This window comes from Mesorhizobium sp. M1399, assembly GCF_040317735.1.
Classification (GTDB): Bacteria; Pseudomonadota; Alphaproteobacteria; order Rhizobiales; family Rhizobiaceae; genus Mesorhizobium.
In genome coordinates this window covers 1-57,671 of record NZ_JAMYKZ010000023.1, presented here as the reverse complement: position 1 = coordinate 57,671, position 57,671 = coordinate 1, and the positions used below count along the sequence as shown (strand labels likewise).

Below are 57,671 nucleotides of genomic sequence, written 5' to 3'. Positions count from 1 at the left end.
TCCCCTGGCTCCTTCAGTGTCATCATCTCTCCCCCATAATCTCATGCCACCCAGATGAGATCGCGCCTGCTTCTGTCGTCCCATTCCATTGTCAGGGTCAGAATAGGAAAGGTTTACTTGTTTCATATCTGAAATAATCGTTCATAGATAATTGCGAAAGTTTATATATTTGTAACAAACGATTAACATCACGTAGACTTGTTTCCCACTCAATCAGGAAATATAGTTCGCTGGTTATATCTTATTAAATATGGCCACCTAGTGAAACGCGTCTATTGGACGTTGTCCGTAGAGCTGCAACAGAGACGAGGAGAATTCCCATGGGCGCTATGAAGATGCAGCCCGATGAGATGGGCAGCCTGTCCGCCCGGATTTACAACAAGGTGCGGGAAGGCCTGATCATCGGCAATTTCGCGCCGGGCGATCGTCTCCTCATGCAGGATCTTGCGGAGCAGCTCGGAACCAGCATTACGCCGGTGCGCGAAGCTTGTCTGCGGCTCGTCAGCGAGCAGGCACTCGAATTGCGCTCCGGCAGGTTCGTCACGGTGCCAGACCTCAGCCGCGCCCGCTACATTCAGATCAAGCTGATCCGAGTGGCGCTTGAAGGGCTTGCGACAGAACACGCTGCCGACCATGTTACCCCCGCCGATCTCGAACAGCTTGAGACCTTCCGCGCCTCGTTCCTAAAGAGCGAAAGGACCGGCAATATCAAGGAAGCGCGATCCTCCAATCGCGCTTTCCACTTCGGCGTCTACCGCCTATCGCATATGCCGATGCTAATCGGACAAATCGAAAGCATGTGGGCCTCGATGGGTCCAATCCTTAACGTTTACTATCGGGAAATTCCGCGCGGTTATACCGGCGCGGAAGAACATGACCATCTCATCGAGGCCTTGAGGGCCAGCAACAGGAAGAAGGCCCGCGAGGCGATCGAGAACGACATCAAGCGAGGCTCGCCTAGTTTTCTGCGCTATTTCGACGAGCGCGGCCCCGACTGAGCTGATGCCCTCCCATCGACCTGCGCAACGCGCGGTGTGCGCAGGCCGGCCGTTTCCCCGCCGTCTACAGTCACCACCGTGCCGTTGACATAGGTCGATTGATCCGAAAGTAACCAAGCGACGACATCCGCGATCTCTTCAGGGGCACCGAAGCGGTTGGCAGGGATCCGCAGTTCGAGCTGCTTCTTGCGTAGTGCATCGCTTATGATCTTGCCCATCATGCGCGTTTCGATCTGGCCGGGGCAGACAGCATTGAAGCGGATCTCCTCGCCGAACTCCAGCGCGAGCGCCTGCGTCAGGCCGATGACCGCGGCCTTCGAGGCGCAGTAGGCGGCGAGCCCTTCTTCGCCCGTCTTTCCGGCGATGCTGGCCATGTTGACGACTGAACCCCTCCCGAGCCGCAAGCCTTCCAGCGCATGACGGATGAAGAAAAAGGCGCTGCGTGCATTAACCGCAAGGACCTCATCCCAATCGTCCTGGGTGGCGGTGGCGAAGGCAATGCGCTTTGACATGCCGGCATTGTTCACGAGCCCCGCGAGCCGGCCGTTGCCAAGTTCAAGCGCACGGTCGACGACACGGCGGCAATCGTCTTCACGGATGACGTCACCGGCAACGAACGTGACGCCGTGATTGGCGCGTTCGAGCGCCGCGCCCGCTTCTGCATCTCGGCCGGTCGCCACCACTCTGGAGCCGGCAGACGCAAGTTTCTCGACGCAGGCCCGTCCAATCCCGTGCGTCGCGCCTGTTATGATGATCATTCCAATTCACTCCATTACGTATGGCAACCGCACAGTTTGCTCGCGGCTCGCTTTTGGGCCAATGCCCCGCCCCCATCAAATGATGACGAACAACGTGGTCATCGCCTGGATCTGTGGATCAAATTGTAACGCAGGTTACATCCGGTGACTGGCTCAAGCGCCGCGCCGTCGACACAACGGCTAGATTGGCGATACTGCGCACGATGGCCATGTCATTCCTCGCGTGATGGGATGTTCCGTAGAAGCGGAGCGATATGCCGGTATGACTACCAATAAGGCGGACCGGCTGTTCCGATAGGACATCCATACTGTCGCATAGACCGACTCGTCATCCCCCGCAAAGCCAATAATGCCTGCAGTGCTGCACAATGCGCCAAGAACGCACCGACCAATCAGTGTTTCGAACTGTTCGCCGGACACGGGATCGCCTGTGAGTTGGAAAACCATGTCGCAATGGCTGGACATGCATCGCGAGCTGCGAGCCTGGTGACACGGGACTTGCGCCGGCACGATCTCAAGGGAACCGCCGCGAGGGCTTGCCGGAGGAAGCTGTGCTGCCCTGCCCCTGCTCAAGCAGTACCGCCGACTAAGCATCAGGAACCGGCGTTCCATTTGGAAGCCTCCGTCCCGTCCGGTCGGTCGTGAGGAAGCCCGGAGGACGTCGCCGCGGCCAGTTGCATGGCTACTGTCTCCGGCCTCGTCTTTCGTCAACTAGATCGTGATGCCGGTCGAGGCGATACCGCGATTGAAGACACCGGCCCGGCAGCATCGGCTAATGAAAAACGCTATTGACTTATAACTTATAAGTAGTACGGTGACGCTGTGAATGAACGACGGCGCGGATGGCCCTGAAGGCGCACTCGCCTAATCGGTGACTACGATCCACCAGCAAGTCTCTCTGCTCCCAAGGCAGACCGCGGAGCCGGCGAAATCGCCGGCTCCGGACCCGGGAACACACGAAAATGGGGAATCACATGACCAAGAATCACGCTTTCCAATCCATCCTCGCGGCGGCTTTCGTCACCAGCGTGGCCGTCCTGCCCAACGCCGCCCAAGCCAAGGATTGGTGGCCCTTCAAGATAAACGCGGCCAAGGGCGGCGATCTGAAAAAAGTCGAGGCACTCGATTATGTGCCGCTGGAAAAGGCCGAGAAGCCCTGGAACCTGTGCGTTTTGTTTCCGCACCTCAAGGACAGCTACTGGGTCTCGGTCGACTACGGTATCGTCGAAGAAGCAAAGCGCCTGGGTGTCAAGGTGACGGTGCTGCAGGCCGGCGGCTATGACGCGCTGCCAAAGCAGCTGTCGCAATATGACGATTGCGTCGCATCCGGCGCCCAGGGCGTCCTCGTCGCCGCCATCTCGGAAGCCGGTCTGGCGGCCAAGCTGAAGGAGGGCGACGCCAAGGGTCTTGTTCAGATCGCCGTCGCCAATCCGATCCTGGAAACCCCGATCACCGCGCGCATCACTCCCGATACCTACCAGAAGGGTTTTCAGGAGGGTGAGTACCTCAAGAAGTATCTCGGCGACAAAAAGACGACCGCGATCGGCCTGCCGGGTCCGCAGGGATCGGGGTGGGCGGAGAGCTATATGGCGGGCTTCCGCGACAGCACCAAGACCGGCAACATCAAGCTCGTGGCCGAGCTCTATGGCGAGCCCGGGGTTCCGCAAAGCCTGCGCATCGTCGAGGACGCCTTGCAGACCTATCCGGATCTCAATGTCATCTGGGGCGGGGCTGCGGCGGCGGAAGCGGCCGTCAGTGCCGTCGCCGACGCCGACCGCGACGATGTCGTGATCATGTCGTCCTACGAGAACCAGACGATGCTGAAGCTGGTCAAGGAAGGCAAGGTGCTTGGCTTCGCCGCCGAGTATCCGGTCATGATGGGCCGTATCAGTGTCGACCTCGCGGTGCGCGCCCTGGAAAAGAAGGACTATGAGAAGGTTCTGCTGGTCGCGCCGGGTATCGTGACCAAGGACAACGTCGACAAGATCGACCCGACGCAGATTTTCGCGCCCGATGGGTGGAAGCCTGAATTTTCGGTACAATAGTCGCATCTTCGATGGGCGGTAGACCTCGGCCCTGGCCTGCCGCCCTTCTTGCTTCGAGTTCGGTGGTGTCAGCGATGCTTGAACTTACGGGTATGACGAAGCGTTTCGGGGGTGTGGTGGCGCTTGACGGCGTTGATTTCACGCTGCTGAGCGGTGAGGTCCATGCCCTTCTCGGCGAAAACGGCGCCGGCAAGTCGACGCTCATCAATCTGATAGCGGGAACTTATGGCTGGACCGAAGGCTCGTGCCGTATCGATGGCCAAACCGTTTCCGCGCTGACCCCGCAGAAATCCCGCGATACCGGCGTCGCGGCGGTGTTCCAGGAATTCAGTCTCGTCCCCGACCTCACGGTCGAGGAGAACCTATTTCTCGGACGCGAGATCAAAGGAAAGCTTTTCCTGAATCGGCGCGCGATGCGCGCCCGCGCGGAGGAACGCTTCCGCGACATTGGCTTTCACGTGGAGCTGGACAGCAAGATCGAAACGCTGACCCGGGCGCAAAAGCAGATGGTCGAGATTGCCAAAGGCATGCTTTCGGATGCCAAAATCCTCATCCTGGACGAACCGACCGCGTCGCTTACCGACGGTGAGGCGGAAAAACTGTTCGCCGCCATCGCAGGCCTCAAAGCCCGCGGCGTCGGCATCATCTATGTGTCGCACCGCATGGCCGAGATCCGTCGGCTCGCTGACCGTGTCACGGTCTTGCGAGGAGGGCGCAAGATCGACACCGTGGCCATCGCCGCGGCATCCGACGCGACGCTGATCGAGATGATGGTGGGCCAGCCGGTCGAACGACTGTATCCGTCAATCAGCCAGCGCCCCGCCGAAATCGTGCTGGCGACCAGGGGGATCAATGTCTCCGGCACCGTATCCGATGCCTCCATCACGGTCAGGGCTGGAGAAATCGTCGGCCTGGCGGGCCTGGTTGGCTGCGGTCGTAGCGAACTTTGCCGAGCCGTGTTCGGCCTGGAGCGTGTGACGGCCGGTGAGATCGAACTCCACGGCGCGGTGGTTCGAGCGCCAGTGCCGCACAGCATGTTGCGTGCCGGGCTCTGTTACTATCCGGCGGATCGCGGCGCCGAGGGACTGGCGCTTGGCCGTCCGGGCCGCGAGAACGTGACCATGGCCGCGCTTGACGACCCGAGACTGTCCCACGCCGGACTGCTCAAGTCATGGCGCGAGCGCCGGGCGATAGCCGCGCCGCTGAAGACACTGGGTTTGCGACCGATGGCGCCGGAACGCGCGGCGTCGTCGTTTTCGGGAGGAAACCAGCAGAAACTCGTGCTGGCGCGCGGTCTGATGCGCCCGGTCTCGGTCCATATTTTCGATGAACCGACGGTCGGCATCGACGTCGGCGCCAAAAGCGAGGTCTACAGGCTTATGAAAAGCCTGGTGGAGAATGGCGCGGCTATTCTGCTGTCATCGTCCGAACTGCCAGAGCTCGTTCACCTGGCCAACCGCGTCTATGTCATGCGCGAAGGGCGCATAGTCGCCGAACTCAAGGCCGACGGCATCACCGAGGCGACTGTGCTGCGTCACTATTTCGACGCCGAAACCGGCGCCACGGAGGCGGCATGAGCCCTGACACGCTGCGGCGCCGTTTTCTGGAAACAGGCGGGATCGTCATCCTGCTTCTGGTCGCGGTCGCGGCGGCGGCCGCGATCATCGAACCGCGTTTTCTGAACCGCCTGAACATCCTCAACGTCCTGCGCAATTTCTCCTTCCTGGCGGTTCCGGCGATCGGTCAGATGATCGTCATGACCACGGGCGGTTTTGATCTGTCGGTCGGCGCCACCATGGCGTTGGCGTCCGTGGTCACTGCCGCGGCGATGGCCGCGATGCCCGATGCGCATGGGCTCCAGCTGCTGGTGCCGGTAGCGCTGGCCTTGGCCAGCGGCGCCTGTGTTGGCCTGGTAAACGGCACGCTGGTGGCGCGGCTTTCCCTATCACCTTTCATGGTGACATTGGCATCGTTGTCGATCGTCGCGGGACTTACGCTCTATTACACACAGGGTATCCCGATCTATGGCGTTTCCGACGCCTTCGTCGATGCCATTGGGCGAGGGCAGGTGCTTGGCCTGCCGCCGGTCTTGCTGCTGGCGATCGCGGTGATCGCCATCGCCATCATTCTGCAGCGTCGGACCGCGCTCGGGCGCCACTTCTACGCCGTCGGCGGCAACGTCGGCGCCGCTCGGCTGTCGGGAGTGCGCACGCACCGTGTGCTGATAACCGCCTATGTGCTCTCCGGTCTTCTGGCCGCGCTCACCGGTGTGCTGATCACCGCTCGCATCGGTTCTGGCCAGTCCACGATCGGCGGCACGCTGGGACTGGAGACGATCGCAGCGGCGGTGATCGGCGGCGTTTCATTGCGCGGCGGCTCAGGCCGCGCCGAGAACGTCGCCATGGCGGCGCTGTGCCTGGCGATCATCGCCAATGCGATGAACCTTACGCAGATCGACAGCAAATTCCAGACGCTGGTTCTGGGCTCGGTGCTCATCGGCGCACTGGCTTTCGACCGAATTGTTCAGGGGAGGCGGGTCAATGTCTGATCGTCCAGACATGGCGGCTCCGGTTGTTCTTGACCGCGCTCGCCCGGACATCCGGCAGTTCGCGGCGCAGGCCAAGCTGCCGGGGCTTGTATTCCTGGCCCTGCTGGTTCTCGGTCTGCTCGACCCGCGCATCGTTTCAAGCGGCAATCTCTGGAACATCGCGATCCAGACCAGCTATCTCGCACTCTTCGCCATGGCGCAGACCATGGTGCTGCTGACGCGCGGCTTCGACCTGTCGCTTGGCTTTACCGTCTCGCTCGTCAGCGTCATATCGGCGATGGTGATGACCGGAACCGGCGATATGCCCATCCTGTGGGGAATCGCCGCTGGCCTTGGCGTCGGGCTGCTGATCGGCGGGCTAAACGGCTTCCTCATCGCCGGTATCGGCATCAATCCACTCGTCACGACGCTTGGCATGGCCAACATTGTCATGGCACTGGCGTCAACCGTCAGCGGCGGCTTTCCCGTGCCGGGCGTTCCCGAAGCCTTTACGGACGCCTTGGCGGAGGGACGGCTGATCGGCATTCCGGTGCCCATCCTGTTCGCCGCGCTGTGTTTCGCACTGCTGTTCCTGGTCCTGCGCTTCACCGTGTTCGGGCGCGGCCTGTATCTCATCGGCGCCAATCCTCGCGCGGCGACGGCGGCGGGCGTTCGAACCGGACGCGTCGTTGCGATCGACTACGTGGTCTGTTCGCTGCTGGCCGCGATTGGCGCCATGCTGCTCACCGCGCGCACCGGCTCGGGCGAGCCCAATCTCGGCGGCAACCTGACCCTGGAATCGATAGCGGCGGCGGTGGTCGGTGGCGTGCGGCTGACCGGCGGAGAGGGAGGCGTCACGGCGGCTCTGCTCGGCGCCCTGTTCATCACGATCATTTCCAACGCCATGAATCTCATGCAGGTCGACGGCTATCTGCAGCAGGTTCTTTTAGGCCTCATCATTCTGGCCAGCCTGATACTGGGCCGCGATCACAAGAAACGCTAACAGCTTCGGACCTTAAATGGCATATCAAGTCTGCATCGATATCGGTGGAACCTTCACCGATTGCCTGGTTTCCGAGCCCGGTGGGAAAATCTCGATCTTCAAATCGCCCACCACGCCCGGCGAATTCGAGAAGGGATTCATCAACGTGCTGCACGTCGCGGCCGCTGGATACGGGCTCGATCCCGCGACGTTCATGACCAAGATCGACTTGATCGTACACGGCTCGACCGTCTCGACCAACGCGCTGGTCGAGCGCAAGACCGTCAAGGTCGGATTGATCCTCAACGAAGGACACCAGGACATCCTCGTCTTGCGCGAGGGGCCGCGCAAGGGCGCCTTCCAGTGGCGGCTCGACTATCCCGAGCCTTACGTCCCGCGCCACCTGACGAAGACGGCGCGGGGCCGCGTCGATGCGCGCGGGCGGGAGCTCACGCCTTTGTCGAGATCCGATGTCGAGGCGGCGATAGCGGACTTCCGGCGCTATGGGGTCGAAGCGATAGCGGTCGGTCTGCTTTGGTCGGTCGTCAATCCCATCCATGAAACGATGGCGCGCGATATCATCGCGCAGGCATGGCCGGAGATCCCGGTGACGCTTAGCCATGAAGTCAATCCGATGTCGCGCGAGTACAAGCGCATCATCGCGGCCGCCATAGACGCGTCGATCAATCCGATCGTGCGCACCTATATCGAGGACTTGCGGCGAGCACTTTCGCAGGCTGGTTTCCAGGGCGAGCTGCTGCTGGCCAACTGCGTCGGTGGAATGATGCCTCCCGCCGAGATGCTGCGGCGGCCAATCTACAGCGTCATGTCGGGGCCGACGCTGGCGCCGATGGCGGCGCTGGCGCTGAGCGACGAAGCCAATGTCATCGTCGGTGACATGGGCGGCACCACCTTCGACGTCTCGGCTTTGCGCGACCACCAGATCATCGTCACCCCGGACAGCATGATCCACGACGACTCGCTCGGCATCGCGAAGGTGGATGTGAGATCGGTTGGCGCCGGCGGCGGGTCCATTGCCTGGGTAGACGACGGCGGCCTGCTGCGGGTCGGTCCGCAAAGCGCTGGCGCGCGGCCGGGGCCGGCATGCTACGGAGCGGGCGGCACCGCGCCGACGGTCACCGATGCTAATGTCGTGCTCGGCATCATTGATCCGGACTATTTTCTCGGCGGGCGAATCAAGATCAGCCGCGAACTGGCCGAGAAAGCGGTTGCGAGCATCGCGACGCGGCTCGGCATCCCGCTGCTCGACGCGGCTTATGCCATCCAGACCACCAGCAACCACAACATGGTCGGGGCCATCGAGGAAATCACCATTCGCGAGGGCATAAACCCACGCGACAGTTTCTTTGTCTGCGGCGGCGGGGCGACCGCCATCCACATCGCCGAGATGGCCGACATATTGGGCTTGAAACGCTACATGATCCCGCGCTTCATGGCCGGGCTGAGCGCGTTCGGCGGGTTGATCTCGGATATCACGCGCGAGGAAAGCGCGGTTTTTCTGACCTCGACCCGGCGCTTCGACGCCGCGGGCGTCTCCGACATCCTGGCGCGGTTGAAGGTGTCGGGCGAGGCATTCCTCGAACAGGCCGGCGTTGAGCCAGATCTCCGGCGTTTCGAGTTCTCCTTTCTTGGTCGCTACGAGTACCAGTCCTGGGAAATCGAGGTCCATTTCGAGGCCGATGAGGCGCGTCTCGACGCGGCGCAACTGCCAGGTCTCGTCGAAGCGTTCCATCAGATGCACGAACGCATTTATTCAATCAGATCCGACCGCGACGTCGTCGAATTCACCAACTGGAAGCTGCGCGCGGTGGGCAAGCGGGCCAATCAGGATGCCTGGAAAGACTTCAGGCTGGCCGACCAGGCGACAGCGCCGGTCGCCAAGACCCATCGGCCAGCTTATTTGCACGAAACCCGGCGGACGAGTTCTCTGCCCGTCTACGACATGGACCAGTTGGGCGCGGGGGCGGCGCTTGACGGCCCCTGCCTGGTTGAGGCGACGACGTTCACCGCCTTCCTCAAGGACAAGCATCGCGGGCGCGTCGACCCGCAAGGCAACATCGTCGTGACCGTCGATTGACTCAACCCTTCCCGAACAAGGCACCGCAAAATGCATTCACCTGTCATTCGCCTGGAGACGCCAACGCGCCGCGTCGATCCGTTCCTGATGTCGGTTCTCAAAAGCCGGTTCGAGGCCGTCGTGCGGGAAATGACGCTGGTCGTGATGCGGGCCAGCCGCTCAGCGGTAATCAAGAACGCCCGCGACCTGAGCTGTGCGATCCTGACCTATGATCACCGCCTCGTTTCCACCGAGGACGCGCTGCCGATCCATGTCATGTCGATGGATCTGGCGACCCGTCCGATAACGGAGTTGTTCGACGATATCGCCGACGGCGACATCTTCCTGAACAACTGCCCCTACACGGGCGGCACCCATCATGCCGACCTGATCATGGCGATGCCGATCTTTTTCGATGGCACGCCGCTGTTTTGGGCCGTGGCGCTCTCCCACCACGCCGATACAGGCGCGCCGACGCCTTCGACCTATCTGCCATTTGCCAAGAACGTTTATGAGGAAGGGATCCACTTTCCCTGCGTGCGCGTGGTCGAACAGCACAGGGAGAAGCAGGATATTCTGCGCATCGGCATGATGCGCAACCGTGTTCCAGACATCTGGCTGGGCGACGTGCGCGCCCAGATCGGCGCCTGCAGGACCGGTCGACGCCGTCTATTGGAACTGCTTGAAAAATACGGCCGCGACACGCTGCTGGATTTCGTCGAGGACTGGTTCGACTACGGTGCGCGTCGCGCCATGGCCGAGATCGCCAAATTGCCGAAGGGCAAGTTCTCCTACGAAGTCCGCCATGACCCGGTCCCCGGCGTGGCGGAGGAGGGCATCCCGGTCAGGATCACCATCGATGTCGACCCCGAAGCCGGCGAAATCACGGTCGACGTGCGTGACAACATGGACAACGTCCCTGGCGGTCTCAACCTGTCCGAAAACACCTGCACAGGCTCGTGCCGCATTGGCGTGTTCAACAATCTAGACGACGGCATCCCGCACAACGAGGGTGCCAAGAGCCGGATCAAGGTGTTGATGCGGGAGGGAAGCGTGGTCGGCAAACCCCGCTACCCCGTAGGCACCTCGGTGGCGACCACCAATGTCAACGACCGGTTGATCATCGCCGGTAATTGCGTGTTCTCGACGATGGGAGAACCCTATGGCCAGGCCGAGAGCGGCTCGCACCTGCCGGCGGGGATCGGCGTGATTTCAGGCAAGGATCCGTTCAAGGATGGGCAGCCCTACGTCAACCAGGTCTTCATTGGCTACGCCGGCGGCGGCGCGCGTCACGGCTATGACGGCTGGTTGACATATTGCGGGCCGGCGAATGGCGGCCTGATTGCGCTGGATTCCGTCGAGGTGGACGAATCCATGTATCCCATCATCATTGAATCGCGCGGCGTGGTGGCGGACACGCAAGGCATTGGCGAGTTCGAGGGCGCTCCCGCGGTTGGCGGTGTCTTCTATCCCGTCGACCACGAGATGACACTGGTCTACTCGGCCGACGGCACAACCTTTCCGCCGCGCGGCGTGCTCGGCGGCGGTGACGCCAAGGCCAGTCGCAGCGCCAAGCGCGGCACGGACGGCGAGCTGGTGGAATTGCCTGCCTTCCATGAGGAGGCGTGTCGCGCCGGCGAGCGCATCGAGTTCGTTGCGTGTGGCGGCGGTGGGTACGGCGACCCGACCAAGCGCGATGTCCGCCGTGTCGCGGCCAGCGTTGACCGCGGTTGGCTGACGAGCGAAGCGGCTCGCCAATCCTACAAGGTGGCCCTGGTGCTGGACGCCGAGCAGGGCGTCTGGGTCGTCGACCAGGATGCCACCGCGCGCCTTCGGGCGGCCTGAGCCAGCGCGAAGAGAGGTCGCCGGCAAATGACCGGCGGCTTCGATCACGCCCGCTTGGCGGCCGCGTCCTGCTCGTCGAAATACCGCAACAGGTTCATGCCACCGCGCACGATGTCGCGTTCGATCGCCTTACGCGCCACCTTCTTGTTGCGGGTCCGGAACGCTTCGATCAGCGTCTCGTGCTCCTCCGCGCCGATGTAATCGTTCTCGGCCTGCAGATAATACACGTTGAGAATAGGGCCCATCGAGACCCACAGGCTTTCGATCTGGGCGATCAGCATATCCATCTTGGACAGGCGGTAGACGCCGAAGTGGAATTCACGATTGGCGCGACGGGCGCGGTCAGCATCGCCGGACGTTTCGCCGGCCACGAAATCGCGATGGATCTCGACAAGTTTTTCAATGTCGGCCTCCGAAACATGTTCGACGGCGAGTTCGGCCGCTAGTCCCTCGAGCGCGATGCGAATGAGCCGGACCTGCCAGTAACGCGACCGGGTCAGCTCTGGAACGGTGATGAACCGCCCTGACCGCAGTTCCAGCGCCTGCTCGCTAACGAGCCTGAAACAGGCCTCGCGCACAGGCGTGACGCTGGTGCCCAGCCGTTGCGCCAGATCCTGCATCAACAGTCTTTCGCCGGGCCGGAAATTGCCCGCGATCAGGGCTTCGCGCAGCGAGATATAAGTTCTCGCCGACAGACTGCCTTGCTCGATTGGCTGCATCGTGCTCATGGTCCACCGCTGCAATGTTGGCCGCACCGAATCGGCAACGGATAGGTACGAGACGCTCTTATATCCTATAAGTCAGGTTGCGAAACATGGCTAAGAGCTGGCGGATTTCCCAGCGGAGAGCTTGCGCAGGATTGTCTCGATGACGTCAAGTGAGTTCTCGACCGTCGCCCGGTCATGGCTCCCTGACAGATAGAGACGCTTGAGCGGAAGCGGCTGACCGATCAGCCGGTTCGCCACCATCTCCTTGCGGAATGCGAGATCGAAGACATCGTCGTTGCGCAGCAAGTCCTGGTAGTCGCGGTAAGGACCGCTGAGGAAATAGATCAGCCAGACCGAGCCAAACCCGGCGCTCTGCGCGGGCAGGCCGAGGCGATCGATAATGCCATCCAGCTCCGCCCGCATGAAAGCGCCGAGGGCAAACAGGCGGTCGTAGAAGCCTGGTTTCGACAGCTCCTCGATCGTCGCCTGCATGGCGGCGAGCGTCGACGGTGTGCCGTTGAAAGTACCGCCCATGAATACGGAGCCTTCCCCGGTCCGGCCGACGAGCTCCATGAGATCGCGACGACCGGCCACCAGGCCGACGGGATAGCCTGACGAGGCCGCCTTGCCGAAGGTCGCAAGATCAGGCGTGACGTCGGCGATCGACTGATAGCCGCCGAGCGCGTGACGAAAGCCGGTGATGACCTCGTCGAAGATCAGCACGACGCCATGATCGCTGGTCAGGCGACGTAGGTCGCGCAGGAAAACATCCGTCGCGATCACCGACCCCATATTGTGAGCGATTGGCTCGATGATGATCGCCGCCACCTCGCCTGGATTGGCGTTGAGATAATCCTCGACGGCTTGGGCATCGTTGTAAGGCAGCACGACAGTGTGACGGGCCGCGTCTTCGAGGATGCCGGCGCTGATGGGGTCGTACTTACCGATGGCTTGCGCGTGCGACTGTACGTTCATAGCGACATAGTCGTGCCAGCCATGATATCCGCCTTGGAACTTGATGATCCGCTTGCGACCGGTGGCGGCACGGGCAAGGCGCAGGGCGTGATAGGTCGCCTCCGATCCCGAATTGCAGAAGGCGACGAGATCCGCGCACGGGATGCAGTCGACCAGCGCCTCCGCCACCTCGATCTCCAGCCACATCGTTCCCGCTCCGACAAGATCGATGTCCTGGGAGACCGCCGCGATGCGTTCGCGCACCGCCGGATGACAGTGGCCAAGCACATTGGCGCCGAAGCCGCAATGGAAGTCGGTGTACTGGTGTCCATCGATGTCGTAGAGAAACGCACCCTGCGCCCGGGCAAAGACATGCGGCGCGCCGAGCCTGCGGCTCGGGCTGAGCAATCCGCCCGGCATCACCGCACCGGCGCGCTCTATGAGTGAGGTGGTGTTATTCTGATCGGTCATCGTAATGTCCGTGCATGGCTATGGTTGTCCGCCGCTCAGCCGAGGGCCTCGCGGACGGTGGCCTCGATCCCCGCCGCGTCCAGCCGGTAGTGCTTGTAGAGATGCGTTGGCGGCGCGATCAGGCTGTATTCGTCGCGGATGCCATGGCGTATCAACCGTGCCGGGCTGCCCGCTTCCGCCAAAATTTCCGCTACCGCGCCGCCCAGACCGCCGAGGATATTGTGTTCCTCGATGGTTAGGATGAAGCGGGAGTGGGCCGCGGCCGAGAGCACGGCCTTGCTATCCAGCGGCTTGATCGTGTGCATGTCGATCAGCCCGACGGATTTGCCGGCTGCGCGCAGCTTGCGGTGAGCCTCCCTTGAGGGATGGACCATCGAGCCGCAGGCGATGATGGTCAGGTCCGATCCTTCGCCGTGAACGATCGCCTTGCCGAATTGGAAGTCCACGCCGTCGTCATAAACCACTGGTTCCTGGCCGCGGCCAATGCGGAAATAGATCGGCTGGGCATGATTGACAGACGCCTTGACCGCCGCCGCCAGTTGCGGGCCGTCGGCCGGCGCGACGACCGTGAGGTCGGCAATGCTTCGCATGATGGCAAGGTCTTCCGTCGCATGGTGGGAGGTGCCGTAGAAGCCGAGTGAAATACCGGCATGATGACCGATCAGCCGCACCGGTAGGGCCGAATAGGCGACGTCGGTTCTGATCTGTTCGCAGCACAGCAGCGCGAGGAAAGAAGCGAATGTAGCGACGAACGGCATGGCGCCGGTGCTGGCCATGCCGGCAGCAGCCGAAACCATATTCTGTTCGGAAATGCCGAATTGCGTGAAGCGCTCCGGAAAGCGTTGCGCGAACCGAACCAGCCCGTTTGAATATTGCAGGTCGGCCGTGCCCACCAAGATGGGATGACCCTCTTCAACCAGATCAATGAGTGCGTTGGCCAGGTAGCTCAGGCCAGGTGCGCGTGCGTTGATCTGGCGGTATTGCCAGGAATTGGGATCGATCGGGCCGTTCATTGCGCTTTGCCTCCACGCTTGATCTCTTCGGCGGCCAAGGCCTCGTCCGACGGCGCGAGATAGCCCAGATGCCAGCCGGGTTCGGTTTCCATGTAGCCAACGCCCTTGCCTTTGGAGGTCTTGGCAATGATGCAGACGGGCCGAGTTCGATTTGTCTCGGCCTTCAGCTGTCTCAGAAGCGTCGCGAGCGCCACGACGTCATGCCCGTCGACCTCGCGCACCTGCCAGCCGAATGCCGTCCATTTGTCTGTCAGCGGCTCTATACCGATGATGTCGTCAACCTGACCGTCGAGCTGGTATCCGTTGCGGTCGACAATGGCGATTAGATTGCCGGCCTTGTGATGGGCGGCAGACAGCGCCGCTTCCCAAACCTGGCCCTCCTGCATCTCGCCGTCGCCGAGCAGGACATAAACATCGAAGCGCCGGTCTGCGGCACGGGCGCCGAGCACCATGCCGAGACCGCCGGACAAGGCATGGCCGATCGACCCGGAGCTAAAGTCGACGCCGGGCACCTTACGCATGTCAGGGTGATCGCCAAGCGGATTGCCCAGCCGGGTATAGCCATCGAGAACGTCCTTGGAGAAGAAACCCCAGTCGACCAGCAGTGGATAGAGGCCTACCGCCGCGTGTCCCTTGCCCATAAGGAAGCGGTCGCGGTCCGGCCATTGCGGCTCGCCGCGCTTGAGCCGCATCGCATCGTAGTAGAGCGTCGCGAATATCTCCGCGCAGGAGAACACCGACGAGTAGTGGCCAACCTTGGCTATTTGGATGAGGCGCAGCGTCTCGAGCCGCACGAATTCGGCCCTGTCCCGCAAAAGGGCGATCTGCTCGTCGTCGGGTCGTAAGGCGATATCTGATGGGGTTGGTGGGTTGGGCATAGAGCGTGACTCCCAGGATCATTTTTGCTCGACAACTTATAAGTTATAAGATATTTATCGCTTTCGCAATCGCCCATCTGGTCGCGAAGGAGAATTTTGATGAAGAACGAATTGCGCGTGCTGGACATGGCCAGGCACTTTCATTCCCAAACGGATCCCCGCCTGCATGAGGATCATGGTCCGTTGATGATCATGGCCGGCGAAGGCGCGACCGTCACGGATGACGTGGGCAACCGGTATATCGAGGGCATGGGCGGACTCTGGTGTGCCTCGCTTGGCTTCAGCGACAGCCGGCTGGCCGACGCGGCTGACCGCCAGATGCGCAAGCTGGCCGTCTACCACACTTTCAATCACCGCTCGAATGAGCCCACCGTCGAACTCGTCGAACAGCTTACCGCGTTGGCGCCGTTCGACAACGCGCGCGTCTTTCTGGTCGGCTCCGGTTCGGAAGCCAATGATACGATGGTCAAGCTCGCCTGGTATTATCACGCCGCACGGGGGCGTCCGGAGAAACGCAAGATCATCAGCAGGTTTGGCGCCTTCCACGGCAGTACGATCATGGGCGCGGCGCTGAGTGGCCTGCCGCATATGCACAAGTCCTTCAACCTGCCGCCGCTTCCCGTCATATTCGCGGCGCGACCGTTCCACTATCTCGACGGTCTGCCGGGCGAGGCGGAGCATGACTACGCCACGCGCCTGACCGAGGAACTCGAGGCCCTGATCCTGGCGGAAGGGCCCGAGACGATTGCCGCGATGATCGCCGAGCCGATCATGGGCGCCGGCGGCGTGCTGGTGCCACCGGAGGATTATTTTCCAAAGGTTCAGGCGGTGCTGCGCAAATACGACATCCTCATGCTGTCCGACGAGGTGGTCTGCGGCTTCGCACGCACCGGAAACTGGTTCGGCAGCCAGACATTTGGCATGGAACCGGACATGCTGTCGGTCGCCAAAGGGCTTTCATCCGGTCACCTGCCGATTGGCGGCGTCATTATCTCCGACAAGGTCTACCAATGCGTCGCCGACGAGGCCCACAAGGTCGGCGTGTTCGGTCACGGTTTCACCTATTCCGGCCATCCGGTGACAGCGGCTGTCGCCGCCGAGGCGATCAGGATCTACCGCGAGATCGATCTCGTGAGCCAGGCGCGCCGTCTCGGCGATTATCTGCATGCAGCGCTCGCCGCCGCGCTAGGCGACCATTCGCTGGTCGGCGAGGTTCGCGGCCGCGGCTTTATCGCGGGGATCCAGATCGTCGAGGATCGCGCCACCCGTCGCGCCTTCGCGCCGGAGCTCCGGATTGGCACGGATGTCGAGCGGCGGTGCCGCGATCATGGCGTCATGATCCGCAACATGGGCGACGTGCTGGCGATCTGCCCGCCGTATGTGATCACCCCCACCGAGATTGATGCCATGGTTGATGGCATTCGGGCAGCTCTTGATGAGACCGCGGCGGAGCATCCGTGGACTGGCTAGTTGGCATGAACCCGCGGGGCACGGCGGCGAGACATCGCGCAAGGGCGCGTGCCCGTCTGGACGTGTCGTTCTACCGCGCGACAAGGGCGCTTCGCTAAGGCGCGAGCCGCAGCATAGAGGATCCTGATTGCATATTGGAGGCTAAACCATGCTTCAGAAAACCAGCCATTTCATGCGGCAGGCCAATCTCATCAACGGCGAATGGGTGCAGGCTGACAGCGGCCAGACAGTCGACGTCAACAATCCGGCTACCGGCCTCAAGATCGGCACGGTGCCGAAGTCGGGCAAGGCCGAGACCCGCCGCGCCATCGAAGCCGCCGACGCTGCCTTCCAGACATGGCGCAAGACCACCGCGCTCGAACGCTCGAAGCTGTTGCGCAAGCTGCACGACGCGATGATGGACAATCAGGACGTGCTGGCCGAACTACTAACCATCGAGCAGGGCAAGTCGCTGTTCGAATCGAAGGGCGAGATCGGCTCGGCCGCGTCCTACATATTGTGGTTCGCCGAAGAAGGCCGCCGCACCTATGGCGACGTCGTGCCGTCGCCTTGGGCGGACCGCCGTATCCTGGTGACCAAGGAGCCGGTCGGCGTCATCGCCGCCATCACGCCATGGAATTTCCCGTCCTCGATGCTGGCCCGCAAGCTCGGCCCGGCGCTTGCCGCCGGCTGTACCGCCGTGGTCAAGCCCGCGTCACAGACGCCTTATTCCGGCCTTGCCTGGGGTGCGCTCGCCGAAGAGGTCGGCTTCCCCAAGAGCGTCATCAACATCCTGACCGGTTCTGCCAGCGAGATCGGCGACGAGATCTGCGCCAACCCGCTGGTGTCGAAGATCACCTTCACCGGCTCGACCGAGGTCGGCAAGATCCTGATCCAGAAGTCGTCGGTGACGGTCAAGAAAGTGTCGATGGAGCTCGGCGGCAATGCGCCGTTCATCGTCTTCGACGACGCCGACATCGAGCGGGCCGTCGTCGGCGCCATCACCGCCAAGTACCGCAATTCCGGCCAGACCTGCGTCTGCACCAACCGCTTCCTGGTGCAGGCCGGCATCTACGACCAGTTTGTCGAAAAGCTGGCTGCTGCGAGCAACGCGCTGAAGGTCGGTTCCGGCCTCGAGGAAGGTGTCCAGCAGGGACCGCTGATCGATGAGAAGGCGGTGGAGAAGGTCGAGGAGCTGATTGCCGACGCTACAGCCAAAGGCGGCAAGGTCGTCGCCGGCGGCAAGCGCCACGCGCTCGGCGGCTCGTTCTTCCAGCCGACGGTGATCGCCAATGCGACGCCGAAGATGCGCTTCATGAAGGAAGAAATCTTCGGCCCGGTAGCACCGGTATTCAAGTTCGAGACCGAGGAAGAGGCCGTAGCACTCGCCAACGACACCGAGTTCGGCCTAGCCTGCTATTTCTACACCGGCGATCTCGGCCGCGCCTTCCGGGTCATGGAAGGGCTGAAATACGGCATGGTCGGCGTCAATGAAGGGCTCATCACCACCCCTGAAGCGCCGTTCGGCGGCGTCAAGGAATCGGGCCTCGGCAAGGAAGGCGGCCATCAGGGCATCGAGGATTATCTCGACACCAAATATGTCTGCATCGGCGGACTTGGTCTCTAGTGGGCCGGCTTTTGCCAGCGCCTCTTAATAAGCCGAGCTGAAAGAGGGCGACTGCTTCTCAATCGTTGGCTGCGTTCAAAAAGGTTGGCTAAGAACGCCACGCTCCATTCTCGATGGCAGACCAGAAGTGTGAAGGCTGTTCGCTGTCTATGAAACCATCGCGGTATTCGTCGAGGCGGAAGGCGGGTCCCCGGCCACAATTCCACAGCCAATACGTGACCGGTTGTCCATTCCACAAGCAGGCCAGCGTCGCTGGCACAATTTGATTATGAGCAGTGGCTCGGAAGTAAATCGGGTGAAGAATGAGCTCGAGTCGTCATAGGAGGTGCGTTCTCCTGGATTGACGTTCCGACTGGTCACTCAGATCTCTCTTGGACCATCGCAGATCTGGCCGCCGTTGTCAGTCAGTCCATGAACTGCAGCAAACTTTGGGATTTTACGATAGATAGTCCGCTTGCGGAACAAAGCGGCCGTCAGACTCGGGAGGTTTCGGCTATCGCCCAACGACAAACGCCGAAAACTCGAAGGTATTCACATAATAGCGGAATGCGGCCTCCGCCTTTGCCGGCGTGGAGGTGACCTATTCGGTTTCGGGCGAAGAGGCTTCAATCGCCAGCACATCCAGCCCCTCAATCTCCTGCATCATCTTTCCGGCGATACCCTGCAAGTCACCATACATGCCGACGGTCGCCTCGATCACCACTTGGATCTGCGCCTCGCGCTTGACCCACAGGCGTGTTGTGGCCTTGCGTTCCTTGGCGAGATCCTCCTGCATATCGGAGAATTTCTCCACGATCGCCTCAACGCGGTGGCGGAACCGCGGACCGGTCAGATAGCCGTAGACCTGCTCCATTTTGGTGGCCTGGCCGTCCTGGGCGAGACGGGAGTTCGCCAGCTCAATCAGGGATTGCCGAAGCATGATAGCGATCGGGATCGCACATTTGGGATGGGCGACATAGACTCCGTCCACAAGATCGAAGGTTTCCACGCCGGGAGGCAACGCTTCCGAGACCATCAGCGCGATATCCGCTTTCGCGGCTCGTTGATCTCCTCTGAGCTTACCTAGCCAGCCTTGGCTCCAGTTCTTGGTGCGTTTCGATTCCCACAAAATGGCGCCGCATGGCTGGCCGGCCGGCCCGACCACGCGGTGCAGGACATCTCCGCCGAACTCACCCTTGGCAACCGGTTCGATGCTGTCCATCGGGAATCGGCTGGCTATGAGAGACTCCAGCTCAAGCTCGAGGACCTCGCCCTGCAGCTGCTGAGAGCCCTGTTCCGCACGGCGCTTCAGCTCCTCAATCTGACGCTGCATGCCGGCGATCTGCTCTTCTTTTTCCGCGACCTTCATTTTGAGGCCGTCTTCGGCTTCGGACCTCGCCTTTACGCGAACGGCGTCCAATCCTTCCTGGATCTTCCTTTCGATGATCAGCGCCATCTCCCGCTTTTCGTCGTCGAGCGCACGCTGCTTTTTCAGGAATTCCGCCTGTTGCTGCTGGGCCTCGGCGAGCTTTTCGTCGCGCGCCTTCAACGTCGCTTCCAGCTCGGCAAGCTTGTTATCCCTGTCCTCCAGGTCTACCGAAAGCAGTAATTTTGCCTTGCGCGCTTCCTCTACCGCGATTGCGGCACGCTCAAGCTTGATTCGCTCAGCCACCTGGTTGCCGATGTCCTCTTTGGCGGCGTCGATGGCGGCCCGCTCGCGTTTAAGCTCCTCCTCCCGATCTGCCATTGACGCGTTGCTCTGCGCCAAGCGCCGTTCATACTCCTCGCGGGTGGCGGCAATCAGCGGCGCCGCAAGCGACTCGTTGAGCTTGATGTCTGTTTTGCAGCTCGGGCAGCTGATCGTCGGTTCATTGAGAATCCTGGGCTGGACAGTCATTGGCGGGCTGACTCTCTGAGGGCTGATGTAGTCCCAGACTATATATTATCGACCGCTTTTGGAAAAGAACAGATAGTGAACTCTAGTGTTATCCCCAGCGTGCGGACGGAACGGCAATTTCGTCGTCGAATTGAGCAGTCTGCATCGGCTCGAGCCAAACATCCTACGATCGGGGCAAGTTCGATCGCCATGAAGCCAGGGATGGCCTCAGCAAAGGTTCAAAGCCGGATTCTCCCGGATCGCCTTCGAGCCGCGGTTCGACGCGACGGGCCAGACGGTTCACTTCGCCCGCAAACGGAACGGTGAATTAACCGTCTTCTACGAATGACTGTTTCTCTTTTGCGACCTGATCGGCATTCCGCGGGAACGTGACCCGAGAATGAAATCAAACACCGCTTGAGGCTGAGTCGCCTGCAAGGCTGCCGGAATCCTTGCTGCGGCTTCGGCCTGTTCGGCAAGTACTGTGAGTGAGATGCCGAGCGCACGCTCGATGGCGCGATCCGGCGCGTTCATCAACCGACGAAGGAGCGCCGCGGCGCGTCCAGCATGACGCACCGCCGCCGCATGCTTGCCCTCGCGGATCTTCACGCCGGCCGCCGATAACAGGATCAATCCCTTGAAGAGCATCCGAAGCGGAGCGCCTCGATCTGCAACCTGCCAAAGACCTTCCCAAGCCTCATGGGCTTCCCAGTAATAACCATGATTGAAGAGGTCGATACCCCAGAGGAACATGTCCGAGTCAAGTGACGCCTCTTCAGCAATCTGAATTGCTTCCCAGTGATAGCTGTGTCCTGCAGGGTCGCGCACAGGATGCGGCTGCCGGCCGGGAAGATACGCATAGGACGGAAAGCTCTTTTCCGGTAGCCAGCGCGGGCGCAACGTCGAACCAGTAGCCATCAAAGACGAATAGTGTCACTTGGCAATTAATTACGATAGAGGCGATTTGGCCGCGACGGGCGGACCCGCAGGCCGGTCGCCCCTCGTCCGGTACTGCGGACCCCACTTGCGGGTTGTCTCCAGGCAGTCTCATGCGCCTGCGCGTCTGCCGTCCAGCGCAGCTTGAAAAGATGCTCCCAACCGAGCGGCGTCAGACGGCCGGCCTTGTGACTACAGCGCCGACGCACAGCACGGCCGTACCGCGCGGCAACTTCGAGCGGCGAGCTTCCGCTAACGCCCACATTTCTCCGCTATTGCGGCGATGCATTCCTCGAGACGCTCCAGGCGGAATTTCGCAATACGAAGTTCATTCCCGGCTTCGAAACGTCGATGGCGTCCCTGAGGTGTGGTCGCCATGAGGTTGCGCTCCAGTTCGGCAATGTGCGCACGCACCTGTCGGGCATCGTCCTGACGCAATGCCTTGATCCACCCACGCCCGCGCATCAGTCTTCCTGCCAGCACCCCGAAAGTCATGCGGAGTTATGCCACCGAGATCCTAATTTGCGGCAAGCCGAAACACTCGAAATTTAACTTCCGCTAATGCGAAGGAGACGAAACAGTCCGGCAAGATAGTCAAGGAAGCGGACACGATTATCCGAGGCGGCTATCGTCAAGCCAATAAGGCCGAGCCCGAACCGGAAACCGACCGGATATGTGCCCGGAGCGCGTCACGACGCGAAACATCGACCGGGGGATGCGGACGAGACATCCGTGTCCGGTCGAATCCCTTCAAGAGAAAACGCTCGATGCGAAGGTGGCTCAAGCGGTCGCCTTTCGCGGTTGGCTGAACGTATTGTCAGGGCGGGGCAGACCGAAATGGTCTCTTAGCGTTGCCCCATCATAGTCGTGCCGGAAAAGTCCGCGCCTGCGCAAGATCGGCACCACCTCCTCGGCGAACACGTCGAACCCGCCTTGCAAATAGGGCGGCATGACATTGAAGCCGTCCGCGGCACCGTTGTCGAACCATTCCTGGATGTTGTCGGCAATCTGTTCGGGCGTCCCGGCCTGGACCCAATGCCCGCGCGCGCCGGCGAGACGGTGGAGCAACTGGCGGATGGTCGGATTCTCTCGCTCGATGATATCGAGCACGACAAGGAAGCGGCTGCTGGCACCGCGCTCGCCCTCGACACTGATGAGCTCGCGCGGAAATGGCCCATCCAGATCGTAGCTGGAAAGGTCGGCGTCCACGATGCGGCGTAGCTGATCCAGAGAATATTCCGGCTGCGTCAGCTCGTTGAACTCGTCATGCAGTGCGCGGGCTTCAGCCTCGGTTGAACCGATGAAGGGACTGATGCCGGGCAACACCTTGACGTGGTCGGGGTTGCGGCCAACCGACTTCACGCGCGCCTTGATGTCGGCATAAAATTCCCGCGCGTTGCCGAGTGTCTGATGTGCTGTGAATATCGCCTCGGCATAGCGGCTTGCGAACGACCGTCCGTCTTGCGACGAACCCGCCTGGACATAGACCGGCCGCCCCTGCGGCGAGCGCGGAAGCGTGAGCGGTCCCTTCACCCGATGATATTTGCCGATGTGGTTGATTGGGTGAATCTTGTCGGTGTCGGCAAAAATTCCGGACTGCCTGTCCGCGACGAGCGCGTCGTCGTCCCAACTGTCCCAGAGCTTCGTCACCACATCGACGAATTCGCCGGCGCGCTCGTAACGGTCGGCATGGGTTGGATGTCGGTCAAAACCGAAGTTCAACGCTGCCGACGCGTCGCCCGTGGTGACGATGTTCCAACCGGCACGCCCGCCGCTCAGATGATCGACAGAAGCAAACAGCCGGGCCAGGTTGTAGGGTTCGTTGTAGGTGGTCGAGGCGGTCGCGATGAAGCCTATTCTTTCAGTCACCGCGGCGAGCGCCGAAATCCATGTCAGCGGCTCCAGCCTGAAGCGGCTTGCGTAGCGGATGTTGTCGGCGAGTGCTGGCCCATCAGCAAAGAACAGCGCGTCGAACTTGCTCGCCTCGGCCTTTTTCGCCATTTCCTGATAGTAGGCGATGTCCAGCACTCTCTCCGGGGCGGAATCCTTGTAGCGCCAGCCGGCTTCGTGATGGCCGCCGGGATAAATGAAAAGGTTGAGGTTCAACTGTCGTTTTTTCGGCAGGCATACGTTGGTCTCCTGGGTATTGACTGGGCGAGAAGCCTTGAGGGCCTCAGACGGGCAGAGCCGGCGCTGTGTCGACGCCGAGATGACGCAGAAGTTCGGAGCGGATCTCGCCGAACCGGCGATCGCCATGATTGCGGGGTTTGGTGACATTGACAGCGATGTCGGCGGCGATCGCGCCGCTGTCGAGTACCAAGACTCGGTCCGCCAGCATCACGGCTTCATCGACATCATGGGTGACCAGCAGGACGGCCGGCTGGTGACGAGCACACAGCTGGCGCAGCAGATCGCGCATGCGCAGGCGGGTCAAGGCGTCGAGCGCGCCGAACGGCTCATCGGCCAGCAGCAGTTCAGGGTCTCGAACAAGCGAGCGCGCCAATGCCACCCGCTGCTGCTCGCCTCCAGAGAGTTCGACCGGCCAGGCGGTCTCGCGGCCGCTCAGGCCAACCTCTTCGAGAGCTGCGCGTCCGCGTTCTGCGGCGTCCGGCAGGCCGAGGCCAAGAACGACATTCTCCAGCACTCGTTTCCATGGCAACAGCCGCGCATCCTGAAACACCACCGACTTCTTATCGGGTGTTTCCAGTCGGCCGGACCCCGAGACTTTGTCATCGAGATCGGCGAGCGCGCGCAACAATGTACTCTTGCCCGACCCGCTGCGGCCGAGAAGGGCGACGAACTCTCCCTTCTCGATGCCGAGACTGAGGCCGTCGAGGATGGTTCGCGGCCCGAACCTTCTCACAAGGCTCTCGACGTGCACCACGGGCGCGCCACTCAATCCGCCAAAGTGCGACGCCATGACAGGGACCTTTCCTGGAAGAAGCGGACGATGCCGTCGCAGGCGAGACCGAGCAACGCGTAGACGGCAAGACCGACGATGACGATGTCAGTCTGGCCATAGTTGCGTGCAAGATCGATCATGTAGCCGATGCCGCTCGTGGCATTGACCTGTTCGACGACGACCAGCGACAGCCAGGCATAGGTCACTGCGAAACGCAGGCCGAGGAAAAAGCCTGGAAGGGCGCCTGGCAGGATGACCTGGCGGATGAATTCGCCGTAGCCCATTCGCAAGGTCTGGGCCAGTTCAACATATCGGTTGTCTATGCCGCGCAAGCTGCTGTGGGTCTGGACATAGATCGGGATCAGTACGGCCAAGGCGATAGTCGTCACCTTCATGCCCTCGCCAATGCCGAACCAGAGCATCAGCAGCGGGATCAGAGCCAGCGTCGGTATGGCTCGCTTGATCTGAACGGGGCCGTCAATGATCGCCTCGCCCAACCGGGACAACCCTGAAATGAGAGCAAGCACGGTCCCGATCAGGATGCCGAACACCAGACCCTGCGCTGCCCGCCAGGCAGACGTCACGAAATGATCCTGGAGCTTCCCTGTGGCGATGAGATCGATGGCAGTGGCGACAACCGACCAAGGCGCCGGCAGCGTTCGTGGATCGATAAAACCGGCGACGCTGCCGATGGACCAGATCACGAGAAGCAGTGCGGGCCCGATCATCGCGCCAAACGGGATCGCCCGTCCGAGGGCGAGGCGGCGCCTCGTTCCCGCCTTGCGAGCCTGTTCAGCGGGCGCAATCAACCCCCTTTCGTAAGGGATAGGGCGTGCAACTGCGGCGGTATGTGAGATTGCGTTCATCTGCGTCGTCTCCAGTGCTGGGAAGCAGGTCGTCAGGACGCGTTCAGCGCATTTGCGGCGATCGTCTCGAAGCGCCTGTCGAAAAGATCCTCGGCCTGGATACGAGGCTTGTTCAGCTCTTTGGCCAGGAGATCGATCGTCGCTTGCTGGCGCACGATCACATCGTTCCAGTCGGATGGAATGTCAAACCGTCCGTCGGCTTCGACGAGATACTGGCCATCTTCGCTGTTGAGGCCCTGGGTGGCGACGTAGTAGCCCTCGATCCACTCTTTCGGGTGCTGCTCTACCCATCGGGCCGCAAGTGCCCAGTAGCGCACATATTCGCCGAGAGCGGCAGCCTTGGCCGGGTCGTCGAGCACGGCCTGCGGGGCGTAAAGATGGTCTGGATCATCACGCAAGCCGTGCGGGATGGTGGTGGCGCCGTCCGCCCCATACTGGCGCAGATAGCGCTTGACGAGGACGCCCCAGATCGGCGCGACATCGACTTGCTTGCTAGCAAGTGCCACCGGATACGCATCGCCTTTGCTGGGCAGTTCGATGAGATTTACATCCTCCTTGTTCAGGCCGACGGCCTGCAGGACCCTCAGCACCAGCGCGCCTTGCGCCTGACCAGGGCTGAAGGCGATCCGTTTGCCGCGCAAATCCGCGAGCGTCTTGACCTCGACGCCCGGCGCAATGCCGAGTTGATAAATCGGGTGTGAAACCGGATCCCTGCGGAACTTCGCAGCAATGATCTTGACCTTGAGCCCAGTCCAGGTCGCGTGGATGGGCGGAATGTCGGCGACCGATCCGACGTCCAATGCATCGGCGCGAAAAGCTTCGATTGTCTGCGGACCGCCGCTGATGTTGGCCCATTCAACCTTGAAGGGTAGCTGGTCGATCAGACCCGAGAGTTCCAGTGCCCTTTGCGTCTCCGGATCGCCGATACGAAGCACAGTGCCCTCCGGGATTTTGGTCGGCAGTTTACCCGTGTCCGGACTGCCCGCCTCGGTCCTGAAAGCGGAGGAAGACGCGACCAAGGTTACCGCCAAAGCGGCGACCAATGCACCAAACTTCCTTCTCGAAAACTTCACAGCCAACATCATCGTCTCTCTCTCCAATTGATAAGGCCCAAGCTCATCTGATTATGTCTATCAATTTCGTAGACTATAAAGTACCGGATGCTGTTCTTTGCCGCCGGAAGGAAAAGCTGTTCGCCTGCAATGCTCATTTTGGGCACACGTCGTTCACAAAGCTTCGGACTGCGAAGCAGCACCTCGGCGAGGAACATCCCCACCAAAGCTCATCCAGAAGCTTCATGCCTGGACCGTATCGAGCCGATGCCTGGGGGCTGTTGACGACAGAGCTGGCACCGGCGCGCCGACCGGACCCGAGCTTGCAGATCGTGACGGGCGTGAACGCATTGCCGCATAGGACCGCGCACGCTGGTATCACATTGACAGTTCAACTGTGATCATTAGGCGGTCGAGATAAAAATGGCGCCTGTACGACTAGGACACAAATAATGCGGCAGAATCTGACCCGTCGGTGGGGCAGGTTCTTCTGTTCGTCAGTAACGATCGGATAGGGGATCGATTGCACCGACCAGCCAGAGCCGCCAACGCTTGTGCCTCGGAGAGGGGCTGGAGGGAGTTCGTCAGGCCGGTCTGGTGAGAACGCGATCAGCTTCATCGGCGACCGGCGTCTCGCGCATGAAGCTTCACCGCGGACGTTGGTGGAAACGGGAGAGGAGACAGGTCTGACCGAAAAAAACCCGTCGGACGAATCCGACGGGCACTGGAGAGGCAGATTCGGAAGCTCAGGCGGCGAGAACGGCCTTCGGCTCGACCAGGTCGTAACCGAGCGCTTCGGCCACTGCGCGATTCGTGATCTTGCCCTTGTGGACGTTCAGCCCGTTGCGCAGATGGTGGTCGTCTACCAGCGCCTTTATGCCCTTGTCGGCGAGCTGCAGGCCATAATGCAGCGTCGCATTATTGAGCGCGTGGGCCGAGGTGACCGGCACCGCACCCGGCATGTTGGCGACGCAATAGTGGATGACGCCGTCGACCTCATAGGTCGGCTCGGCATGGGTGGTGGCGTGCGAGGTCTCGAAGCAGCCGCCCTGGTCGATGGCGACGTCGACCAGCACGGCGCCTTTCTTCATGCCCGACAGCATTTCGCGCGTCACCAGCTTGGGCGCTGCTGCCCCCGGGATCAGCACGGCGCCGACGACGATGTCAGCCGAAAAACATTCTTCCTCCAGCGCCTCGACGGTCGAGTAGCGGGTGTGGACGCGGCCGCCAAAGATGTCGTCGAGCTGACGCAGGCGCGGGATCGAGCGGTCAATGATGGTGACGTCGGCGCCAAGGCCGGCGGCCATCCGTGCAGCATGCAGGCCGACGACGCCGCCGCCAAGCACGGTGACCTTGCCGGGCAGCACGCCGGGCACGCCGCCAAGCAGCACGCCGCGGCCGCCATTGGCCTTCTGCAGCGCCGTTGCCCCCGCCTGGATCGACAGGCGTCCGGCGACTTCAGACATGGGCGCCAGCAGCGGCAGGCCGCCACGATCGTCGGTCACGGTCTCGTAGGCGATTGCGGTCACGCCGGAGGCCAGCAGGCCCTTGGTCTGCTCCGGATCCGGGGCAAGATGCAGATAGGTATAGAGGATCTGGCCGTCGCGGAGCTGAACCCATTCGTTGGGCTGCGGCTCCTTGACCTTCACGATCATGTCGGACTTGGCAAACACGTCGGCTGCCGTCTTGGCGATCGTGGCGCCGGCGGCGCGATACGCGTTGTCATCGGCGCCGATGCCTGCACCGGCGCCGGTCTCGACCAGCACCTCGTGGCCATGAGCGACATATTCACGGACCGAACCCGGTGTCAGGCCGACGCGGTATTCATGGTTCTTGATTTCCCGGGGGCAACCGACGCGCATCTTTTCTCCTGATCCCGCCCTTTTTGGGCTCACTCCCTGTCTAGTGTAGTGAACCATGAATCGTTGCGCAGGTGTTTGCGAATGCGCTTGCGCGGGATCGCGCGTTCGATAATCGTTGCGAGAAATCGCAGGATTTTCGCACGAGTCACGAAAAATGCCGCTCGACAGGATCGATATCGCCATCCTCGAGGCTTTGCAGAAGGATGGCGGACATCTTGCGATGCGCGGACATAGCGTGGATATCGTGATTGTGGGGCCGCGATTGGATTGATCGAGGCAAAGTCAATTTCGTCCGGCTGCATTCTTTTGGAGCCTCTTGAAAGCAAACAGCTTGCCTTCACGCACGCTGTCTTCAAGTGATCTCGCGTTCGCCAGATGCGCTGCAATCGCGCTGGCCAGCATGCAGCCCGTCCCGCGTATCGATACGGCAAGGCGCGGCATGTCAAAGCGGATTGGTCCTTGATCCAAGCGCAACAGAATATCGGTCGATCGGGGTCCCGCCGCGTGGCCGCCCTTGATCAGCAGGGCCTGTGCGCCGACTGCCAGCAATTTCCGTCCCTGTCTCACCGCATCGCTCTCGTTCGCCGCCGGTTCAGCGCCAACAAGGAGCGCCAGCTCGAAAAGATTGGGTGTGACGAGACGGCAAAACGGCATCAGATCACGTTTCATGGCGGCGATGGCGTCCGTTTCGAGTAGCGCTCGACCTGAAGTGGAGACCAGAACCGGGTCGAGGACTGCCGGCACCTGCGGATTTTCGCGCAGCACGGCGGCAACGCCAGCCACGATCTCAGCGGTTGCGAGCATGCCGATCTTGATGGCCGTCACATTGTTGGCCTGCAGCGCAGCGCGCATCTGATCGGCCACGAGATCGGGCTGAGAAGGATGGACTGCCATGACGGTTTCGTGCGTTTGCACCGTCAGCGCGGTGACAGCCAGGCAGGTGCGCACACCAAGGGAGGAGATCGTCTCGATATCGCGTGCAATTCCAGCCCCACCGCTCGAGTCCGATCCACTGACAAGGAGCACATGCGCTTCTCGCCTCAGCGCCATTTCTCTGTCCTTTCGATCCATTCTCGCGTGCGCGTTTCGGGATCGGCGTTGAGCGTGATGTCGGTCACCACGGCCGCGCTGTCCGCACCAGCCTCAAAGACACTGTCGAGCCGGTCGGGGTTGAGGCCGCCGATGGCGACCAATGGGATCGGCGCTACCCGATGCTTCCATTTGCTGATCCGCTCGAGCCCTTGCGGCGCCCATTTCATGTTCTTGAGGCTAGTGGGATAAATAGGCCCCAGGGCCACATAGTCCGGCTCGGCCGCTAGCGCCGCTTCGAGTTCGGCGTGATCGTGGGTCGAAAGCCCGAGCTTCAATCCGGCGTACTTAATCGCCAGCAGGTCAGCCGCAGCCAAATCCTCTTGGCCGAGATGTACGAAGTCGCAGCCTTCCTCAATGGCGAGCCGCCAATAGTCGTTGACGATCAGTTGGCAACCATGGACCGCGCAGACGCCATTCGCACGGCGGATATCCGTCCGTAGCGTGACCTCGTCCCTATCCTTGATGCGCAGCTGCACCAGCCTGACGCCGAGTGGCACTAGCCGTTCGATCCAGGCAGCGCTGTCGACGATCAGGTAGAAGGGATCGAGCTTCATGAAAAAACTGCTCTGCCGATCGTCGGTGTCGATGGCACGGCGACGTCGCGCGGTTCGAGCATTCCCGAACTGAAAGCCTCACGGCCGGCGTCGACCGCCTTGCCGAACGCACGCGCCATGCCGACCGGATCGGCCGCCCTGGCGACCGCTGTGTTCAGGAGGACGGCGTCAAAGCCGAATTCCATGACGGTGGCCGCGTGCGAAGGTCGTCCCAGCCCCGCATCCACAATCAGCGGGACGCCAGGGAAATGTCCGCGCATCGAGCGCAGCGCTGTGATGTTGACCGGCCCCAGCGCCGAACCGATCGGCGCGCACCATGGCATCAAAACCTTGCAGCCCGCCTCGAGCAGCCGCTCGGCGACGACAAGGTCATCGGTGGTATAAGGGAATACATCAAAACCGTCCTCGCACAGGATGCGCGCGGCTTGGACCAGGCCGAACACGTCCGGCTGCAGCGTGTCGTGATTGCCGATCACTTCGAGCTTGATCCAGCTGGTGCCGAAGACCTCGCGCGCCATTTTCGCGGTCGTGACCGCTTCCTTGACGGAGTGACAGCCAGCAGTGTTGGGCAGGATTCTGACGCCGAGCGAGCGGATCAACGACCAGAATTTTTCGCCAGCCCTGCCGCCTGCCATCTCACGGCGCAGCGAGACGGTCACCACCGAGGTTCCCGACGCCTTGACGGCCTCGGCAAGGATGGCCGGCGAAGGATATTGAGCGGTACCGAGAAGCAGGCGCGACGGAAGCTCGGTTCCATAAAGCTCTAACATGGTCTAACCGCCTTGCATGGGCGAGAGGATTTCGATCCGGTCGCCGTCACTCAACTGGAATTCCGCCCGCTTGGCTTTGTGCACGAGGTCGCTGTTGACCGCCGTCGCCAGCCAATCGCCCTCATAGTCGAGCGCGACAAGCAGTTCGGCCAGCGTGGCGGCGGCAACCTCATGCGCTTCGCCGTTGACCATCAGTTTCATGAGCAAGTTCCTTGGTTGCGTCTTGATTGAAAACGAGGTCGGCAGCCTGGCGCGCCATGGCAGGGGCGAGAAGAAAACCATGGCGATAGAGTCCATTGATCGCGACGGCAGTTCCAAGTGCCTCCACGCGCGGCAGATTGTCGGGAAAGGCTGGACGGATGCCGACACCTGTTTCAACGATCCCGGCCTCGCCAAAAGCCGGGTGGAGGGCATAGGCGGCACCGAGCAGTTCCATCATCGAACGCGCCGTCACCGGTCCGGCGGACTGGCTTTCAACCATAGTCGCGCCGATCATGAACTGCGTGTCGGCACGCGGCACCGCATAAAGCGGAAAGCGCGGATGCAGCAGCCTGACCGGGCGCGACAGCGAGATATCAGGCGTGCGCAGGATCAGCATTTCGCCGCGAACGCCGCGCAGCCTGTCATCGGCTGCTGCGATTCCAGTGCAGTCGATCTGACGATCGAAACCGGAAACAGGCTGGGCGTCGGCGCCGAAGCGGAATTCGACGCCCATGGCCGCGAGCTTGTCATGAAGTGCTACCATCGCCTGGCGCGGGTCGAGATGAGCCTCATCGGGGAAGAGCAATCCGCGCCAGAAGCGGCCGGCGAGGTCGGGTTCCAGGAGCGAAATTTCATTTTCGGCGACCCGCCGATATCCCGACGTGCGGCTGGCGAACCGGTCGAGCTCGCCAGTATCACGCAGCGCGGCCACGACCAACGTTCCGGCACGTATCACCTGACCCGGTAGCACCGCATCCCACCAGTCGGCGGCGTCGCGTCCGAGATCCAGCACCGGCTGCTCGGCGCTTTCACGCTCGCACCATGGCGCGAGCATACCACCGGCGAACCACGACGCATTGCCCTCGATGGCAGGCCTTGTCTCGGCAACGGTGGTCGCCGCGCCGCGTGCGGCGAGTTCGAAGGCGGCGGTGAGGCCGGCGACGCCGGCCCCCTTTATCAGCACCTTCATGATGGCTTACCTGGCTGAGGCGTGAGCGGTGCGCCGATCTCGTCCGCTGGCACGTAGAGATCGCCGCCCTCGCGGTATTTCGCCGCCATCGCCGCCATGCCCTCTTTCTGTGCCTCGGCGCGGATGTCGTGAGAGATACGCATGGAACAGAATTTCGGCCCGCACATCGAGCAGAAATGCGCCAGCTTGTGCGCCTCCTTGGGCAAGGTCTGGTCGTGGAAAGACCGCGCGGTTTCTGGATCAAGCGACAGGTTGAACTGGTCCTCCCATCGGAACTCGAAGCGCGCGCGGGAAAGGGCATCATCCCTGACTTTCGCCGCCGGATGACCCTTCGCCAGGTCGGCGGCGTGCGCTGCGATCTTGTAGGTGATCACGCCGGTCTTGACGTCATCGCGGTCGGGAAGGCCGAGATGCTCCTTGGGCGTGACGTAGCAGAGCATGGCCGTTCCGAACCAGCCGATCATCGCCGCGCCGATGCCGGAAGTGATGTGGTCGTAGCCCGGCGCGATGTCGGTCGTCAGCGGTCCAAGCGTATAGAACGGCGCCTCGCCACAGACGGCGAGCTGCTTGTCCATGTTCGCCTTGATCTTGTGCATCGGCACGTGGCCGGGCCCCTCGATCATCACCTGGCAATCTTTCGCCCAGGCGATCTGCGTCAGCTCGCCGAGCGTTTCCAGCTCGGCGAATTGCGCCGCGTCGTTGGCGTCGGCGATCGAGCCGGGACGAAGGCCGTCGCCGAGCGAGAAGGAGACGTCATAAGCGCGGCAGATGTCGCAGATCTCCGCAAAGTGCTCGTAGAGGAAGCTTTCCCGGTGATGGTGCAGGCACCATTTTGCCATGATCGAGCCGCCGCGCGAGACGATACCCGTGACCCGGTCAACGGTCAGCGGGATGTAATGCAGCCGCACGCCGGCGTGGATCGTGAAATAGTCAACGCCCTGCTCGGCCTGCTCGATCAACGTGTCGCGGTAGACCTCCCAGGTCAGGTCCTCGGCGATGCCACCAACCTTTTCGAGCGCCTGGTAGAGCGGCACCGTGCCGATCGGCACCGGCGAGTTGCGCACGATCCATTCGCGGATGTTGTGGATGTTGCGGCCGGTCGACAGATCCATCACCGTGTCGGCGCCCCAGCGGATCGCCCACACCATCTTTTCGACCTCTTCAGCCATCGACGATGTGACGGCGGAGTTACCGATATTGGCGTTGATCTTGACCAGGAAATTGCGGCCGATGATCATCGGCTCGCTCTCGGGATGGTTGATGTTGGCGGGAATGATTGCGCGCCCGCGCGCCACTTCGTCGCGCACGAATTCCGGCGTGACGAAATCGGGCAGCGTCGCGCCGAAAGGCTCGCCGTCGCGCTGCAGCTTGCCGCTCAAGATCTCACGGCCGAGGTTCTCGCGGATGGCGGCGAACTCCATTTCGGGCGTGATGATGCCGGCGCGCGCATAGGCAAGCTGGGTCACCGCCTTGCCTGCCTTGGCCTTGAGCGGTCGGTGACGAATGGGAAACTCCGGCGTCAGGCGCTCGCCAGTCACAAATCCATTGTCTTCCGGCCGGACATGGCGGCCGTCATAGGCTTCGACATCGCCTCGGGCCATGATCCATTCGTGGCGAAACCTGGCGAGACCCTTTTCGATGCTGGTTTCGACAGTCGGGTCGGTATAGGGGCCGGACGGATCGTAAGCGGTCACCGGCGGCTCGCCTGCCGTCGGATGGACGGAGATTTCGCGCATCGGCACCCTGATCTGCGGGTGAATGCTGCCAGGCTTGTGGATCTTGCGTGAGGCAGGCAGCGGTCCCGTCGAGACGGCGGGGGTGAGGCCATTCATCTTGAGGCTCCTTTGCTTATGCATTGGAGACCCAGTTCTGTGCCGGAAGGATGAAAAGACGCTTCTGTAGACCTGCTCGAAACAGGACCTCGGGCGTGAACTCCCGCAAAGCGCTTGCACCGTCCCTCCGCCAGTATGAACTGGATCAGGTTCAACGGGTCACTGCGCCGCGAAAGCCAGCAGTATCTCAGCCCCTTGCCGGGACTCCCCTGGTGAATGCCTCAGGTTGAACGGGCCGGCGTCGATTTGTCAAGCGCATTTGGGCCGTGCCGACGGCTGGCGGCCAATCAAATCGGGCGGAAGGGCAAGCCATGGGTCGCGGAGAAGTTACCGCGGGGCAGGTGTGGCAAAAGCCGCATTTTCCTCGTCAAACTTGATGTGACATTGACGTCGACGGAACTGCTTGTTCAATGATCTTAAGCCGGCAAATTACTTCGGAGATTTTCACGAAATTCTCGAAAATTACTATAGCAGGTGGCCCGAACGAAGTGCTCCGCAACCGGGAGAGGCCGCCTCGGCCAGGCGCATTCCAGCTACCAGCACTGCGCGGGCTAGACGCCCCTTTTGTTGCCCCACAGCAGAACATGAAGCTGCGGCAGGACGCGCGCCTCAAACCATCTGTCACGGAGTCACCGTTTCCACCAACCATTCCATGCGTTTCATTATGCCGTCCAGGTCAATGAGCGCTTCTTCGTCATAACGGCGCGGCGGTGTGTTGCCGGGCTGCAGATACACAGGCAGTTGCGGATAACGCGCGGCGGCATCCTTGGCATAGGCGTAGTCTCTTTTCGTCGAACACCACGAGCTTGAGCACGATTTGCGGCTTATCCCTCGCCGCCTCGACGCACGCCTCGAACGCAGCCCAATCGGTCGTCATTTCGCTCGATGGCGGCTTTGGGCTTAGAATCAGGGCATCAAGCTCGGCAAACCAGTCCCTGGCCACGGAACCTTGGGTTTCCGACGCAAAGCGGTAGCCGTTCCGATGTCCGTGTTCGATCAACGCGCCGAGCGGCTGGATGGCCCGATTGCCGCCTGATAGCGACACCATTATTGGTCGGCCACCCGAAGCGCATTGACCTCTTGCCGGATCGCGTCTGTGGACATGGTCTTCCATTCATGGCGGAAGCGATTGTCCACGGCATGCAGGCTGTCGCACCAGGAACAGCGATAATCGCATCCGCCCGTTCGAACGAACACCGTCGGCAAGCCGACAAGCATGCCTTCACCATGGATGGTCGGGCCGAAGATCTCGCTCACTTGGATTCCGGGATCCAGCGTGCAGGTCATGGCCGGTATTCCGCCCAGGTTTTCGGTGTCTCGCTCACCCGCACAGCGGAGGTTTCGGGTAGCCTCACCTTGCACCAGTCGTAGAGGGGGGCGATTTCGCAAGGGAGCGTTGCGTTTTTCGTTATCTTCGAATTTGGGACCCCTTGGTTTCCCAATTTTGCGGTCAAAATTTACCTTTTCCGAATTGTTCGGTGCTAGGGGACCAACACGCAGCGACTACTCTAGGGCGGGGGAGTGACAGAGTGATGCAGCGTCTGTCTACCGCAAGGTTCGGTGACCTTCTGGCGGGAGATCTGCGGGCTTTTGGCGGACCCTCGACAATTGAACCGCTTGCCGGCCGAATACGAGCGGAGCAGGTCAGTATCGTGCTTCGCAACACGCCTCTTGGCATGGTTGCGAACATACTCAATGCGGCCACTTTTGTTATGGCGGTTTGGGGCTCGCCCGACCAAACGAAAGCCGTCCTCTGGGCGAGTGTTATCATCGTCGCCGCTGGGTTCGTAGGCCTAAGAGCGAGATCATCGTTTCAGTCAGTCAAACCAAGGTCAGTGTCTCGCCGGACAACGCAAAACCTGGTGCGGAACGCGTTCTTGTTCGGCACCTGGTGGGGAGCACTTCCCGTTCTGTTCTTCAGCGGGGCAACAAGCGCAGCCCAGGTCGTCATTACCTGCCTGAGCGCGGGGATGATCGCAGGCGGTGCCGCTTCTTTTTCCACGATTCCTATTGCGGCCGTCGCGTATACGCTACCGATCTTCCTCGGTTCGGCGGTTGCGATTGTGGGGGCGGGAGACGCGGTCAATCTGCCCGTCGCAATCCTGATAGTGAGTTACGCCATCACGCTGTTTCGTGCAGTGCTTGCCCACGCAGTCGAATTCACCCAACGCTTCATTCTGCAAGCGGAAAGCGAAAGTGCCATTCGCAGGGATGTTCTAACGAGTTTGCCGAACCGGTTCAGCTTCAATGAGCGGTTGGAGAACGCGTTGGTGGACGCAAAGCAGTTTGACCAGCACTTTGCGTTACTTTTGTTCGATCTTAACAATTTCGACGAGGTGAATGACCGCTTTGGCCGACCAATGGCGGATGCCCTTTTGGTCGAAGTGGCTGCGAGACTTCGGAAATCGACGCGGGAGAGCGATAGCATCGCGAGATTGGAGGGGCATGAATTTGCAATAATCGCTACGCGCGATATCAGGCCAGATCAAATCAGGTCCTTAGCCAAACAGATTATAGATGGCATGCGCGCCCCTTTCTTGATCGAAGGACGCGAAATATATTGCAAGGCCTCTCTCGGTATCGCTCGGGCGCCCACGGACGGTTTGGATACCAACCAACTCCTGCGGTGCGTCGACACCGCGCTATACAGGGCTAAGACGCTGGCGGGGTCCATCCAGTTCTTCAGCCCATGCGACGATGAAGCTGCTGCAAGGCGCCATGCCCTTGAACGCGATCTGGCTTCTGCGCTGGCCAATGACCAGCTTTCGCTCGCATTTCAACCCTTTCTCGATCTCGCGATCGATCGCATTCGAGGTTTTGAAGCCCTGCTGCGGTGGCAGCATCCGACCCTTGGCGCGATCCCTCCGTCGGAGTTCATAACCATCGCTGAAGAAACGGGTTTGATTCACTCCATCGGATACTGGGTCATCAAAACGGCTTGTTTGGCGGCTGCGCGCTGGCCGCGCGACTTGCGGGTCTCCGTCAATTTGTCGGTAGTGCAGCTTAAGAACAAGGCCTTGCTGGATGGAATTGAAGTGGCCTTGGCTGAAGCCGGGTTGGAGCCCCGAAGACTGGAGGTCGAGATCACAGAAACTGTGCTGATTTCGAATTTTCAAGAAACGATTTCATTATTACAATCGTTAGTTTCGCTATCCGTCACAGTTGCTCTTGACGATTTTGGCACCGGCTATTCGTCACTCACTTACCTTCGTAAACTGCCTCTTTCGCGGCTCAAGATCGACCGATCTTTTGTCCAAGATATGCTGACTGATGCCGACTGCGGCGCGATTGTAAGATCACTGGTTGAGTTGGCGCACGAGCTTCGAATCGAGGTAACAGCCGAAGGCGTAGAAACTCCCGAACAGCTCGACTTTCTGCGCCGCGTCAGATGCGATGAAGCTCAAGGCTATTTGATCGGGAAACCTGTCCGGATAGACGACATTCCTGGCATTGCTGAGAAGCCGTGTAGTCAGAAGCTAAGTCCTTGAATTGCAGGACTGGCACTTTGGCGGCGATGGTCGGGTTGGGCATGCATGCCGCCTGGCCCCCGCCGGATTCGAACACGCCGAAGCGGCCGCCGAGGATCAACTGGCTGGTCGACCTCGTCTCCGGCTTCCGTTCCGCGCGCTCGGAGATGAACGTGCCGCCGGCGGCGATAGCGCCGCTTGTCGTGGTCGGCGCCAACGATTTGACACGCGAAAGGCTGGTTCGCCAGGACTCGGCGATGAAGCGGCTGGCGCGCGTCGGCGACATCTCGCTCGCCGACGCGGCACCCAAGGGTGTGCTCGACGAGGCGACCATCTGCCTTGCTCTCGGGAGCCTGATCGACGTGTCTGCTGAAAAGGCGCGTCTCGAGAAGGCGATTGCAAACACCGAGCAGGAGACCGCTCGTATTTGCGGCAAGCTTTCGAACGAAAAGTTCGTTGCCAACGCGAAACCGGATGTGGTCGCCGCCGAAGTGAGCGTCTCGGCGAACTGGAGGGACAAAATGCCAGCCTCAAGGTCGCATTGGCCCGGATCTGCGAAGCGGCCTGAGGAAGACTTCAAACTCAGGGCCGGCACGCGGCGATAGTCGCGTGCTGTTGCAGTCGCAGGCTCCGCAAGCAGAAACAAGCACTTTTCCTTAGTTTGTCATGGACAGTTCGACACGGCAGCTTCAATCCTGGAGCAGTCGATATGTCCTCTGCAGTCATGTTTTATAGACAACTCGCGGCGGCTTGGCAGTCGATGCTCTTCAAGGCGGGGCCGATCGATCGCACTCGCAGCCCATTGTTCTTCTCCGCCACTGACCATCGAATCTAGGTGGATCGTCCGCCTCCGCCCCGCACCATTTGAGCGCGATAGGTAAGCGATCGCTGATGCCCCAGATATGTGCCGGGCGGGCTTCAATGACGGGGATGGCGAAAAACTGAGTGCTCGGGTTTCCGGGCCGAGCTTGTCGGCCGCTCAATCGAAAGCGTCATTTGAGGCGCTTTCTCTCCCGCGTGTAACTGGAAGACACGCTCGTCCAGTTCCTTGTCTACTTCCGTGAGACGATGATTGAGGCGAAGGTAGTCGGTCCAGGTCGGCGTGCGGAACGTTTCTGTCCACTGCATAGGCTTCTGAAGGTTGCGCTGGAGCGTCCAGTTCCGAGCACCGACGCGGCTGTGTACATGACGCCGCTGCCGCATGAGGTCGAGGAAGGCCTCGACATTTCTCTCGGCTATCAGATATTCGATCTTGACCACGATCGGGCCGCTTCTCGGCTTCAAACTGAGAGCGACAGCTGGGGCGTCGAATTCCTCCAAAGGATCGGGCTCGGACTCGCGGCGCTCGCGAAGAGGAAACAGAACGCCGGCTGCAGCAACGAGCAGCAGGGCCGCAGCGGAACCCTCTAGCGCCCAGGTCAGCGAATGGTTCTGGGAAACGGTGCCCCACACCCAGCTGCCGGCCGCTATGCCGCCGTCTATCAATGCATAGTAGATGGAGATCGTGCGCCCCACGACCCAGCGCGGGCTTGCCAGCTGCACGCTCACGCCAACCCCGGACCAGGCGGTGACCCAACCCGCGCCGCCCAAAGCAAGTGCAATTGCCGCCACCGCAATCGAAGAGGTCAGTGCCAGGGAAAGCGAGCACGCCGCGCAGGCGACGCAGGAGAGCCTCATCAGCCGCTCCTGCGACAAGCTCCGTCTGAATGTGCTGTTGGAGATGCCAGCGAAGACGGCGCCGGTCCCGAAGCCGGCCATGAGCGAGCCATAGGCGAGCGGTCCTCCTCCCAACTGATCGCGGACAACCAGCGGCAGCAGCGCGAGTATGGCGATGCTCGCCAGGCCAAAGAGGGTTCCGCGAGCGATCGCCGCCTTGATTTCCGATGACATCGCCGTGAAGCGCAGCCCATCATAGATCGCCGTCCTCATCGGCTCACGCGGCAGAGGCGAAGAACGAACCTTCCACTTGCAGCGCCATATGGTGGCCAGAGGGACCAGGTAGGTGAGCGTGGTCACGGCGAAAGCCGTCATAAGCCCAAACGAGGCAACCACGATGCCGCCGAGTGCCGGGCCCACAGTCCTTACAGTGTTGAAACCGACGGAGAGCAAGGTGACGGCCGCGGGAACATCGCGTCGGTCCACGATATCGCCGACAGACGCTTGCCAGGCTGGATCGTTGAGAGCGCCACCAGATGCGATCAAAAAGCTGAAGCCGAGGATCATCCACGGATTGACAAAGCCCAGCGCCACGGACGCGGTCAGCATCGCGGAGGCAATCACCATAAGGCAGCGACCGGCGAACATGACCCGGCGCCGGCTGAAATTGTCGGCGAGAACTCCGGCGAACACGGATAAAATGAAAGCGGGGAGGTTCGATGAAGCCTGCACCAACGCAACCATCAGATCGGAAGTCGAGATCGTTGCCATCAGCCAGCTGATGGCAACAGTCTGCATCAACCAGCCGAGAGAAGAGACCTGGGTGGCGAGCCAGATCGAACGAAAGGTCGGCTGCATGAGGGGCGCAAACGTTGTCGGCGCAGCCAAATCTTCAACTGACCCAGCCACCCTACTCATTTTTTGCGAGCCTTTGCTTTCCGTTATTGGCCGTCTCGCATGTAATCTCGACTGAACCGTGGCGGCTGGCAACATTGAGAGAAACTGTTTTTGCTTCCGACGAATGCGGCCACAGTTCCTTCTGACCAGTGTTTTGCGACCGAGACGCATGCCCGAGCCGGCTCACCTCACCTTCGAAGACATCACCTGGGTGGAACCCGGATTCTTGCTTGTCGTTTGACGCACCATGCTTCGTCAACGGGCACTTTGCTGAGCGATGCCTTTTCCCGAGACGCGACCATGTTCTTTAGTTGAAAACTCACTCACCAGCGGCGTTCGATGCGCTGAGTGTGGCTTTGGGGAGAGTGAGGACGCTTGCAGATCTTTGACAGGATCGATTCGCTGATTGACGCAGAAGATTGCCGGGCCGCGATCGAAGAGGCGCGCGCCTTGCTACTTCAATTCGAACAAAGGTCTGATGCGCTCACACATGCGATCGACGACTTTCTGCTCGATCTCATGACATTGGCTTTCATGACGTAAGGTCAATTTATAGATTTCTGGCTAGGGCCAGAACAGAAATGACAATTGCCCAATCTCAAGACAAGTTGCCTGTCCAATTTCAGCAGACCGCTATCTGAATCAGCATGGGCCCCCGTCTTATTGCGCAAAAAAGCACAGCGGAATTCTGTCGCGCCCGTATGGAGCGGCGCTAGGTCCCAGGGGCGGGCTTTCCTGAAACCCCAGCCTGGGTGCCAGCCTTGAGGCGGCCGCTGCCGCAATGGCGACGCTGAGTGGTGCGCGGGTGCCGGTAGAGGAAGAGGGCGGGCGTGTTGCGGTGGCGGGTAAAGGTCCGGGAGAGAGGCTCCCGGCGCCCGCCAAGGAGCAACACCCATGACCCAGATGGAAATTCTTGCGCCCAAGCGCAACGAGCGTGCCGGTTACAAGGTCGACGTCAGCCGCGGCCAGCGTATTGGCCGCGTGTCGTCAGAATGGTTCAACCGGCCGGCGGACGAGCGATACCTGTCGCTCAACGACCTTGGAAATGCCGTGAAGAGCCGGTCGGAGCGCAGCAAGACCCGCATCGTCGAAAGTGAGCTGATCCGCGTCGAGGCCAGCCGCGACGATCCGGAGCGCCTAAGGCTAATGCTGCCCGATGCGCCTGCCCCTGTTGCCCCCACGCATTGGAGTTTTGGCCAACTCGCCAGCCTGGTCGGCGCACCGGCCACCTATCTGCGGCAGCTTCCAGCCCCGCTCGCCGCGATTAATCTCCAGCACGGTCTCCTCAACCACCGCGCCGAGCAGGTGAAGACGCTGGAAATCGAGAACGGACGCCTTGAGCTGCGAGCCGTAACCGGTCCGGACTACGGCAGGATTTTCGATGAAGAGTTGATCGACGCCGTGCAGAAGATTGCCGGCAACGGTACCGGCGACACGCGCTGGAAGGTGCCGGGAGTCCTCGACTGGTCGACAGGTATCTACAATCCGCACGTCGACATCTCCCGCGACACCACGACGCTCTACGCGTCAGATCGCGATGTCTTTGTGTTCCTCGTCGACGATCTGAACCCGATCGAGGCCGGGCAGCTGCCAAATGGGGAACCGGATCTCTATTTCCGCGGCTTCTACTGCTGGAATTCCGAAGTCGGCGCCCGCACCCTCGGGATCGCCAGCTTCTATCTGCGCGCAGTGTGTCAGAATCGAAATCTGTGGGGCGTCGAAGATTTCGAGGAAATCACCATCCGCCATTCAAAATACGCGGCCTCCCGTTTCGCCCTGGAAGCCGAGCCGGCGCTGATCCAGTTTGCCGATTCCTCGCCCATGCCGTTCGTCAACGGCATCAAGACGGCGCGGCAACGGATCGTTGCCAGAGACGACGAAGATCGCCAGGGCTTCCTGCGCAAGCGGGGCTTCTCCAAGTCCGAGACCACCAAGATTATCGATACGGTGCTGCTTGAGGAAGGCCGGCCGCCAGAATCGATTTTCGATTTCGTGCAGGGCATCACGCGGGTCGCACGCGACAAATCGCATCAGGATGTTCGTCTGGAGATGGAGGGTAGGGCTAAGAAGCTTCTCGATTTCGCCGCCTGATCCGGCACAGGCCGGCAGCGAATTCTCGCCGCCGGCCTCGCCTCCGGGCCGTCTCCATTAATCCCAGCGCGGTCCTCCGAAGCAAGAGGACCGCGCCTTTTTCGTGGGAGAAGCCGGCGACGCCAACATGGATCCTTGGGGCGGCTCCGGTCGCATCGAGATCCGCGAGCGGGGCCAGGTCGGCGTGAGGCCTGGAGGCAGAGGGGGGAGGGGAGGGTTGCTGACGGGCTTGGAGGTTCGGGGAGAGGCCCCGGGCCGCCCGTCACGGAGAACCTGGCCATGGCAAAGAACGCCATTCAGAAGATCGCGATGAACGCCGCGGAGAATATTCCCTATGACAAGCTGATGCTGTCGCAGAAAAACGTCCGGCGCATCAAGGACGGCGTGTCGATTGAGCAGCTGGCCGAAGACATCGGACGGCGAAAGCTGATCCAGAGCCTGAACGTCCGTCCCGTGCTCGACGGCGAGGGCGAGGAGACCGGCACGTACGAGGTGCCCGCCGGCGGCCGGCGTTATCTCGCGCTCGGCATCCTCATCAAGCAAAAGCGCCTGGCCAAGAATGAGCCAATCCCCTGCATCGTCAATCGTGGGCAGGAAACCTCGGCCGAGGAGGATTCGCTTGCCGAAAACCTGCGGCGCGCCGACTTGCACCCGCTCGACCAGTTTCGGGCCTTCAAGACGCTCAGCGATCAGGGCCTCGATCCCGACGAGATCGGCGCCCGCTTCTTCGTATCGCCGGCGACAGTGAGACAGCGCCTGCGGCTGGCCTCGGTGTCACAGAAGCTTCTCAATCTCTATGAGAAGGATGAAATCCGGCTCGAACAGATCATGGCGTTCTCGATCTCGGATGATCATGCGCGTCAGGAGCAGGTCTGGGAGCGGATTGCCAGCTCGCACACGCAGGAACCCTACTACATCAGGCGCCTGCTGACGGAGACGACGGTGCGGGCCGATGATCGCCGCGCCGTCTATGTCGGCGCCGAAGCCTATGAAGCAGCTGGCGGCGTCATCCTTCGCGACCTGTTCGAGCAGGATTCTGGCGGTTGGTTCCAAGATGCGGCGCTCCTCGAGCAGCTTGTCTTCGACAGGCTGAAGGTGGATGCCGAGGCGATCCGCGCCGAAGGCTGGAAATGGGTCGAGGCGGCGATCAGCTTTCCCTATGGCCACACCTCCGGCATGCGGCGCATCTACGCCGAGGCGCAGGAGCTCAGCGCTGAGGAGATCGAACGCTACGACGCGCTGAAGGCCGAATACGACAAGCTGGATGCGGACTATGCCAAGGCCGAGGATGCGGATGAAGCAATCGAGGCGAAGCTCGACCAGTTGGGTTCCGAGCTCGATGCGATCGATGATCGTCCTCAAAGCTACGATCCCGCCCAGAAGGCCATTGCCGGTGTGTTCGTTACGCTTGCCGCGGACGGCAAGCTCCAGGTCGACGCCGGTTTCGTGCGGTCCGAGGACGAGCCGCGGACCGAAACCGGCGATGTCGATGAGGGCGAGGAAGGGGGCTCCGACGGCGAAACCCGATCCAATGGCGACGACGATGGCGATGGTGTTGTCGTCAACGGCAAACCGGTGCACGACGGTTCGGGCGACGACGACGGCGAGGACGATGGCATCAAGCCACTGCCCGATCGGCTCGTCTTCGACCTGACCGCGCAGCGGACGCTGGCGCTACGCAACGCGCTCGCTGGTGACGTCGACATCGCCTTCGTCGCCGCACTCCATGCCTTCGTCCTGCAGGTCTTCTATCGCTTCGCGCCGAACACGTGCCTGGAGATCAGCCTGAAGAGCGGCAGCTTCGGCCAGGTCGACGGTCTTGCCGAGACATCCTGGGCCAAGGAGATCGCCGAGCGGCACGAAGCCTGGGACCGCGATTTGCCCGATGAGGCGGATGGCCTTTGGGACTTCCTTCTCGGCCTCGATGAAGCAAGCCGCAAGGCGCTGTTCGCGCACTGCGTCTCGCTGACCCTCAATGCGGTGGTCGAACCCTGGAACAGGCGAGCGAAGGCGCTCGAGCATGCAGACGTGCTTGGCCGCTCGCTGCAGTTCGACATGGTCGACGCCGGCTGGACGCCTACCGTCGAGTTCCTCGGGCGGCTCACCAAGGCGCGGATCCTGCAGGCTGTCCGTGAAGCTCGTGGCGCAGACTCCGCGCAGCTGATCGACCACATGAAGAAGGACATCATGGCCCGTGAAGCCGCCCGTCTTCTCGAAGGATCAAGCTGGCTGCCGGAGCCGCTGCGCGTTGATGTCGATGAAGTGTCTGGCGATGCAGGCGACGCGGCCGCCAGCGAGATGTCGGAGGACGCGGCTATCGACGGCGATGCCGCGGAGCTGCCGGCCTTCCTCACCGACGATGCGGATCCGTCCTCCGATGAGCCGGTGACCATCGACGGCGACGAGCCCGACCACCTCCAGGCCGCCGAATAACCGGCCTCACGCTCGCACCGGGCCCGGCACTCCCGCCGGGCCCAATCCAGTTCCAACTCACTCTCAAGCCCGGGATCGCCATCGCGACCCCGGGCGCCATCGGATCGACCATCCCGCCCACGAGTACACCTGCCGTCAGATAACGGCGGATGAGCCGGAGCAGAGATCGGTCCTGCACCCGTTTGGCCACCAGACCCATCAGGATGTCGTGGTTCACCCGATCGAAGAATTTCTCCAAATTCGTTTCATGGAGATCGACATGTTCGACTGGAACAGAAGCTGCTCCTACGACGAGCAGCAGAAGAGACGTTTCCACACGATAGCCCGTTCACGGCTGAAGAAACTCGCCGCCGAACTTGCCCTGCCGCAGGGAAGCTTTGACCTGCGCTCGAACAAGGCGGGCATAGCCGTTTCCGGTGAAATTACCCTGCACCATGACCGCGCCTACATCCAGGTCGGCCAGTTCGGTTTGTCCTCAGGTCACGGCATCCTGATCCGCACCTGCAAGGGCCGCAAGGACTATACTGGCGGGGCCAACCACTTCGTTGCGCTCGGCATGCTGGACGACATCCCGGCGCTCGCCGCCGCCGTCCGTGCCATCACCGGGGTTGGTCGAAACGCTTCGCGTTCCTCCGAACGACGCGCCGCCTGAACCCCTGCAAACCCCATCATCGCCGATGCACGCGCCGGCCGCGGGCTCGGCCCGTCGCCAACCACAACACACCAAGCAGTTGCCATGGCGCGGCGATGCCGCGCGTGGCCGACTTGCCTTCAGGAGAACCCCATGACCGCACATCCACCCTTCAGGAAGGTGCTCGACGGCGTCGCCACCCGCGAACAGATGTTCCAACTGTTCAGCCGTCACAAAGACACTCCCGGTATCGATCCGCTTTCCGGCACTCCCTATTCAGGCGAGTGGTTCGAGATCAACGCGTCAGAATATCATTTCATGCTCGATTTGCTGCCGCCGCTCTTCATGCGCACCGGCATGTTCGGAATGTCTGAGTATAAGGCCGGCAACGTCACCAGCGTATTCTTCGCGATCCGGATCCGGGGCCGCGAACGCTGGTTTCATGGCTTCTGCGATCTCACGGATCGGCAGTCGCCAGACAAGATGCGCGCCGCCATCATCGCCCACGAGACCGGCGCGAGCGACAGCATGACCCGCTCGGAAAAGCTCGAGGCGATCTGGAACATAACCCCTGTCGAACTCAGGGGGACCGCCCGCAACGCAGACCCCGAGACCGGGTGGGCCGAACATCGCGGCAAACGCACGATTCTCGTCAACGCCGGAAGGCATGATGCTGCCTTCAAGCTGCTCGATGATCTGTCGGATCTCGAGATCGACGAGTTCCTGTCCAAAGTGCGGGTGCGTCGGAGCTAACGAAGAAAGACGACGATGGGCATATAAGAATCGCGCTTCGGCGGCGAAGCGTCTCCATCACGGTGACTTACTTTGGCTCAATGGATGCACCGGCGTACAGCCCATCCTCAAGCTGTTGAGACATGCCAGACCGTATGGCCAACTGCCCCGAGGATACAAGCATCCGGCCCTCAGCAAAACTTGGGGTCAGTGCCTGCCACGCGGGAGGTATCCGGCATTGCGTAAAGCGCCGATGAACAGGCTGGCCGGGCCGGCGATACTCGTCCTGGCCTGCGTTGCGAGCGGCAGCGTGTTCCAGTCCTCCAATGGAACGATGAAGGAGGAGAAAGTGCCATTGACCATGCAATGGCTAGTCAATAAGCCTTGCTTATCCAGTACCACAACGCCTGTCTGATTGCTTGGATACCGGATGGCGGCGACGCGCTGAAATTCCATGTCGCCATCAATGCGCAAATTGAAAAGCAGTACGCCGTGTGTTCTGTGGGCGATTTCTTCGACTTTTTCCGCGAAAGGAACAGAAAGCGCACGAACGCTGTCGACCGCCATCCCGAAAACAAGCGGGTCCAGCTCATCCGCCGCCATGAGAAGATTAGTTCCCAAGAAAACAAGGATTGCAATCGCTCCAGCCGGACTGTGCACAGTCATCGCACACCGCCGTCTAGACGCCTTAGCATCGCGTGTATGGATGCAGCTCTGAACATCCACCTCTCAGTATGGATGTTTTGCCCCGGATTGAGCCGGTCGCCAAAGGCCCATGAGACATGGCTTGCTCGTTGCCTCGCTTCTCCGATAAAGCACGGCGAGAGCGACAGATGCCTTCGCTTCCGATACTCGCAAACACGAACAGCGGCTTGGTTTGCAAGTCGTCTACATCAAGGAACACAGTATGAAGCGCCAGATCCGGCCATTTGTTGTGGAAGTGAAACAGAAGCGCGGCAAGCAAAAGTCAACCCATTCGATCTGGGGTGGTCTCGACCTGTCCAAAATTGTCACGGAAATGACGCAGCCGGCTGACGGTGCTCAGTCGCCAAATTCAGAGGTTATTGACTTCAGTATAAGAGCCATTGATGCTGAAGGAGGGGATAAACCAAAAGCGGAGCATATTATGGCCGATTTTCAGGACGCTCAGACTGTTCAGACGACAGTAGCGCCAGCCAAGGTGGAAGTGCCTGAATCCAAGAAGAAAGTTCCGCGAGCAAAGAAGGCGAAGGCAGAGCTCGAAAAGCCGGTCCGCAAGAACGGAGCGAAACCTGCGGCCCAGGCGGCGGAAGCTCCCGTGGCAGCGAAGACCGCCCGCAAGACATATTCTGAGAAGGAACGCGCCCAGAAGCTTGCCCAGATCGAGAAATCGATCGCGGGCGGCGCGACCAGCAAGATTGCGGTCGGCGGGGCCGGCATATCGGAGCAGACCTACTATTATTGGAAGAGGGCTGCCGCACCTTCTTCAGACAGCGGCGATCTTCGCGATCTTGTCGCACTCGAAGAAGAAAACAAGCGCCTCAAGAACCTGCTGGCCGACCGTCTGCGCAAGGAAAATGCCGAGCTCAAGAAGAAGCTGGGCCTGGCCTAAGGCATACTGAAGCATCGACGGAAATTCCGCCGACGCTCAGAGCGGTAGCGGCGGCATATCGCCTTCGCCGACCCGCCACACCCAGGAGCCGATCTCCGGACGCGTGGCGATCATTTCGTCGAGCGACGCCTCGAACGCTTCGTCCGCACCGGCCGGAACGACAAAGAGCGCTATCGGCTCGTCCCTGTTCTGAAGCAATGCGTTGGCGATCGGCTGGTCGGGTTGCAGGTCAAAGCGCAATCCCTTCACGCTCTTCTCACGAACGCGGGCGAGCCCATCGACGAGCCTTTTCTCCGGGATCGTCTCGTAGGGAATCCAGTTTTCGGACACCACCATCAACGCGACCTCCTCGACAATGGCGAGGCCGGCCGGGTTCAGTCCGAACGTCGCGATCGTCATGAGATGCGAGCTGGAATCCGCTGCCCACAACGACAATTCTTTCTCAAATCGCACCTGCAAGCGGCGATGCAATGCATCGTCGATCATGAAGGGAAAACCGGGCAAATGCCTGATGACGAGTTTCTGACCGGAGCGGGCGGGCACGATCTCCTTCACCTCGCCGACCAGGACGAGCAACTTTCGGGGACCGGATTTCGGCGGGAGCGCCGTGCCGAGAACCGCGTTGCGACGCTGTTCGATGGCTTCCTTGTTCTCGGCGCGAAACGGCTCGGGCACGAACAGGATATCCGCGAGCGGTCCGCCCCTCACCGTCATTTGCCCGGCAGCCTCGAGCAGATGCCAGCGGACATTCCACCAATGTCGCTTGCCGGCCCATCGGGATGTCCAGACCGTCAGTTCGGCCTCGTGCCAGAGATAATGAAGCAGGCCACGCAGCGACATCCCCCTGGGATCGGCGGTTACGCTGGCGGAACTTTGCCCCGCAGGCACGGACGCTGCCCGGCTCCCCGTCTTGGACAGGCTGAAGTCCAATTTGAGGGCCGCCATGCCGCTTTGCGGATCGAGCTTTATCGCGCTGCCCATCAAGGCGCCCAGACCGGACAGTTCGTAAGGTGATTCATAGGAATCACAGGATGGATCATGTCCGCCGCCGCTCAGCGGCATGCGCTTGATCAGGTGAAGGTCGCCGATGCGGGCGATATACATCGGGCAGCCTGGCTCGCGGCACAGGCACAGCGGACGCTCGGTGCGGGCATAGGCGCTCGCCAACGCCGCCTGCAGGTCAGGCGCTGCCCCCTCGTAAACCTCACTGCCAATTCTGAACCGTCGCATCACCTCCGCCGCTCCAGGTCGCCGCCGCATCCCTGTGCGCGCATTCAAGTCATGGCTTTGCGCAGAGCGCAACCCATTTGGTGCATCGGCGCCAGAGGCAGAGGGGAGCCGGGAGGAATGCGGCCCGGCTGGCGCGCAGAGAGTGTCGGCGCGGGCGCCTCTCCCCTCTCGCGAAGGACATCTCCATGAACATCGTTTCGACCACAGCTGCCGCTCCCCTCGACGCGCCGAGGCACGTCCCCATCAACAACGCCCAGGCGATCTATCAGGCGGCAATGCGGCTTCTGCCGTTCCTCGAGCAGGGCAAGTCTGTCACCACTGCGGAACTGCGCACCACCATGACGACAAGTTTTGGCGGCAGCGATGCGCAAGGGTTCTGGGTCTGGAAAGACGCCTATGAGGCGCTCGAAACCGCCCAGGTGCTGTTTCTGCGCCGGTTCGGAGCAGCGATCCTGTCCCGGTCCACCACGCCGCAGGCGACGCTGGCGATGATGAAGCGCATCGCCGAACTTCTTCCCACTCATACGCGACGGTCCGACGAGAGCCAGGCCATGCAGCAGCTCTCCACGCCCTTGCCGCTGGCCTTCGTCACGGCGCACGCCGCGGCGATCTCATCTTGCGACCTCGTTCTCGAACCCTCGGCCGGCACCGGTCTGCTCGCCGTCCATGCCGAGATGGCGCGCGCCTCGATCGCTCTCAACGAGCTTTCAGCGACACGCGCCGATCTCCTCGGCCTTCTGTTCCCGCGCGTTCCCGTCTCGCGGCACGACGCCGCCCATATCGACGATCATCTCGACGCGGCCATGGAGCCGTCCGTCGTGCTGATGAATCCACCCTTCAGCGTCGGCGCATATGTCGACGGCCATGTCGCCGATGCCGCATGGCGGCACCTCTCTTCCGCATTCGCACGCCTGCTTCCGGGCGGACGCCTCGTTGCCGTCACCGGCTCCGGGCTGTCTCCCGAAAACTCCAAATGGCGGCCGGCCTTCGAACGGTTGCAGCAGCAGGGCACCACCGTCTTCACCGCAGCGATCGACGGCCGTGTCTACGCCCGCCATGGGACGACGGCTGAGACCCGCTTGACCATCATCGACAAAGTTCCTGCTAACGACCCAACCAGCTTCTCCGGCTCGCCGGGCAAGGCCACGGATGTCGAAACGCTGCTCTCCTGGATCACGGATCTGCCGCCCCGGACACCGGGCGGCTTTCCGGACTCGATCGGTACATTGTCCAACGGCATCGTGCGCAATGCCGCCATGCACATTGCCCAATCGGGAGCGAGAGCCGCACCCCTCGGTGCCTCAACGGCTGCTCCGAAGGCCATCCAATCGGTCCGCCCGACTGCGCGGGCGAAGCCCGCCCGCCAGGTCATGGCAAACAGCACGCCGGCTGTCCCCCTCGCCTATGAGCTGCGCGACTGGATGCCGGAGGAGGGCGGCCGGCTCACCGACACGATCTACGAACCCTATGCGCTCCAGTCGATTGACATTCCCCGCGCGAAACCGCATCCGACGTCGCTCGTGCAGTCGGCCGCAATGGCCGCCGTCGCGCCGCCAAAGCCTTCCTATCGGCCGCTTCTTCCTGATGCGATCATCGACGAGGGCCTGCTGTCAGACGCCCAACTCGAAAGTGTCATCTATGCCGGCGAAGCCCATTGCGGCCATCTCACCGGCGCCTGGACTGTTGACGAGACCTGCGATGTCGTCTCCGCCGCGCCAGAAGGTGCTGAGAACGCGGTCCGCTTCCGCCGCGGATGGTTTTTGGGTGACGGAACCGGCTGCGGCAAGGGACGGCAGGTCGCCGGCATCATCCTCGACAATTGGCTACAGGGCCGCCGCCGTGCGATCTGGATTTCCAAGTCGGACAAATTGCTGGAAGACGCCCAGCGCGATTGGGCAGCACTCGGCCAGGAAAAACTTCTCGTGCAGCCACTCTCGCGCTATCGGCAGGGCACGCCGATCCGCCTTGCCGAGGGCATCCTGTTCACGACCTACGCGACCCTGCGCTCGCAAGAGCGGGAGGGCAAGAAATCCCGGATCGCCCAGATACTCGACTGGGTCGGCCAAGAGGCCAGGAGGGACGAAGGCCCGACGGGGAACAGAGGAAACTTGGCGGGGAGGCCCGAAAGCCAGACAGGGATTAAAGAAAGCCAGACAGGGATTGGAGAAAACCCGTCGGGGGCGAAAAAATCTTTCGATGGCGTCATCGTCTTTGACGAGGCCCACGCCATGGCTAACGCCGCTGGCGGCAAAAGTGAGCGTGGCGACGTCGCGCCCTCGCAACAGGGCAGGGCGGGACTGCGGCTGCAGCACGCGCTGCCCGATGCCCGCATTGTCTACGTCTCCGCGACCGGTGCGACCGCCGTCGAGAACCTCGCCTATGCGCAACGTCTCGGCATCTGGGGCAGCGAGGATTTTCCATTCGCCAACCGTGCCGAATTCGTCGCCGCGATCGAGGACGGCGGTGTCGCGGCGATGGAAGTGCTCGCCCGCGATCTCAAGTCGCTCGGCCTCTATACAGCGCGTTCGCTTTCCTATGACGGTGTCGAATACGACCTGCTCGAGCACGCGCTGACCGAGGAGCAGATCCGCATCTACAACGCCTATGCCGACGCCTTCCAGGTCATTCACAACAACCTGACCGCCGCACTCGAGGCGACCAACATCACCAGCGAGTCCGGCACGCTGAACCGCAACGCAAAATCGGCGGCGCGCTCGGCCTTTGAAAGTACCAAGCAACGTTTTTTCTCGCATTTGATCACCTCGATGATGACGCCGACTCTGATCGGCGCGATTGAGCAGGATCGGCTCGAAGGTCATTCGGCAGTCGTGCAGATCGTTTCGACCGGCGAGGCGCTGATGGAACGACGCCTTGCCGAGATCCCGACCGAGGAATGGTCGGACCTGCATGTCGACGTCACGCCGCGGGAGTATGTCGGCGGGTACTTGATGCATTCCTTCCCCATCCAGCTGTTCGAGGAATACTCGGACGCCGAAGGCAATGTGTATTCGCGGCCTGTGCACGACGAAGATGGCAACCCGGTCCAGTGCCGCGAGGCAGTTCGGCGGCGCGACGAGATGGTCGAGCGGCTTGCGTCGTTGCCGCCGGTCGGCAGTGCCCTTGACCAGATCATCCATCACTTTGGCACCGACACGGTTGCCGAGGTGACCGGCCGCTCGCGCCGCATCGTCAAGAAATCCGGCCGCGACCGTATCGACCGGCTGGCCGTGGAAAACCGCGCCGGCTCGGCCAATCTGGCCGAGACCCAGAGTTTCATGGATGACGACAAGCGCGTTCTGGTCTTCTCCGACGCCGGCGGCACTGGCCGCTCCTACCACGCTGATCTCGGTGTCAGGAACCAGAGGCTGCGCAAGCACTATCTGCTCGAGGCCGGCTGGCGCGCCGACAACGCCATCCAGGGTCTCGGTCGGACCCATCGCACAAATCAGAAGCAACCGCCGCTGTTCCGGCCCATGGCCGCCAATGTAAAGGCCGGCAAGCGCTTCCTGTCGACGATCGCACGCCGGCTCGACACGCTGGGCGCGATCACGCGCGGTCAGCGCCAGACCGGCGGGGCAGGGCTGTTCCGTGCCGAAGACAATCTCGAAAGCGCCTACGCCCGAGCGGCGCTGCGGCAGTTCTATCATCTGCTGCACCAGGGCAAGATCGAGGGCTGCTCGCTCACGACCTTCGAGACGGTGACCGGGCTGTCGCTGACGAGTGACGACGGCGGATTGCGGGACGAGCTGCCGCCAATCACGACCTGGCTCAATCGCCTGCTGGCGTTGCGCATCGAAACCCAGAACCTGCTGTTCGAGGTGTTCGAGCAACTGATGGCAGCAAAGATCGAAGGCGCCATCGCCGCCGGCAATTATGACAAGGGTCTGGAGACGATCACGGCGGAGAGCATCGTCGTCACTGATCGTAGGACCGTCTATACCCATCCGGTCTCCGGCGCCCAGTCGCACGTGCTCACCGTCGCGCGCAAGGACCGCATCCGGCCGCTCGGGCTGGTCGACGCGCTGGCCATCGTCCGGGCGGAGCCCCAATCGGTTCTGCTGGTGAACGCCCGGTCCAGCCGTGCGGCGATCCGGCTGCCGACGGCGAGCTTGATGCTCGACGACGGCACGATAGAACACCGCGTGCGGCTGCTGCGGCCGACCGACGAGCTGCGCTTCGGTCTCGACGCCCTTGCCGAAACCCACTGGCAGCCGACCGACCGAAACCTGTTCCGCGAGCTTTGGCAGGCAGAAATCGACGCCGTCCCGGAGTTCACCACCAGCACTTTCCACATCGTGACGGGTCTGCTGTTGCCGATCTGGCGGCGGTTGCCAGACCATGATTGTCAGGTCTACCGGATCCAGACCGATGCCGGCGAACGCATCATCGGGCGTCACATCGCCCCGACGCTTGTCGCCACCATGTTCCGCAATCTGGGGCTCGACGATGTACCCAAGCTCGCGCCGGAAGATGCCTGGACCGGGCTTGTCGACGGACGGATCGGACTGCAACTCGCCGATGGCCTGATTCTGCGCCGCGGCCGCGTCATGAACGACTACCGTGTCGAATTGATCGGCTTCACCGACGCCATGGTTCCGCGGCTGAAGGCGCTGGGGCTGATCTCCGAGATCATCTCCTGGAAGCTCCGGCTGTTCATCCCAACGTCCGCGCAAGGGTCTGCCATCCTCGCCGCGCTCCTCGACCGCCATACGCTGGTTGGCGTCACCGACCGCACCTCGGCGGCTTGAGGGAGCTGATGATGACCGGCTCGGCCTCAGAGCTGGCACGCCGCCTTGGCGATCATGCCGAGGCGGTGTGCCGCGAATATCTCTCCAACGGCCATCGCTCCGGCAATTACTGGATGGTCGGCGATGTCCGCAACACGCGCGGCCGTTCCATGCATGTGCGGCTGAAAGCCAACGCGAAAGGCCCGGCGGGTAGGTGGGTCGACGAGGCGACGTCTGAGTTTGGCGATCTGCTCGATGTCATCCGAGAAAGCTGCGGTCTTGTTGATTTCCGTGACGTCGCGGATGAAGCGCGTCGCTTCCTCTCCGTGCCGCTGCCACCGCCCCACGCTCCTGGCGCGCAACGCCAGCCTGCCGCGGCACCCGGCTCGCCTGACGCGGCGCGTCGCCTGTTCGCCATGTCGCAGCCGATCGCCGGCACGTTGGCCGAACGATACCTCGCCGGCCGCGGCATCCTGCTTTCCGCGCATGAGCGTGCCGTGCGCTTCCATCCCGGCTGCTACTGCAGGGATCTCGTGACGGGCGAGACGCAGACCCTACCTGCGCTCATTGCCGCTGTCACCAGCCTCGACGGGCGTATCACCGGCCTACAACGCACCTGGCTTGATCCTTCGGGTCAGGGCAAGGCGCAACTCGCGGATCCACGCCGTTCGCTGGGGAATCTCCTTGGCAACGGCATCTGGCTTGGCCACCAGCCCGGTGCGCCCGTCTCGGTCATGGCCGCCGGCGAGGGGTTCGAGACGATGGCGTCGCTTAAGGTGGTGATGCCGGCGCTGCCGGTTGCCGCCGCCACTTCGGCCAATCACCTCGCCGGCCTGACCTTCCCGCTTGGCTGCCGTCGCCTCTATATCGCGGCCGATGCCGATGCCGCCGGCCGGCACGGCATCGAGCGTCTCAGCCAGCGAGCCGGCCAAGCCGGGATCCTCGCCCTGGTGTTGCGGCCGCAGCTCGGCGATTTCAACGACGACCTGCGTCATCTCGGCCCGGCCCATCTCGCAGCATGGCTCAGTGACCAGCTCGTCCCGGAGGATGCCCGTCTCTTCCTGCCGCCCGGATGAATGGGTCGGGCCGGCACGCGGGCCGGCGCGGCGTCGCCGGACAGCCTGCAGACATGGCGGCGGTCCACCGGAGAAGCCGCGCCCGCGGCCTGCCTGAGAGGCGACCCCTGCCACCCCCCGGTCACGGCCGCAACGGCTGCGCCGTCCTCCGCTCGCGCTCCGGCCTTCGGTGCGGCCGCGCCCGGCGCGCGGCCGGGATGCGCTGTCAGGCCGCGATAGGCGCGGCCATAACCGACGGAGACACGCCATGACCTACGAGCTTCCTCTCGAAGACGCCTACGAGCCCTACCACGCCTCCTCGCCGACCGACCGCGTCATCCTCGAACTGCAGATGTACGGCCATCGCCCGCATCAGGACGAACCTGATCCTCGGCCACTTCCCGACGACGAAGTGATCCGGGCCGGCCTCGCCGGGATCGTCGAGACCTTCGCCGGCATGCTTGGCGACACCAGGCTCGAACCCGATCTCGACGACCTGCTCTGGTCCTTCGCAAACGTCTTCCACCGTGCCGCCGAGCGCGTCGCCCGCAGCCTCGACCGCAATGAGGAGGCGCAGCGCTCGAGTCAGCAGGAGCAGGACGGATCGGAGGTAAAGTCCGTCGAGCTGGAGCGGCTGACCGCGGAAGGCATCAGCTATATCGAGCGCCGCAATGTGCTCGAAATCATGCGCGATGAGACCGCCGACCTATACGAGGCGCAGACCGGATCGGCATGGCGGCCGCGCACCGGCTCCAAGGTCAGCCACCAGGCGATGACAGCGGCGGTGATCGACTCCAGAGATTTCCTCGCCGCCCGCCGCCACGCCGAAACCGAGGTGCTCGTCCCGGCCGGCACCAAGATCGCCTTCGCCGGCGGCCTCGACTGCAACGATCACGACCGGATCTGGGAGGCGCTCGACAAGGCCCGCGACAAGCATCCCGACATGGTTCTGCTCCACGGCGGCAGCCCGCGCGGCGCTGAGCGTATTGCCGCCTGCTGGGCCGAGAACCGCAAGGTCACCCAGATCGCCTTCAAGCCGGATTGGACCCGGCACGCCAAGGCGGCTCCGTTCCGCCGCAACGACCAGCTTCTCTCGGTGGTGCCTTACGGCCTGATCGTATTTCCCGGCTCCGGCATTACCGAGAACCTTGCCGACAAGGCGCGTCGGCTAGGCATCCCCGTCTGGCGGTTCGCGGAAGGCGGCGCGTGAGCGCCGTTTTCTTGCAAATCCAGACAATCCAGATAATATGGAGATCGATAAGGAGGCCAGCATGCGCCAGTTCACGACCGGAGATCTCAACAAGCAGGTTGGCGACGTCACCGACGTTGCCAGCCGCGAACCCGTTATTCTCACCAAGCACCGGAAACCCCGGTTCGTGCTGATGAGCTACGAGCACTACGAACGGATGCGCATCGGCGGCGATCCCCGCCGCGCATACCATGTCTCCGAGATGCCGGAGGAACATACGGAACTCTTCGCCGCCGAGATCGATCGATTGGCGCGCGGGGAAGGATACGATGATGATCGGTAGATTTCTGCCTGGTCAGGTGATCTCCTACCCGTATCTTTGGGCATGGCAACACGAGCGCGGCGAAACGGAAGGCCGCAAGAGCCGGCCGACCTGCGTGGTCATCGCTGTCCGCGGCGCAAGAGATGGCCTGACCCATCTCGCGCTCCTGGCGATAACCACCCAGCCACCGACCAGCGATCGGGTCGGTTTGGAAGTCTCCGCTATCGAGTGCCGCCGCGCCGGTCTGACCGATCTCAAACGCTGCTGGATCGTGGTTGACGAATACAACTACGATATTGCCGAACGCTCCTGGTACATCGAATCCGACGGTAAGCCCCTCGGTCGTTTCAGCAAGGCGTTCATGATGAAGATCGCAGGCGCCTTTATCGAAGCGCGCAGCGAGGGCCGCCGCGTCAGCCGTCTGGATTGACGTTCTCTTTTCGCGGCCATGCGCTCGATCCAGGACGTGAGCCTCTGGCTGGCCGACAAAGACCACTAGCTCCAAGCGCGAAGCGCCACTAGCCAGATGCGCGTAGCGCCTCCGGCAGCGGCAGGGTCCGGGCGCGCCGGCCTACGGCCGGCCGGGCTCTAGTCGCGGCGCCTCGCCGCTCCCCGAGCCGGCTTTCGCCGTCTCGGCCTTCGGGTGACGATCCCTCTCGCAGGGGCGAGGGAGAGGGCGGCCGGCGCGGGGCGGGGGGCGCTAGAGAGAAGGGAAAGTCACGATGTCGATGATATTCATAGGTGGATCACGCGAGATATTCGAGCTGCCGGAACCTGCCATCGCTCGCATCGGCGCGATCGTCGCTGCAGAGCACGGCGTGCTGATTGGCGACGCGTCTGGGGCCGATGCCGAGGCGCAGGGCCTGCTCGCTGGCTACGGCTACGAACATGTCGGGGTCTTCCATGCGGGCAAGGAACCTCGCAACAATCTGGGCGACTGGGCTGCCTACCATGTCCCGTCTCCTGAAGGCGCTCACGGGTATTGGTTCCACGCTGCCAAAGACCGGGAGATGGCGCGGCGCGCCGACTTTGGCATGATGATCTGGGATGGCGCATCACCCGGGACGGCCGTCAACGTGCTTCGGCTCGCCATCGCGAACAAGCCGTGCGTCATTTACGATCTGGCCAGGGGCAGCATGGCGACGACGTACAATGTGGAAGACTGGTGCGCCATGCTCCGCCATGTCGGTCCGGACATTCGCCGCCAAGCCGAAGCCCGCATGACGCCGGACGAGCGTCGGGCGTTGCCAAGATGATGTACGGGCGGTCCCCCTGACAGCCCGGCGGGTTCAATCAGATATGTTGATCCGGCTCCTCGCCGCCTAATCCACTTGTATGTGCGGACGGAGCCGGCCCCTTTCGAAACCGGTCCACGCGCAGAGCCGCGGGGCGTTGTGCGGATGATCATCTTGACGCTTCTCGCCTTTGAAGCGGGTGCAGGCGTGCCGAACAACATGCTGGCTTGCCGGATCATCCAACCTGACTGCGCGGTATCATCCCCCGAGGGGCGTGAAGGCCGCTGCCAGCCGGCCCCGATCTCGAAACCGCTCTGCCGCAATACCGAACATGCCAAGCGGTTCACGCGCCGGGCTGCTGTTCGATGGGTTGGCGATGTCGACGACATGACCCGAGAGGCTGCAGCATGTTCCAGCGATCCGGCAGCGTAGAGTCGGCCAAGCGATGGCGGCCTGAGTTCTTCTCCTTCGCTCGCATCCGGGGCCATTCCCGTTTCATGTCGCCTTTGTAGACGACCGCCTGCTTTGTGCGGTCAACCCCCGTTGGGGGTACACTCGGCGAAAATTCTGGAAAATTCGATTTCTGTTTTTGTCCGCGGACAGGCGAAGGGCCTGCCCGCTATTTTTCGGCAAATAGAATTTTCCAGAATTTTCGCCGAGATGACCGCAGCAGGACGGCCCTCTCCTTTGGCGCCATCGGGAATGGTCCCGATGCAACCGAAGGAGAACTACCATGGCCACCACGATCGCAAACCTCACCACCAAGTCCGACGGCTCGATGGAAGGCGTCTTTGCCACGCTCCGGGTCAATGCCCCGATCACCCTCATCCCGAACACCAACAAGTCGCGCGAGGACGCGCCGGACTACCGGATCGTCAACAAGCGCACGGGCTTCGAGATCGGAGCCGGCTGGCACCGCACCTCCCAACGTTCGGGCGAGGAGTACCTCTCGGTCAAGCTGGAAGCCCCCGAGATCGGCGTGATCTTCGGCAATCTCGCTCCCGCCCCGGGTGGCGAGGAAAACAAGAAGGTCATCCTCTGGAACAACCCCCAGTGACATCGGCGGGCGGCCCCCGGAAGGGGCCGCGGCCCCCCCCCCAAAAAAGGGTGGAAAAATCGCCGAAAAAAAAAAAGTAACATGGCCCCGCAAACGAAAAAGGCACCCCCCAACCAAACCAGTAAAAAGGGAACC

At 61.9% G+C, this 57,671-nt stretch carries 46 protein-coding genes, 4 pseudogenes and 1 riboswitch; of the genes and pseudogenes, 26 read left to right on the top strand and 24 right to left on the bottom strand.

Going from position 1 to position 57,671, the window contains the following annotated elements; translation table 11 throughout:
- Window positions 1–320: 320 nt before the first annotated feature.
- A complete protein-coding gene (locus tag NKH05_RS28845) occupies window positions 321–998 on the top strand; it encodes a GntR family transcriptional regulator (RefSeq protein ID WP_352706740.1) in 678 nt (225 codons plus the stop codon).
- Here NKH05_RS28845 and NKH05_RS28840 read toward each other — a convergent pair.
- Entirely contained in the window at window positions 971–1,756 is a 786-nt protein-coding gene (locus tag NKH05_RS28840; protein WP_352706743.1) for an SDR family NAD(P)-dependent oxidoreductase, read from the bottom strand. The genes NKH05_RS28845 and NKH05_RS28840 overlap by 28 nt on opposite strands.
- Window positions 1,757–2,124: 368 nt before the next feature.
- Here NKH05_RS28840 and NKH05_RS28835 point away from each other — a divergent pair.
- From NKH05_RS28835 to NKH05_RS28805, 7 genes and pseudogenes are all read left to right on the top strand, one after another.
- Window positions 2,125–2,380 (top strand): annotated as a pseudogene (locus NKH05_RS28835) (ISNCY family transposase); the annotation flags it as partial.
- Window positions 2,381–2,730: 350 nt separating this feature from the next.
- Complete coding sequence (gene torT, locus NKH05_RS28830; RefSeq protein WP_352706745.1) at window positions 2,731–3,801, top strand: TMAO reductase system periplasmic protein TorT; 1,071 nt, start codon at window positions 2,731–2,733, stop codon at window positions 3,799–3,801.
- A 74-nt stretch (window positions 3,802–3,875) separates the two neighbouring features.
- Window positions 3,876–5,378, top strand: coding sequence for a sugar ABC transporter ATP-binding protein (locus tag NKH05_RS28825; protein ID WP_353016781.1), 1,503 nt, complete (start codon window positions 3,876–3,878; stop codon window positions 5,376–5,378).
- Window positions 5,375–6,349, top strand: coding sequence for an ABC transporter permease (locus NKH05_RS28820; protein ID WP_353016783.1), 975 nt, complete (start codon window positions 5,375–5,377; stop codon window positions 6,347–6,349). The genes NKH05_RS28825 and NKH05_RS28820 overlap by 4 nt, the downstream gene beginning before the upstream one ends.
- Entirely contained in the window at window positions 6,342–7,331 is a 990-nt protein-coding gene (locus NKH05_RS28815; protein ID WP_352706753.1) for an ABC transporter permease, read from the top strand. Before NKH05_RS28820 ends, NKH05_RS28815 begins: the two co-directional genes overlap by 8 nt.
- A gap of 16 nt (window positions 7,332–7,347) precedes the next feature.
- On the top strand, window positions 7,348–9,408 hold the full coding sequence (locus NKH05_RS28810; RefSeq protein ID WP_353016785.1) for a hydantoinase/oxoprolinase family protein: 2,061 nt from the start codon (window positions 7,348–7,350) through the stop codon (window positions 9,406–9,408).
- A 30-nt stretch (window positions 9,409–9,438) separates the two neighbouring features.
- Complete coding sequence (locus tag NKH05_RS28805; protein WP_353016788.1) at window positions 9,439–11,232, top strand: hydantoinase B/oxoprolinase family protein; 1,794 nt, start codon at window positions 9,439–9,441, stop codon at window positions 11,230–11,232.
- A gap of 44 nt (window positions 11,233–11,276) precedes the next feature.
- On the opposite strand, the gene NKH05_RS28800 is transcribed toward NKH05_RS28805, so the two are convergent.
- From NKH05_RS28800 to NKH05_RS28785, 4 genes are all read right to left on the bottom strand, one after another.
- Entirely contained in the window at window positions 11,277–11,960 is a 684-nt protein-coding gene (locus tag NKH05_RS28800) for a GntR family transcriptional regulator (RefSeq protein ID WP_023685589.1), read from the bottom strand.
- A gap of 90 nt (window positions 11,961–12,050) precedes the next feature.
- The gene (locus NKH05_RS28795) at window positions 12,051–13,364 is read right to left on the bottom strand and encodes an aspartate aminotransferase family protein (RefSeq protein WP_353016790.1); all 1,314 of its coding nucleotides are present in this window, start codon (window positions 13,362–13,364) and stop codon (window positions 12,051–12,053) included.
- A gap of 35 nt (window positions 13,365–13,399) precedes the next feature.
- The gene (locus NKH05_RS28790; protein ID WP_352706762.1) at window positions 13,400–14,377 is read right to left on the bottom strand and encodes a transketolase family protein; all 978 of its coding nucleotides are present in this window, start codon (window positions 14,375–14,377) and stop codon (window positions 13,400–13,402) included.
- Entirely contained in the window at window positions 14,374–15,255 is an 882-nt protein-coding gene (locus tag NKH05_RS28785; protein WP_352706764.1) for a transketolase, read from the bottom strand. The genes NKH05_RS28790 and NKH05_RS28785 overlap by 4 nt, the downstream gene beginning before the upstream one ends.
- Window positions 15,256–15,354: 99 nt before the next feature.
- On the opposite strand from NKH05_RS28785, the gene NKH05_RS28780 reads away from it, so the two are divergent.
- Both NKH05_RS28780 and NKH05_RS28775 read left to right on the top strand, forming a co-directional pair.
- Window positions 15,355–16,725, top strand: a complete 1,371-nt coding sequence (locus tag NKH05_RS28780) for an aminotransferase (protein ID WP_353016794.1) — start codon at window positions 15,355–15,357, stop codon at window positions 16,723–16,725.
- Window positions 16,726–16,873: 148 nt separating this feature from the next.
- Window positions 16,874–18,331 carry an NAD-dependent succinate-semialdehyde dehydrogenase gene (locus NKH05_RS28775; RefSeq protein ID WP_353016797.1) on the top strand — a complete coding sequence of 486 codons (1,458 nt, stop codon included), beginning with the start codon at window positions 16,874–16,876 and terminating at the stop codon, window positions 18,329–18,331.
- Window positions 18,332–18,911: 580 nt separating this feature from the next.
- On the opposite strand, the gene NKH05_RS28770 is transcribed toward NKH05_RS28775, so the two are convergent.
- The 16 genes and pseudogenes from NKH05_RS28770 to NKH05_RS28695 form a co-directional block, all read right to left on the bottom strand.
- A complete protein-coding gene (locus NKH05_RS28770; protein WP_353016798.1) occupies window positions 18,912–20,207 on the bottom strand; it encodes a DUF2130 domain-containing protein in 1,296 nt (431 codons plus the stop codon).
- Between the two features lie 318 nt (window positions 20,208–20,525).
- A complete protein-coding gene (locus NKH05_RS28765) occupies window positions 20,526–21,104 on the bottom strand; it encodes a DUF309 domain-containing protein (RefSeq protein ID WP_353016800.1) in 579 nt (192 codons plus the stop codon).
- Window positions 21,105–21,374: 270 nt separating this feature from the next.
- The gene (locus tag NKH05_RS28760) at window positions 21,375–21,617 is read right to left on the bottom strand and encodes a hypothetical protein (protein ID WP_352707549.1); all 243 of its coding nucleotides are present in this window, start codon (window positions 21,615–21,617) and stop codon (window positions 21,375–21,377) included.
- A gap of 285 nt (window positions 21,618–21,902) precedes the next feature.
- Entirely contained in the window at window positions 21,903–23,246 is a 1,344-nt protein-coding gene (locus tag NKH05_RS28755; RefSeq protein ID WP_353016842.1) for an LLM class flavin-dependent oxidoreductase, read from the bottom strand.
- A 49-nt stretch (window positions 23,247–23,295) separates the two neighbouring features.
- On the bottom strand, window positions 23,296–24,042 hold the full coding sequence (locus tag NKH05_RS28750) for an ABC transporter ATP-binding protein (protein WP_353016802.1): 747 nt from the start codon (window positions 24,040–24,042) through the stop codon (window positions 23,296–23,298).
- Window positions 24,018–24,890, bottom strand: coding sequence for an ABC transporter permease (locus NKH05_RS28745; protein WP_352707542.1), 873 nt, complete (start codon window positions 24,888–24,890; stop codon window positions 24,018–24,020). The genes NKH05_RS28750 and NKH05_RS28745 overlap by 25 nt, the downstream gene beginning before the upstream one ends.
- 32 nt (window positions 24,891–24,922) lie before the next feature.
- Complete coding sequence (locus NKH05_RS28740) at window positions 24,923–25,972, bottom strand: ABC transporter substrate-binding protein (RefSeq protein ID WP_502913285.1); 1,050 nt, start codon at window positions 25,970–25,972, stop codon at window positions 24,923–24,925.
- 716 nt (window positions 25,973–26,688) lie between these two features.
- Entirely contained in the window at window positions 26,689–27,804 is a 1,116-nt protein-coding gene (ald, locus tag NKH05_RS28735; protein WP_353016804.1) for an alanine dehydrogenase, read from the bottom strand.
- A 282-nt stretch (window positions 27,805–28,086) separates the two neighbouring features.
- Complete coding sequence (locus NKH05_RS28730; RefSeq protein ID WP_353026697.1) at window positions 28,087–28,854, bottom strand: hydroxymethylpyrimidine/phosphomethylpyrimidine kinase; 768 nt, start codon at window positions 28,852–28,854, stop codon at window positions 28,087–28,089.
- Window positions 28,845–29,450, bottom strand: coding sequence for a thiamine phosphate synthase (locus NKH05_RS28725; protein ID WP_353026696.1), 606 nt, complete (start codon window positions 29,448–29,450; stop codon window positions 28,845–28,847). Before NKH05_RS28725 ends, NKH05_RS28730 begins: the two co-directional genes overlap by 10 nt.
- Window positions 29,447–30,220 carry a thiazole synthase gene (locus NKH05_RS28720; RefSeq protein WP_353026695.1) on the bottom strand — a complete coding sequence of 258 codons (774 nt, stop codon included), beginning with the start codon at window positions 30,218–30,220 and terminating at the stop codon, window positions 29,447–29,449. The genes NKH05_RS28725 and NKH05_RS28720 overlap by 4 nt, the downstream gene beginning before the upstream one ends.
- 3 nt (window positions 30,221–30,223) lie before the next feature.
- On the bottom strand, window positions 30,224–30,421 hold the full coding sequence (gene thiS / locus NKH05_RS28715; RefSeq protein WP_352707700.1) for a sulfur carrier protein ThiS: 198 nt from the start codon (window positions 30,419–30,421) through the stop codon (window positions 30,224–30,226).
- Complete coding sequence (gene thiO, locus NKH05_RS28710; RefSeq protein ID WP_353026694.1) at window positions 30,390–31,391, bottom strand: glycine oxidase ThiO; 1,002 nt, start codon at window positions 31,389–31,391, stop codon at window positions 30,390–30,392. Before thiO ends, thiS begins: the two co-directional genes overlap by 32 nt.
- The gene (thiC, locus tag NKH05_RS28705) at window positions 31,388–33,223 is read right to left on the bottom strand and encodes a phosphomethylpyrimidine synthase ThiC (protein WP_353026693.1); all 1,836 of its coding nucleotides are present in this window, start codon (window positions 33,221–33,223) and stop codon (window positions 31,388–31,390) included. Before thiC ends, thiO begins: the two co-directional genes overlap by 4 nt.
- Window positions 33,224–33,327: 104 nt before the next feature.
- A riboswitch (TPP riboswitch) is annotated at window positions 33,328–33,444 on the bottom strand.
- Window positions 33,445–33,774: 330 nt separating this feature from the next.
- Window positions 33,775–34,510: pseudogene (queE, locus tag NKH05_RS28700) on the bottom strand (7-carboxy-7-deazaguanine synthase QueE).
- Window positions 34,507–34,593, bottom strand: a pseudogene (locus tag NKH05_RS28695) (6-carboxytetrahydropterin synthase QueD); the annotation flags it as partial. The pseudogenes queE and NKH05_RS28695, both read right to left, overlap by 4 nt.
- Before the next feature lie 162 nt (window positions 34,594–34,755).
- On the opposite strand from NKH05_RS28695, the gene NKH05_RS28690 reads away from it, so the two are divergent.
- The gene (locus NKH05_RS28690) at window positions 34,756–36,711 is read left to right on the top strand and encodes a putative bifunctional diguanylate cyclase/phosphodiesterase (RefSeq protein WP_353016847.1); all 1,956 of its coding nucleotides are present in this window, start codon (window positions 34,756–34,758) and stop codon (window positions 36,709–36,711) included.
- A 44-nt stretch (window positions 36,712–36,755) separates the two neighbouring features.
- Window positions 36,756–37,258: pseudogene (locus NKH05_RS28685) on the top strand (valine--tRNA ligase); the annotation flags it as partial.
- Between the two features lie 350 nt (window positions 37,259–37,608).
- On the opposite strand, the gene NKH05_RS28680 reads toward NKH05_RS28685, so the two are convergent.
- A complete protein-coding gene (locus NKH05_RS28680; RefSeq protein WP_353016849.1) occupies window positions 37,609–39,264 on the bottom strand; it encodes an MFS transporter in 1,656 nt (551 codons plus the stop codon).
- 354 nt (window positions 39,265–39,618) lie between these two features.
- On the opposite strand from NKH05_RS28680, the gene NKH05_RS28675 reads away from it, so the two are divergent.
- The 5 genes from NKH05_RS28675 to NKH05_RS28655 all read left to right on the top strand — a co-directional run bounded on the left by NKH05_RS28675 (window position 39,619) and on the right by NKH05_RS28655 (window position 45,151).
- Complete coding sequence (locus NKH05_RS28675) at window positions 39,619–39,786, top strand: hypothetical protein (RefSeq protein ID WP_352707439.1); 168 nt, start codon at window positions 39,619–39,621, stop codon at window positions 39,784–39,786.
- 351 nt (window positions 39,787–40,137) lie between these two features.
- Complete coding sequence (locus NKH05_RS28670) at window positions 40,138–41,334, top strand: DUF932 domain-containing protein (protein ID WP_353016816.1); 1,197 nt, start codon at window positions 40,138–40,140, stop codon at window positions 41,332–41,334.
- Between the two features lie 279 nt (window positions 41,335–41,613).
- Window positions 41,614–43,767 carry a ParB/RepB/Spo0J family partition protein gene (locus tag NKH05_RS28665; RefSeq protein ID WP_352707436.1) on the top strand — a complete coding sequence of 718 codons (2,154 nt, stop codon included), beginning with the start codon at window positions 41,614–41,616 and terminating at the stop codon, window positions 43,765–43,767.
- Between the two features lie 259 nt (window positions 43,768–44,026).
- Complete coding sequence (locus NKH05_RS28660; RefSeq protein WP_352707434.1) at window positions 44,027–44,419, top strand: hypothetical protein; 393 nt, start codon at window positions 44,027–44,029, stop codon at window positions 44,417–44,419.
- An 84-nt stretch (window positions 44,420–44,503) separates the two neighbouring features.
- Complete coding sequence (locus tag NKH05_RS28655; RefSeq protein ID WP_353026691.1) at window positions 44,504–45,151, top strand: DUF1419 domain-containing protein; 648 nt, start codon at window positions 44,504–44,506, stop codon at window positions 45,149–45,151.
- Window positions 45,152–45,337: 186 nt separating this feature from the next.
- On the opposite strand, the gene NKH05_RS28650 is transcribed toward NKH05_RS28655, so the two are convergent.
- Window positions 45,338–45,796, bottom strand: coding sequence for a hypothetical protein (locus NKH05_RS28650; protein ID WP_353026690.1), 459 nt, complete (start codon window positions 45,794–45,796; stop codon window positions 45,338–45,340).
- 241 nt (window positions 45,797–46,037) lie between these two features.
- On the opposite strand from NKH05_RS28650, the gene NKH05_RS28645 reads away from it, so the two are divergent.
- Window positions 46,038–46,721 (top strand): transposase, encoded by a 684-nt coding sequence (locus tag NKH05_RS28645; protein ID WP_353016826.1) that lies wholly within the window; start codon window positions 46,038–46,040, stop codon window positions 46,719–46,721.
- A 36-nt stretch (window positions 46,722–46,757) separates the two neighbouring features.
- Here the strand turns inward: NKH05_RS28645 and NKH05_RS28640 are convergent, their stop codons facing one another.
- The gene (locus tag NKH05_RS28640; RefSeq protein WP_353016828.1) at window positions 46,758–47,951 is read right to left on the bottom strand and encodes a DUF1173 domain-containing protein; all 1,194 of its coding nucleotides are present in this window, start codon (window positions 47,949–47,951) and stop codon (window positions 46,758–46,760) included.
- A 185-nt stretch (window positions 47,952–48,136) separates the two neighbouring features.
- Between NKH05_RS28640 and NKH05_RS28635 the strand changes: the two genes are divergently transcribed.
- The 8 genes from NKH05_RS28635 (at window position 48,137) to NKH05_RS28600 (ending at window position 57,536) form a co-directional block, all read left to right on the top strand.
- The gene (locus tag NKH05_RS28635; RefSeq protein WP_353026689.1) at window positions 48,137–52,699 is read left to right on the top strand and encodes a strawberry notch-like NTP hydrolase domain-containing protein; all 4,563 of its coding nucleotides are present in this window, start codon (window positions 48,137–48,139) and stop codon (window positions 52,697–52,699) included.
- 11 nt (window positions 52,700–52,710) lie between these two features.
- Window positions 52,711–53,754, top strand: coding sequence for a DUF7146 domain-containing protein (locus NKH05_RS28630; protein ID WP_352785801.1), 1,044 nt, complete (start codon window positions 52,711–52,713; stop codon window positions 53,752–53,754).
- Between the two features lie 247 nt (window positions 53,755–54,001).
- Window positions 54,002–54,943: a DUF2493 domain-containing protein gene (locus NKH05_RS28625; RefSeq protein ID WP_353016833.1), complete on the top strand. Its 942-nt coding sequence runs from the start codon at window positions 54,002–54,004 to the stop codon at window positions 54,941–54,943.
- Window positions 54,944–55,004: 61 nt separating this feature from the next.
- A complete protein-coding gene (locus NKH05_RS28620; RefSeq protein WP_352785795.1) occupies window positions 55,005–55,265 on the top strand; it encodes a type II toxin-antitoxin system prevent-host-death family antitoxin in 261 nt (86 codons plus the stop codon).
- Window positions 55,255–55,674 (top strand): hypothetical protein, encoded by a 420-nt coding sequence (locus NKH05_RS28615; RefSeq protein ID WP_352785817.1) that lies wholly within the window; start codon window positions 55,255–55,257, stop codon window positions 55,672–55,674. Before NKH05_RS28620 ends, NKH05_RS28615 begins: the two co-directional genes overlap by 11 nt.
- Window positions 55,675–55,966: 292 nt before the next feature.
- The gene (locus NKH05_RS28610; protein WP_352707516.1) at window positions 55,967–56,500 is read left to right on the top strand and encodes a hypothetical protein; all 534 of its coding nucleotides are present in this window, start codon (window positions 55,967–55,969) and stop codon (window positions 56,498–56,500) included.
- A 144-nt stretch (window positions 56,501–56,644) separates the two neighbouring features.
- Window positions 56,645–56,911, top strand: coding sequence for a hypothetical protein (locus tag NKH05_RS28605; protein WP_352707514.1), 267 nt, complete (start codon window positions 56,645–56,647; stop codon window positions 56,909–56,911).
- Window positions 56,912–57,212: 301 nt separating this feature from the next.
- Entirely contained in the window at window positions 57,213–57,536 is a 324-nt protein-coding gene (locus NKH05_RS28600; RefSeq protein WP_352693587.1) for a DUF736 domain-containing protein, read from the top strand.
- The last annotated feature ends 135 nt before the right edge of the window (window positions 57,537–57,671 follow it).

Coding starts and splice junctions, on each gene's coding strand:
- NKH05_RS28805 (WP_353016788.1), top strand. CDS start 9,439: ATGCATTCACCTGTCATTCGCCTGGAGACGCCAACGCGCCGCGTCGAT.
- NKH05_RS28750 (WP_353016802.1), bottom strand. CDS start 24,042: ATGGCGTCGCACTTTGGCGGATTGAGTGGCGCGCCCGTGGTGCACGTC.
- NKH05_RS28615 (WP_352785817.1), top strand. CDS start 55,255: ATGATCGGTAGATTTCTGCCTGGTCAGGTGATCTCCTACCCGTATCTT.
- NKH05_RS28820 (WP_353016783.1), top strand. CDS start 5,375: ATGAGCCCTGACACGCTGCGGCGCCGTTTTCTGGAAACAGGCGGGATC.
- NKH05_RS28605 (WP_352707514.1), top strand. CDS start 56,645: ATGATCATCTTGACGCTTCTCGCCTTTGAAGCGGGTGCAGGCGTGCCG.
- NKH05_RS28645 (WP_353016826.1), top strand. CDS start 46,038: ATGAAGCGCCAGATCCGGCCATTTGTTGTGGAAGTGAAACAGAAGCGC.
- ald (WP_353016804.1), bottom strand. CDS start 27,804: ATGCGCGTCGGTTGCCCCCGGGAAATCAAGAACCATGAATACCGCGTC.
- NKH05_RS28680 (WP_353016849.1), bottom strand. CDS start 39,264: ATGAGTAGGGTGGCTGGGTCAGTTGAAGATTTGGCTGCGCCGACAACG.
- NKH05_RS28810 (WP_353016785.1), top strand. CDS start 7,348: ATGGCATATCAAGTCTGCATCGATATCGGTGGAACCTTCACCGATTGC.
- NKH05_RS28635 (WP_353026689.1), top strand. CDS start 48,137: ATGAACATCGTTTCGACCACAGCTGCCGCTCCCCTCGACGCGCCGAGG.
- NKH05_RS28670 (WP_353016816.1), top strand. CDS start 40,138: ATGACCCAGATGGAAATTCTTGCGCCCAAGCGCAACGAGCGTGCCGGT.
- NKH05_RS28740 (WP_502913285.1), bottom strand. CDS start 25,972: ATGTTGGCTGTGAAGTTTTCGAGAAGGAAGTTTGGTGCATTGGTCGCC.
- thiS (WP_352707700.1), bottom strand. CDS start 30,421: ATGAAACTGATGGTCAACGGCGAAGCGCATGAGGTTGCCGCCGCCACG.
- thiO (WP_353026694.1), bottom strand. CDS start 31,391: ATGAAGGTGCTGATAAAGGGGGCCGGCGTCGCCGGCCTCACCGCCGCC.
- NKH05_RS28630 (WP_352785801.1), top strand. CDS start 52,711: ATGACCGGCTCGGCCTCAGAGCTGGCACGCCGCCTTGGCGATCATGCC.
- NKH05_RS28640 (WP_353016828.1), bottom strand. CDS start 47,951: ATGCGACGGTTCAGAATTGGCAGTGAGGTTTACGAGGGGGCAGCGCCT.
- NKH05_RS28780 (WP_353016794.1), top strand. CDS start 15,355: ATGAAGAACGAATTGCGCGTGCTGGACATGGCCAGGCACTTTCATTCC.
- NKH05_RS28730 (WP_353026697.1), bottom strand. CDS start 28,854: ATGGCGCTGAGGCGAGAAGCGCATGTGCTCCTTGTCAGTGGATCGGAC.
- NKH05_RS28655 (WP_353026691.1), top strand. CDS start 44,504: ATGGCGCGGCGATGCCGCGCGTGGCCGACTTGCCTTCAGGAGAACCCC.
- NKH05_RS28665 (WP_352707436.1), top strand. CDS start 41,614: ATGGCAAAGAACGCCATTCAGAAGATCGCGATGAACGCCGCGGAGAAT.
- thiC (WP_353026693.1), bottom strand. CDS start 33,223: ATGAATGGCCTCACCCCCGCCGTCTCGACGGGACCGCTGCCTGCCTCA.
- NKH05_RS28775 (WP_353016797.1), top strand. CDS start 16,874: ATGCTTCAGAAAACCAGCCATTTCATGCGGCAGGCCAATCTCATCAAC.
- NKH05_RS28795 (WP_353016790.1), bottom strand. CDS start 13,364: ATGACCGATCAGAATAACACCACCTCACTCATAGAGCGCGCCGGTGCG.
- NKH05_RS28620 (WP_352785795.1), top strand. CDS start 55,005: ATGCGCCAGTTCACGACCGGAGATCTCAACAAGCAGGTTGGCGACGTC.
- NKH05_RS28610 (WP_352707516.1), top strand. CDS start 55,967: ATGTCGATGATATTCATAGGTGGATCACGCGAGATATTCGAGCTGCCG.
- NKH05_RS28720 (WP_353026695.1), bottom strand. CDS start 30,220: ATGTTAGAGCTTTATGGAACCGAGCTTCCGTCGCGCCTGCTTCTCGGT.
- NKH05_RS28765 (WP_353016800.1), bottom strand. CDS start 21,104: ATGGCTACTGGTTCGACGTTGCGCCCGCGCTGGCTACCGGAAAAGAGC.
- NKH05_RS28745 (WP_352707542.1), bottom strand. CDS start 24,890: ATGAACGCAATCTCACATACCGCCGCAGTTGCACGCCCTATCCCTTAC.
- torT (WP_352706745.1), top strand. CDS start 2,731: ATGACCAAGAATCACGCTTTCCAATCCATCCTCGCGGCGGCTTTCGTC.
- NKH05_RS28690 (WP_353016847.1), top strand. CDS start 34,756: ATGCAGCGTCTGTCTACCGCAAGGTTCGGTGACCTTCTGGCGGGAGAT.
- NKH05_RS28800 (WP_023685589.1), bottom strand. CDS start 11,960: ATGAGCACGATGCAGCCAATCGAGCAAGGCAGTCTGTCGGCGAGAACT.
- NKH05_RS28815 (WP_352706753.1), top strand. CDS start 6,342: ATGTCTGATCGTCCAGACATGGCGGCTCCGGTTGTTCTTGACCGCGCT.
- NKH05_RS28825 (WP_353016781.1), top strand. CDS start 3,876: ATGCTTGAACTTACGGGTATGACGAAGCGTTTCGGGGGTGTGGTGGCG.
- NKH05_RS28725 (WP_353026696.1), bottom strand. CDS start 29,450: ATGAAGCTCGATCCCTTCTACCTGATCGTCGACAGCGCTGCCTGGATC.
- NKH05_RS28625 (WP_353016833.1), top strand. CDS start 54,002: ATGACCTACGAGCTTCCTCTCGAAGACGCCTACGAGCCCTACCACGCC.
- NKH05_RS28770 (WP_353016798.1), bottom strand. CDS start 20,207: ATGACTGTCCAGCCCAGGATTCTCAATGAACCGACGATCAGCTGCCCG.
- NKH05_RS28760 (WP_352707549.1), bottom strand. CDS start 21,617: ATGACTTTCGGGGTGCTGGCAGGAAGACTGATGCGCGGGCGTGGGTGG.
- NKH05_RS28660 (WP_352707434.1), top strand. CDS start 44,027: ATGTTCGACTGGAACAGAAGCTGCTCCTACGACGAGCAGCAGAAGAGA.
- NKH05_RS28790 (WP_352706762.1), bottom strand. CDS start 14,377: ATGAACGGCCCGATCGATCCCAATTCCTGGCAATACCGCCAGATCAAC.
- NKH05_RS28840 (WP_352706743.1), bottom strand. CDS start 1,756: ATGATCATCATAACAGGCGCGACGCACGGGATTGGACGGGCCTGCGTC.
- NKH05_RS28600 (WP_352693587.1), top strand. CDS start 57,213: ATGGCCACCACGATCGCAAACCTCACCACCAAGTCCGACGGCTCGATG.
- NKH05_RS28845 (WP_352706740.1), top strand. CDS start 321: ATGGGCGCTATGAAGATGCAGCCCGATGAGATGGGCAGCCTGTCCGCC.
- NKH05_RS28650 (WP_353026690.1), bottom strand. CDS start 45,796: ATGACTGTGCACAGTCCGGCTGGAGCGATTGCAATCCTTGTTTTCTTG.
- NKH05_RS28785 (WP_352706764.1), bottom strand. CDS start 15,255: ATGCCCAACCCACCAACCCCATCAGATATCGCCTTACGACCCGACGAC.